Genomic DNA, 53,961 nt, shown 5'->3' with positions numbered 1-53,961 from the left:
GCCGAGGTGGACGGCCTGCTGGCTCATGGTGGCGAGCACGTAACCGCCGAGGACGCGGTCCCCGGCCGCCTGGGAGAGCCGCAGCGCCTGGACGAAGTACCGCTGGGCCAGCCCGTGGGCGGCGATGTCGAAGGAGGTCCACCCCGCCAGCCTGGTCAGGTCGGCCACCGCCCCGAACAGGGCCCGGCCGATCTGCTCGCCGTACCGGCCGCGCAGCATCGGCTCGGCCTCGCTCTCCAGGTACCGGACGAGCGCCTGCCGGGCGTGCCCGCCGCCGTACGCCTGGTCGAGGGCGCGGAACAGATCGCCGACAGCCCGGATCGCGGCGATGTCGCCCCGGCCGACCCGGAGCGGGGGCCGCTGGTCGCGGGCGGCCTCGGCCTCCGTGGGTACGGGTGTGCGACCCCGGCTCTGGGCCGGCACCCGGCCGACGGCGGGCTGCGAGCCGACGGCAGTCTGACCGACCGCCGTCTGACCGACCGCGAGCTGACCGACCGCGGCCTGGGGGCCGGCGGCGGGCTGTGCGGCGCGGGCGCCGGGCAGCGCGGGCCGCGCCGGGGTGGTCTCGGGCAGGCCGGGCACCGAGCCGTCGCGGGCGACGCGTTCGTCGGTGCGGCCGATCAGCCAGTCCCGGCTGGGCACCACGAGCCCGGCCGGGGTGAAGGCGATCCGGCGCAGCTCGGTCTGCGAGCCGCTGTCCTTGCGCCACATGCTGGCGACGATGTCGACGGCCTCCTGCGGGGTCTCGGCGAACTCCAGCCCGGCGTAGACGGGGGCGCAGGCGTCCAGGCCGATGTCCTGGGCGGTGAGGCGGCGGCCGAGCCGGCGGGTGAAGACCTCGGCGATCAGCGCCGGGGTGGCGCCGCGGGGCTGCTGGCCGCGCAGCCAGCGGGTGACGGACGTCTTGTCGTAGCGCAGGTCGAGGCCGTGTTCGAGGCCCAGTTGGTCGACCCGGCGGGCGAGACCGGCGTGCGAGAAGCCGGCCTCCTCGATGAGGGCGGCCAGGCGCGGGTTCTGCGTCCTGGCGGCGAGGGCCGAGTCGGCGGGCGCCCCGGCGTCGGCCGGATCGGTTGCGTGCGAAGCTTGCCCGGCCTGCTCCACGTGCGGGTGGAGCGGATCGAGCGGTCCGTACGCCGGGCTGTCTGTTGCAGGCCGTTGGGGCATATCAGTCAACACCTCTCGGACGCCTCACCGGTCCCCCCGGTACTCGGAGCCGCGCCCCCTGTCAGGGAATCGGCGTGAATGTAGCGAGCATTTCGCCGCTATGGGTGGATCTGGGCGGGCAATCCTCCGAACGGGTGACGCATTGGCGCCCGTTGTGGGGAAGACGGGGGCTCAGGTGTTTGGCTCGGACGGCCTGCTGAGCTCCGACAGCTCACCTGTCGCCTGCCCCCATAGGTGAGCCCCGGTCTGTGTCGGTCCATCACATAGGAGTGCGGCCCCGGGGTTCCTACCGTTCTCGGCCATGGACACCACATCACCCCGCCCGCTCGACGGCCGGACGGCGCTCGTCACCGGCGCCGCCGCGGGCATCGGCCGGGCCTGCGCCGAGGCGCTGGCCGCCGCCGGGGCCCGGGTCTACGTCGTCGACCTCGCGGAGCGGGCGGCCGAGGAACTCGCCGAGCGGATCGGCGGGGTGGCGTACATCGCGGACCTCGGTGACCCGTCGGCCGTGGACGCCCTGCCGGACGACGCCGACATCGTCGTCAACAACGCGGGCCTCCAGCACGTCGCGCCGCTGCACGAGTTCCCGCCCGAGCTGTTCACCAAGATCCAGCGGGTCATGGTCGAGGCGCCGTTCCGCATCCTGCGCCGCACCCTCCCCCGGATGTACGGGCGCGGGTGGGGGCGCGTCGTCAACATCTCCTCGGTGCACGGCCTGCGGGCCAGCCCGTTCAAGTCCGCGTACGTCACCGCCAAACACGGCCTGGAGGGGCTGAGCAAGACCGTCGCCCTGGAGGGCGCGGCGCACGGCGTGACCAGCAACTGCGTCAACCCCGGCTACGTCCGCACCGCACTGGTCGAGCGTCAGATCGCCGCCCAGGCGCTGGCCCACGGCATCCCCGAGGACGAGGTGATCGAACAGATCATGCTCGACCGCACCGCCGTCAAGCGCCTGATCGAGCCCGACGAGGTCGCCCAGCTCGCCGTCTGGCTCTGCTCCCCGCACGCCTCCTACATCACCGGCGCCAGCCTGCCCGTCGACGGCGGCTGGACCGCGCGATGACCGCCCCCGCGCAAGCGACGCCACCCCCGCCCACCCCGCCCACCCCTGTGAAAGGTGACCCGATGCCCCGCCTCTGGAGAGTGGTCGGTGCCAGCCTCATCGGCACGACCATCGAGTGGTACGACTACTTCCTCTACGGCACCGCCGCCGCGCTCGTCTTCGGCAAGGTGTTCTTCCCGCACAGCGACCCGCTGACGGGCACCCTGCTCTCCTTCCTCACCTACGCGATCGGCTTCGCCGCCCGCCCGGTCGGCGCCCTGGTCTTCGGCCACTTCGGCGACCGGATCGGCCGGAAGAAGCTGCTGGTGGTGAGCCTGCTGCTGATGGGCGGCGCGACCACGCTGATCGGCTGCCTGCCGACGTACAACCAGGTCGGCGTGACCGCGCCGATCCTGCTGACGGCCCTCCGGCTGGTGCAGGGCTTCGCACTCGGCGGCGAGTGGGGCGGCGCGGTGCTGCTGGTCTCCGAGCACGGGGACGCGAAGCGGCGCGGCTTCTGGGCCTCCTGGCCGCAGGGCGGCGCCCCCGCCGGGAACCTGCTGGCGGCCGGCGTGCTGTCAGTCCTGACCGGCGTCCAGTCGGACGCGACCTTCCTCGCCTGGGGCTGGCGGGTGCCCTTCCTGCTCTCCGCGCTGCTGGTGCTGGTCGGCATGTGGATACGCCTCTCGGTGGACGAGTCGCCGCTCTTCCAGCAGGCGCTGGCGGCCCAGCAGGCGCGCGGCACCGCCGAGCAGCCGCCGCTGGTCGCCGTGCTGCGGCACCACTGGCGGGAGGTGCTCACGGCGATGGGCGCACGGATGGCGGAGAACATCTCGTACTACGTGATGACCACGTTCGTGCTCGCGTACGCCGTCGGGCACGTCCACCTGCCCAAGCAGACCGCGCTGAACGCCGTCCTCGTCGCCTCGGCGATCCAGTTCGCCCTGATACCGCTCTTCGGCGCGCTCTCCGACCGGGTCGGCCGCAAGCCCGTCTACCTGGTCGGCGCGGCCGGGGTCGGCATCTGGGCCTTCGTCTTCTTCGGGCTGGTCGACACCAAGAGCTTCGGCTCGCTGCTGCTCGCCGTGACGATCGGCCTGGTCTTCCACAGCGCGATGTACGCCCCGCAGGCGGCCTTCTTCTCCGAGCTCTTCGCGACCCGGATGCGGTACTCCGGCGCCTCGATCGGCGCCCAGTTCGCCTCGGTCGCAGCCGGCGCCCCCGCGCCGCTGATCGCCACCGCCCTGCTGAAGGACTACGGCAGCTCGACCCCGATCGCGGTCTACGTCGCCATCGCCTCGGCGATCACCCTGCTGGCCGTCCTGACGGCCCGTGAGACCCGAGGCCGCGACCTCGCCGCCGCCGAGGCGTAGGGGCTCGGGGGCGTGGGGGCGTGGGGGCGTAGGGGCGAACGCGCGAGCACGTGCGCCCTTCGATGGTGCGCAGCCGACGGAGCCTCTGGCACCATGGCCCGCACCATGAACGCCTCCCCCATCGGCTCCGCGACAGCGCTCCGCAGCCTGCTGGACCTGCTCGCATCGGGCGCCGCCACCGAGGACTTCGCCGACGTGCTCGCCGAGGCGCGGCGGGCCGGTGCACCCGCCGACGTGCTCGCCGAGATCGACGACGCGACCTGGACGGCGCTGCGGGTGCACCGGACGCTGCGTCAGCACCGCCGCCGGGAGACCGAGCTGACGGCCCTCTTCGACACCGCCGGGGACCTCGCAGCCTCGCGTGACCTGGACACGGTGCTGCAGGCCATCGTCCGCCGGGCCCGAATGCTGCTCGGCACCGACACCGCGTACCTCACGCTGCCCGACCCGGCGGCCGGGGACACCTACATGCGGGTCACCGACGGCTCCGTCTCGCAGCTCTTCCAGAACCTCCGGCTCAGCCTCGGCGACGGCCTCGGCGGGCTCGTCGCGCAGACCGCGCGCCCCTACGCGACCCCGGACTACCGCACCGACGAACGCTTCCGGCACACCGGCCGGATCGACGCGGGCGTCCTGGAGGAGGGCCTGGTCGCGATCATCGGAGTGCCGCTGCTGCTCGGCGGGCGGGTGATCGGCGTGCTGTTCGCCGCCGAGCGCTCGGCCCGCGCCTTCTCCCCCGACGAGGTCGCGCTGCTCTGCACCCTCGCCGCGCACGCCGCGATCGCCCTGGACACCGCCAACTCGCTCGCCGAGACCCGGGCCGCCCTCACCGAGCTGAACGCCGCCAACGCCGTCATCCAAGCCCACGCCGCCGCCGTGCAGCGCGCCGAGCAGGCCCACGACCGGCTCACCGACCTGGTGCTGCGCGGCGCCGCGGTCTCCGACGTGGCGGCCGAGGTCGGCGCCCTGCTCGGCGCCGAGACGGCCGTCCTCGACGCCGAGGGCGGGCTGCTCGCCGGGCGGCCCGCCGCCCGCGCGGGCCTGGCCGAGGCCGTCGCAGCCTCCCGCACCGAGGGCCGGGCGGTCCGGCACGGCGACGGCTGGGTCTGCGTGGTGCTCGCCGGGCAGGAGCCGCTCGGCAGCCTGCTGCTGCACTCCAGACCGGGCCTGGACGACGCCGACCGCCGCCTCTTCGAACGGGCCGGGGTCGTCACCGCGCTGCTCCTGTTGCTGCGCCGCTCCGTCGCCGAGACCGAGAACCGCGTCCGCGGCGAGCTGCTCGCCGACCTGCTGACCGCCCCCGGACGCGACCCGGCGGGCCTCACCGCCCGGGGCCGCCGGCTCGGCGTCGACCTGACCCGCCCGCACCTGGTGCTGGTCGCCCAGGTCGGCGCCGCCGCCGACCGGACCCGCCTCGCCGGTGCCGCCGCCCGCTACCTCTTCGGCTCCCGGGGCATCAGCGCGGAGCACGGCGACGCCGTCGTGCTGCTGCTCCCCGACGACGGCTCGCACACCCCCGCGGCCACCGCCGAGCGGGCCGCCGAACGCCTCGCCCGCCTCACCGGCACCCCCGTCACCGTCGGCGCGGGCCGCCCGGCCGCCGGGCCGGTCGCCCTGGCCGCCGCCCACGCGGAGGGCCTGCGCTGCGTACGGGCGCTGGGGGTGCTCGGCCGCAGCGGCGGCGGCGCCTCGGCCGACTCGCTGGGCTTCCTCGGCGTGCTGCTCGGCGACGGGCACGACGTCGGGGCGTTCGTCACGTCCACGCTCGGCCCGCTGCTGGAGTACGACGCCCGGCGCGGCACCGAGCTGGTGCGGACGCTGCGCGCCTACTTCGAGTGCGGCGGCAGCCTGACGCGCGCCAAGGACGAGCTGCACGTCCACGTGAACACCGTCGTGCAGCGCCTCGACCGCGTCGAGATCCTGCTCGGCCACGACTGGAACCACCCCGAACGCTCGCTCGAACTCCAGCTGGCCCTGCGGCTCCAGCTGCTCGCCGAGTAACCGGGTAGCTGGGGAGCCCCCAGGGTCCGGCGGGCCTGCTCCGCCACAGGCGTACAGTGGCGAGGTTGGTCTCGAACGCCTGGCAAGGAGCAGCGGTGAGCGAGCACGTACGGTTCGTGAGGATGGGCGTCGGCGGGGAGTCGGTGCCCTACGAGGCGGCCTGGGCCGAGCAGCAGCGGCTGCACGCGCTGCGGGTCGCGGACGAGATCCCGGACACCGTGCTGCTGCTGGAGCACCTGCCGGTGTACACGGCGGGCAAGCGGACCAACCCGGAGGACTACCCGCTCGACGGCACCCCGGTGGTGCCGGTGAACCGGGGCGGGGAGATCACCTGGCACGGGCCGGGGCAGCTGGTCGGGTACCCGATCGTGAAGCTGCCGGACCCGATCGACGTGGTCGCGTACGTCCGGCGCCTGGAGGAGGCGCTGATCCGGGCCTGCGGCGAGATCGGGGTGGCGACCTCCCGGGTGGAGGGCCGCAGCGGGGTCTGGGTGCTGGGCCAGGAGCTGCCGGACGCGGTGGTCGACCCCGCGCAGGTGGTCGAGATAGGCAGCCTGACGCTGCGGATGGGCCTGCCGCTGGGGATCGACCCCCGGCTGGCCGGGCCGGAGTACGCGCCGTCGAACGCCGGGCAGCGCGGCGACGACCGGAAGCTGGCCGCGATCGGGGTGCGGGTCGCGCGTGGGGTGACGATGCACGGGTTCGCGCTGAACTGCGACCCGGACATGACGTGGTTCGACCGGATCGTGCCCTGCGGCATCCGGGACGCGGGGGTCGGTTCGCTGACCACCGAGCTCGGCCGGCCGCAGGACCGGCCGCTGGGGGTGGCCGAGGCGCTGCCGGTGGTCGAGCGGCACCTCGCCGAGGTGCTGGCCGAACTGCCGGAGCCCGCGCTCGCCCGCTGACGGGCCCCTTGGGCCCCTTGGGCCGTCCGGTCTTGATCGCCGGGAATCGCCGATACCACCCGGGTGTTGCCCTACGAATGCGGGGTCGACACCCGGCGCAAGCCGCAGAAGCACAGGCGTACCCTGGGGGTACCCCGTACACGCTTTCCATCCAGCAACGCCTAGGAGTCGCACGTGTCCGCTGTCGCACCGGACGGCAGGAAGCTGCTCCGCCTCGAGGTCCGCAACGCCGAGACCCCCATCGAGCGGAAGCCCGAGTGGATCAAGACCCGCGCGAAGATGGGCCCGGAGTACAACGCCCTGCACGCGCTGGTGAAGAAGGAGGGGCTGCACACCGTCTGCCAGGAGGCCGGCTGCCCCAACATCTTCGAGTGCTGGGAGGACCGCGAGGCGACCTTCCTCATCGGCGGTGACCAGTGCACCCGCCGCTGTGACTTCTGCCAGATCGACACCGGCAAGCCCGCCGACTTCGACCGGGACGAGCCGCGCCGGGTCGCCGAGTCCATCGTCAAGATGGACCTCAACTACGCGACCATCACCGGCGTCGCCCGCGACGACCTGCCCGACGGCGGTGCCTGGCTGTACGCCGAGACCGTGCGCCAGGTGCACGCGCTCACCACCGGCCGCGAGACCGGCCGCACGGGCGTCGAGCTGCTGATCCCCGACTTCAACGCGGTGCCCGAGCAGCTGGCCGAGGTCTTCTCCTCCCGCCCCGAGGTGCTCGCACACAACGTCGAGACGGTGCCGCGGATCTTCAAGCGGATCCGCCCGGCCTTCCGCTACGAGCGCTCGCTGGACGTCATCACCCAGGCCCGCGCGGCCGGGCTGGTGACCAAGTCCAACCTGATCCTGGGCATGGGCGAGACCCGCGAGGAGGTCAGCCAGGCGCTGGCCGACCTGGTGGGCGCGGGCTGCGAGCTCATCACCATCACTCAGTACCTGCGGCCCTCGCTGCGCCACCACCCGGTCGAGCGCTGGGTGAAGCCGCACGAGTTCGTGGAGCTCCAGGAGGAGGCCGAGGAGCTCGGCTTCGCCGGTGTGATGTCCGGCCCGCTGGTGCGGTCCTCGTACCGCGCCGGGCGGCTCTACCGGCAGGCGCTGGAACACCGCGAGAAGACGGCGGCGGTCTGAGCCACGGACGGCGGGGGTGACGCACCCCCGCCGTCCGGCGTAACCGGGCCACAAGCGGGGGTGCAGTCCGCGTACAGGGCGTCAGGCTTTCATCAGGCTTTGACGGTGAGGTCACCGGGCGGTAACACCCGGCGGCGACGATGACAGCGTTGACGTTGTCAGCGAGGGGAGTGCTCGGCATGCAGGGTAGGCAGGTGGCCAGGGACGTGGCCCGGCGCGGGGCCGCACTCCGTGAGGTGCGCTCGGTCGGCGACGCCCTGCGGTTGGCCGAGACGGTGCTGCTGGCCGGCGGCCAGCGCCAGGCCCGGCGGAACGCCTGGGCGTCGGTGTGCGAGAACCGCCGGTACGCGGCGGACCGTGAGCACGTGGCCGGCCCGGTGCAGGGCGAGCGGCGCCCGGCGTAACCCCTGCCACGGCAGCTCAGTCCTTTGGACGGGGGCGCCCTTGGTTGTCCCGAGGTGGGGCCACGTACCATGAGGCTTATGGCGAGGCAAACATCCGAGAACCCCGGGCGACTCCAGCAGATCCGCACGGCGTACCAAATGACCAAGAAGGTCGACACCAAGATCGGCCTGATCATCGCAGGCGTCGGCCTGATCGTTTTCGGCGTGTTCCTCGCAATCGGCTTTGCGATCGACCACCCGATCTACCTGGGCATCCTGGGCTTCATCGTGGCCTTCCTGGCCATGGCGATCGTCTTCGGGCGCCGGGCCGAGCGTGCCGCCTTCGGGCAGATGGAGGGCCAGCCGGGGGCCGTGGCCGCCGTGCTGAGCAACATCCGGCGCGGCTGGAACGCGAACCCGACGCCGGTCGCGGTGACCCGCAACCAGGACGCGATCTACCGAGCCGTCGGCCGTCCCGGCATCGCGCTGATCGGCGAGGGCAACCCGAACCGGGTGCGGCCGCTGCTCGCGTCCGAGAAGAAGAAGATGTCCCGCGTGGTCGGTGACATCCCCGTGCACGACATCATGGTCGGCGACGGCGAGGGCGAGATCCCGCTCAAGAAGCTGCAGATCACCCTGATGCGACTGCCGCGCTCGATCACCCCGGCCCAGGTCACCGAGACCAACGACCGGCTGCGCGCGCTCGGCGACCTGCTCTCCAAGGCGCCGATCCCCAAGGGCCCGATGCCCAAGGGCGCCCGGATGCCCAAGGGCGGTCAGGCTCGCTGACGGCTCCCACCCGACAGACACCACGGCCCCGCCGCAGATCTCCTGCGGCGGGGCCGTTCCATGTCTCCGGTGCCGGGGCTGTCTAGATCCGGACCTCGACGGTGCCGACGGCCTTGTCGTGCAGCCCACGGGTGTCCCGGTCCCAGATCAGCGCCGGGACGAGCAGGCAGAGCAGCAGCGTGCGCAGCAGCACCTGCGGGATGGAGGCGCGGCCGCCGCCGAGGCGGACCACCCGCAGGCCGAACAGCCGCTTGCCGACCGTCGTGCCGGTGGTCGCCATCAGCAGCACCGTCACGACGTAGAACAGCGGCGTGGTCCACAGGTTGGCCGAGCCCTCGTCGCCGTGGGCGATCAGCCCGTACGCGACCAGGCTGCAGAGCCAGCCGTCGACGAACAGCGCGCCGAGCCGGCGGCCGGGCCCGGCGATCGAGCCGGCGCCCTCCTCGGGCAGGCCGAGACGCTCACCGCGGTAGCCGAAGTCGGCGCCCATCTGCTCGGCGGCGGCCTTCGGGCCTTCGATCCACGATCCCAACGCTTCTCTGGTGTCCACGAATCCACACTATCCGGGCAGTCCGGGCGATCTTCGGGCCCCTCCCCCCGTGCGGGTGAATCGGCTCTCCGGACTGCACTCAAATGGTCCAGACCACTTGCCAGGGACAGGCCGGGCCGGTGAAGCGTTTTGCCCGAAAGCGTACGGCTTTGCCGCCCGGCACTCGGGCGCGGTTAACATCTAGGAAACGGTGAGGTCACCGACCGGAAACGGTCGGTTCCTAGGGTGAGCCACCAAAACCGCACGCTGAGGAGGATCGGATGTTCAACAACGCCGCCGAGGTGAAGCAGTACATCGCGGACAACGAGATCAAGTTCGTCGATGTCCGTTTCTGCGACCTGCCGGGCGTCATGCAGCACTTCGCCGTGCCTGCAGCGACCTTCGACCCGTCCGAGACCCTGATGTTCGACGGCTCGTCGATCCGCGGCTTCCAGGCGATTCACGAATCCGACATGGCGCTCGTCCCCGACCTCTCGACCGCCCGCCTGGACCCGTTCCGCAAGGAGAAGCACCTCAACATCAACTTCTTCATCCAGGACCCGATCACGGGCGAGGCGTACAGCCGCGACCCGCGGAACGTGGCGAAGAAGGCCGAGGCGTACCTCGCCTCCTCCGGCATCGCGGACACCGCGTTCTTCGGCCCCGAGGCCGAGTTCTACGTCTTCGACGAGGCCCGCTTCGAGACCACCGCCAACGCCTCGTACTACTACATCGACTCCGAGGCCGGCGCCTGGAACAGCGGCCGGGTCGAGGAGGGCGGCAACCGCGGCTACAAGGTCAAGTACAAGGGCGGGTACTTCCCCACTCCCCCGGTCGACCACTTCGCCGACCTGCGCGCCGAGATGTCTCTGGAGCTCGCCGCGTCCGGCCTGGAGGTCGAGCGCCAGCACCACGAGGTCGGCACGGCCGGGCAGGCGGAGATCAACTACAAGTTCAACACCCTGCTGCACGCCGCCGACGACCTGATGCTGTTCAAGTACATCATCAAGAACGTCGCCTGGCGGAACGGCAAGACCGCCACCTTCATGCCCAAGCCGATCTTCGGCGACAACGGCTCCGGCATGCACGTCCACCAGTCGCTCTGGACGGACGGCTCACCGCTCTTCTACGACGAGCAGGGCTACGCCGGGCTCTCCGACATGGCCCGCTATTACATCGGCGGCCTGCTCAAGCACGCCCCGTCGCTGCTCGCCTTCACCAACCCCTCGGTGAACTCCTACCACCGCCTCGTCCCCGGCTTCGAGGCCCCGGTCAACCTGGTCTACTCCCAGCGCAACCGCTCCGCCGCGATCCGCATCCCGATCACCGGCTCCAACGCCAAGGCGAAGCGCATCGAGTTCCGCGCCCCCGACCCGTCCTCCAACCCCTACCTCGCCTTCGCCGCCATGCTGATGGCCGGCCTCGACGGCATCAAGAACAAGATCGAGCCCCTCGAGCCCGTCGACAAGGACCTCTACGAGCTGGCCCCCGACGAGCACGCCTCCGTCCCCCAGGTCCCCGCCTCCCTCCCCGCCGTCCTGGAGGCCCTGGAGGCCGACCACGAGTACCTCCTGGCCGGTGGCGTCTTCACCCCCGACCTGATCGAGACCTGGATCGACTACAAGCGCACCAACGAGATCGCCCCGATCGCCCTGCGGCCCCACCCGCACGAGTTCGAGCTGTACTTCGACCTGTAGGACCCCCTCTGGGCTGCGGAAACGCAGTTCGATCTCTCATCGTTTCCGCAGGTCGGACACCCCTCTGACCTGCGGAAACGCTCTCTTCGAACCCACCCTCGACCGTCTGACGACTCGCGGTGTGAAATGAGAGTGGAACGGAGAGCCGCCCCGCAGAGCGCCCGGACCCACCAGCTCCCTGCGTGGGGCCGACAGATGGCCCTCGCCGGACGGGAAGCCGGCACCACGGATCTCGTTACACACTCCGAGTTCGAACCGTACCCCACATCGGCAGCGCTGCCAGGACAGACCTTCTCCTACAGAGGTCAAAGCTGTGATCAGCGAGCCGCCGACGAAGACCTCGCTGCCCAAAGGCGGGAGTCCAGCTGCACGCAGCGGGTCACGCAGAGCCCTGGCCCGCCAACTACCAGTCGATAGCGGCGAGCCGGTGAGGAGCCGACGAAGCGGGCCGGCGCGTGGACTCCGCCGGCGTGGACCGCCTCGTCGTGGAAGAGGAGTACCTCCCGGTCCAGCCGTGGCAGGTGCGGAGCGGTGAGCCGCTCCGGCAGCGCCTGTCAGGGGACGGCGTCGATCTGCGGTGCCGCCCGCCGGCTGATCCGGTCGGTCGTGGCCCGGCCGAAGCCGCAGTCCCCCTCGTACGCGAGCACCGAGCCCGGCTGCGGCGGAGCGGCCGAGTTCCCGGCGCGGCGCCAGCCCCCTGCTCCCCCGGCACCTGCGGGCCGGAACGTGCGGCGCCACCATGCTCCCGGGAGCTGGTAGACGCGGTCGGGAAGGAACACGGCATCCGCGACGATCATGGCCCCTGAGAAGAGCGGAAGCCCCATGAGGAACGCGATGCCCAGGTGCATGCCGAGCAGCATCGTCAGGACGATGTACTTCAGCCTGCTGAACAGGACGAACGGGAAAGCCACTTGCAGCAGCACGGTCATGTACGTGGCGACGGCGATCAGCAGGGGGTGGCTGTCCACCATGAGTGACAACGCGGGCCACGGCCGGAAGAGGTCGAGGTTCACGACGTAGTGGAGGGCGGTTCCGTTCTCCCACGAGCCGCCCTGCACCTTGTACAGGCCTGCGGAGCCGTAGACGATGCAGACCTGGGCGGCGATGACGAACATGGCGCAGTTGTGCAGCGCCGTGCTCAACAGCCGCTGGGCTGGCAGGAGCTGGTGCCGGAGGTTCGACGGTCCGGGGCTGGACGAGGGGCTGTCGACCTGCTCCGGGGAGGCCCGCAGGCGGGCCCTGCGCGCGTCGAGGGACCAGCGTCGGCCGCACGCCGTGAAGCAGAGGTACAGGACCATGAGGAGGATGAGGTTGTCTCCTCCGTCCGTCATGAAGATGGCCCGCGCGTGGAACGAGGCCACCAGGGCCGCGAACAGGATCGACACCGCCCTGGTCCGCCAGCCGATCATGAACAGTACCGACGTGACGAGAGCCGTCGCGTAGCAGAACTCGAAGTACACCTGGCCGTCGGACAGGGTGAGGACGCTGAACCAGCCGGTCTGGTCGAAGAGCTGCCTCGCCAAGGCGGGCGTCCACGGTGAACCGGGGCCCCAGATCTCGTCCCGGTGCGGGAACTCCCGCAGCAGGAAGGCGAGGTAGAGCAGACCGTACCCGATGCGCAGCACCGCCGCCGCGTGCAGGGAGACCGGCCGATCGGTGACGATACCGCTCAGCCTGCCGGGGCTGCGGAGCATCGGCCTGGTACCGGTGCCACCGCTCTGCGGGGCCGTTCGGCGTGGAGCGCGCGCAGGAGGTGAGGGCTGGTCAGTTCCCATGGGGTGTCACCTTCCACCAGGGCAGGTACCGGGTGTCGACCGCGGTCTGCGTTGTCGGGCGGGGGGCGCCGGGCGTGCTGGGCGCGCCGATCGGCCTGGTGACCACCCGCAGCTGAACGGCATCGAACGTGCCGCTCTGATGGGCGGTGGCTCGCTCCACCGCGATGTTGCTCAGGTACTTCTGCAACATCAGAGCCCGCGCCGAGTGCGGCTTGTCGTCGGTGCCCTGCACTTCGAGGTACGACGTCCAAGCCCGACGCAGCATGTTCTGCGTCGTGTGACTCGGAAAAATATTGTGCCTGCCATCGGAATCGTCCACGGCGGTCAGGTCGAACCAGTCACCGACCTGAGTCCTGCCATCCGGTGAGGTCATTGTGACCCTCGCAGAAACCTGCCTGGAGACCGACTCCGGATCCGGCGCGAAGAGCCGCCAGTTCTGCTCGAACAACGGGTAGATCCACGCGTTGATCTGCTTGCCGTAGTACTGCGACATCTGATTCGGTGGGGCCACGTACAGAAACACCAGGAACACGTGGACGAGGGACGTCGCCAGACACAACGCCACGGCCACGACCAGGGCCGCCGCCAGCGGGCGCGGCGGTTTGGGAGTGGTCATGGTGTCGTCGGCCCGTTGACGGCTCGACGCCATCGCATTCACGGACTCTGTGCCGCCCAGCACCTGACCGGGCCCGGTCCTTCCCATCCTGACTGCTCCCCTCGGCTCTGCTTCCCTGAGCGTCCCTGGGGGCGCGCGACGGAATCTCCGACGATCCGCCGCGCGCCGCCAAGTCCGTGTCCGGCCTTACGACTCGGCTACCAGCTCCCGGACTCGTCGCACCCGCAGTCGCCACCGTGGTCACCGCCGTGGTCACCCCCGTGGTCACCGCCGTGGCCACCGTGCTCCCCACCGCCGTTCCCGCCACCGGTGGTGTAGCCGGTGGTGCCTCCGCCGGTGGTGTAGCCGGTGGTGCCGCCACCGGTCGTGGCCCCACCGGTACCGCCAAGTGCTGCCTGCGATGACCCCACCCAGGAGGCCACCCGTGGTGCCACCCGTGGTCAGGACACCGCCGAGCAGACCGCCCAGAACGCCACCGGTCCCGCCGCCAGTGGTTCCCCCGGTGGTGCCGGCGATGAGGCCGCCCGTGGTGGTACCGGCGACCACGCCACCCGTGCCGGTGCCGCCAGTGGTACCGGCGGTGGTCCCGCCCGTGGTGCCGCCGGTGGTCCCGGCCGCGCAGGTTGCCCGGGTGATCCGGTTGGTGTCGAGCGTCACGGAGCCGGCAGTCTGCGCCAGGGCCCTGCCGTCGAGGCTCGCCCCGGTGTTCATGCCGATCGAGGCCAAGGTCATGATCGTGCCGACGAAGGTGGTGTCGGTGCCGATCGTGGCAGAGCTCCCGACCTGCCAGAAGACGTTGCACGGCGCTGCGCCGTTGGTCAGGAGCACGTGGCTGTCGGATGCCGTGATCAGGGTCGAGCCGATCTGGAACACCCACACGGCGTTGGGGTCACCGTGGGCGTCCAGCGTGAGCGTGCCCGTGAGGTTGATGGACGACGTCGCCTTGTAGACGCCGGGGTCGAGGGTCCGACCACCGAGATCTCCGGGGGAGGTGAGGCCGAGCGGCGTCCCGGGCCGGGCCGCGCGGCGAGAGGCCACCATGCGCGATCAGGTTCAGGCGACCGCCCTGGTCAGGGCCGGCGGCGAGATCGACTCGCCACCGCACCCGCGCGGCACCGTGCCTTGGCCGCCGCTCGAGCCGCATCGGGAGGTGCTGCTCGACCTGTCGGAGGTGACGTTCATCGACTGCGCGGGCCCAGGCGCCCCGTCCAGGGCGCAACCAGGCCGCCCGGTGCGGCGCTCGCCCGGACCTGCGCGGGACCGACCGCTGCGTGGTCCGGCTGCGAGCCAGCCGGGAGAGCCCCGCACACCGACGGCGTTCCCAACATCCACGTGCGAACGGGATGCGGCTCGCGCACGGTTGGGGTGACGGACCTGGCGGTGGTGCTGGAACTCATCGAGCCGCCGGCCGCGCACATCCTGCTGGTGGATGAGGAGCCGGTGGATGCACTGGCGGTGCGATGGGTCCACGCCGCGCCTTCGAACCCGGAGGTTGCGGTCGCTCCGGGGCCGCCGACCTCCTCTGGACTGGACACCGCGTGATGCTTCCCGGCCGCCGGCGGCCGACCCGGCCGGGGCAGCGCTGGCTCCCGCCGCGCTGGGCCGGCCACATCTGCTTGACCTGTGACGCCGCCATTCGTCCAGGTTCGCTCGGAGGGGACCTTGACCTGGACGAGGCGGAGCAGCAGGCGGTCGTGGTCGGTCTTGGCCTTGGCCTTCTTCTGCTCCGGGGTGAGGGGCTTGGCGCCGGGGCGGCGGCGGGTGTGCTTGCGGCCGGACTCGAGGACCAGGGCGACGGGTGGCAGGCCTTCGCGGCCGGTGGCCGGGTAGGTGGCGGTCCACAGGCGCAGGTCGCCGTCTGCGCGATCGCCGCAGCCCTGCCGTCGTGTGTGCTCGGCGATCTGGAGCGCGAGCTCACCCTGCTCGCCGGCGGGCTGGTGCGTGCCACTGAGGCGGGCCGAGCGGCCACCGCAGCCGGCGACGCCCGTGTTCTGCCCGTCCGGCGGCCACCGATGCTCGGCTCCGACCATGGCGATCTGCTCGACCGCCTCGCCTACCGGCGGGCCTTCGACAGTGCGGCCGAGTCCTTCGAGATCGCCCTGCACCACCAGGGTGACCGCGACGAGCAGGCGTGCGCGCAGGCCCTGCACAATGCGCTCGCCGCCGGGTCCGGCGTCGCGGCCGCCGCCCTGCTGCGGGTGGCCGACGACCCCGCGCTCGGCCTGGGCCTCGACCGGTGGGAGCACCTGCACCGCATCGCCACCGAGCTGAGCCTGCGCGTGGTCGAGGACCTGGGCGGCGCGAACGGTGACGGCACCACCACGGCCGACGACCGCCCAGCCGGCCCGGCCGCCGGGTGAGCAGCATCGCCCGGCGCGGGCTCGCCCCAGGTGCCGGGCTCGCCCTGTCCGCCTCCGGTCCGTCCGCCCCGCACCCCGTTGCCGTGGTCGCCCGCCGCTCTCGCCGCCGAGCTGCACCCCGCCCTGGCTGCTTTCGACGCTGCGGCCGCTTCGTGGCGCGAGGCCCCTCGAGGACCTGGACGAAGACGTCCTCGCCGAGGCCGCCGCCGAAGCGCGGGCCTTCGGCGCCGACCCGGCGGCCGCCGTCGACGAGCTGCTGCGCGGCCTGCTAGGGCAGTTGGCCGACTGGCAGCAGTCGATCGGCGAGCTCGGCCGCGCGCTCACCACGGCAGCCGAAGGCCGACCGCTACCCGGCTGGGCCACCGACGCCGGCCGCACCGAGGACATCGGGTGGCGCCAGGCCCGCACCGCGCTGCTCGAGGCCGTCGCACGTCACCACCACGCTCACCTGCTCGCCGCCATCGTCGAACTCGGCGGTGAGCTGGAGCTCCCAGCCACCCACAACCGGCGCTCCAGGGGCGCGGTCATCCCAGAGGGCCGCGCGGTCAGCGCCGGCCGCCGCCGATGCGGCGGTCGTCGGCCAGCGCGGTCAGCGGGCCGAACTCGCAGGCAAGCTGGTTCCACGTCAGAACCTCGCCACAGCGGGCCGGGAACTCCTGCGGGTTGAACTCGGGCATGGTCCAGGTGCCAGTGCCCCGGTCCCGCAGCCACAGGTCCCCGTCGCCGTCGACCACAGTCGGCGGGACCGGTACGGGCTCGGCCTGATCGGTGGGCTCCCAGGTGACCCGGCCCGGGTGGGAAACGCGGCGCAGCTCGGTGGTGGCCAGCCGCGCGGCCAAGTCACGGGTGGACTCTTCTGCGTCCTTGACCGACGCGAGTCGGAATGCGTCGTCAAGTACGGGCAGGGCTGGATTCTTGCTGCGCTTTGAACTCATACGCTGACTACCTCCGGTGGGGGGCGTCACATCCGTTATGGCACCCCGTACAGGAACACGGTATCCGAGGCGGGAGCCGGGCCGGCTACGACCACTGTCCAGGTGGAGGCGCTGGAAGACACCGGGCGGTGGGGCTAGGTGGTGAGCTGGTCCTGGACGTGGCGCAACCCGTGGTGGTAGCGCTCAGATATGGCGGTCGGCTCTGGTAGTGGCCGTCCTCGATCTGCCAGGCAAGGCCCGTCTCACGCAGTTGCTGGGCCCCGGTCTCCCCTTGTGGAGGGGCCCCGGTAGACGTTGTGCTTGGTCACGCGGTGTTGCTGGCCGCGTCTTGGCGCGAACACGCGCTGCGCTGACGCGGACGCAGCGGCACGACGGTCTCGCTCCGCTCGGCGGCGCGCTTTTCCTGCCGGGCCTGCTCGCGCGCACGGGCTGCACGCCACTGAGCCTGGTGGTCAGAGGCCGGGGTGGTGAGCTCCGCCCCGGCCGCCCTGATCCAGGCGTTCTGCTGGCGCTCCTGCGGCGCGCGCACCGGCCACCTGGCCGAGGGCCCCTGGTCGGGTCCGGCGACGCTGACTTGCTGGCGCGGCCACCGGGTCCCGCTCACCGTGACCGTCATCGACACCGCCACCCAGGCGACCATCGCCGCCGTCTCCCTGAGCGAACTGCCATTCGACCTCGCCGTCACCCCCGACGGCACCCGGGCCTACGTCAGCAACGCCAACCGCACCATCGTCGTCGCCGTCGACCTGGCCACTCTCACCGTCACCGCGACCAGCACCACCGGTACCGCCCCGGTGGGCCTTGGGGTCAGCGCCGACAGCAGCCACCTCTACGTCGCCAACGCACAGGACGACAACCTGCTGGTCGTCGACACCGCCAGCAATACCGTGACCGACACCCTCGCCGTCGGCTCCGGGCCCAACGCCCTGACGCTCAGCCCCGACCGCTCCCGCGGCTACACCACCAACGTCTTCTCCAACGACGTCACCGTCGTCCAGCTCACCCCCACGCCGCCCTCCGCGCCAGCCGTGACCGCCATCAGCCCCACCTCCGGACTGACCACCGGCACCACCGTCGTGACGGTGACCGGCACCGCCCTCACCGGCGCGACCGCCGTCACCTTCGGCGGCACCCCCGGCACCGGCCCCAGCCCCGTCACCTCGGCCACGCTGACCGCGACCCTGCCACCCGGCGCCACCGCGACGAACCTCTCCACCGGCTGCACCACCGCCTCCGGGACGGTCACCTGCACCTACGGGACGATCGCCAACGGAGCGAGCGTGAACAAGACCTTCCGCATCCCGCTGCACCTGCTGTCCCTGGGCCACGTCACGGTCACCGGCGCACGGGCAACATCCGCGCCGACTGACCCCAACCCCGCCAACGACAGCGCATCGGCCAGTCGGGCCGCGGTGGGCCGCTTTGATCTCTCCGCCACCGCGCAGCGGTACATACTTGCTCCATGATCGACGTCCCTGGGGAACTGATAGCCGCACTCGACGCCTTCGTGCGAACACTCAGCGAATGCGGCTACCCGGGCTGGGCCCGCAGGATGGAACGTGGACGATCGAAGATCGCAGCGGGGGACGCTCAAGGACTGGACATCGTCCTGAACGCATACGGCGGCACTGGGAGCCTCAACGATCTCCCGTTCACCGACGACCACCCCGTCAAGGTGTTGAGCGCCGAGGTACGTGAGCGGTGCGCGGCCGTCCGCACCCAGCTCCACCGGACCGAGCGGGCCGAGACCTGACACCCTGTGACCGCGCCGGCCAGAGGTCTTCGTTGGGCCTGCCTGGCCGCGGCCGGCTCCCGGGGCAGCGTCGCGGGGGCCGAACAGGCCCTGCGCGGTCCCGTCCCGAACCGCGCATGGCGCGCGCGCAGTTTCGCAAGTCGATCACGACGGTGCCGTCCTCTTCCTCCGGCGGGGGCACCATGAGCGTTCGCGTTTCGTGAGACGCAGGTCCCAACTGGCAGGCGGGAGCGGTTCGTAGGGTGGTGGAGCACCGCCTGGCCCGAGGCCTGGTCGGTATCTGGCGACGCAACCCGGCCAGGGGCCGGGCCGGGTGGGAAGGCTGCTCCTGATATCCGTTCTTCCAACTCCCGAACTCGGGGGTGATCAGTGGCTCCAGCCTGTACGCGCTACTGGAGGAAATGACGGAGGTCGCGATCGTCCTGCCCCATGTGGCTCCCCAGCTCGCGAGTACGCGTCGGAGCTTGGCCCCCAGTTCGACCACCGAGGGCCGCCGCTGACCACCGCCATGGCATGCCTTCAGACTCCGGAGTTCCTGCGGCCTCCACTCCCCCTGCCTCACCGCACGACTTGGCCGATGACGCGGTCCTCGGCCGATCGCATCCCAGGCCTTCACGCAGCGAGGGTTGAAGCCACCTTTCCTCAACGGACCTGACGGTCCACCGGCCTCCGGTCTGCGCGCGCCCGCGGCTCTGGCGGCGTTCTTCGTGGGCGATGGTGACGGCGGGGTGGCGCAGGTCGTGGACCGTGCGCCGTGGCGGGTGGGCGCGTCACGGTCGCGGATGGCTGCGGCCCCTTTCACCGCACTGCGGAGCCTGCTAGTCTCTTTCGAGTTGCAGTTGTGGTCCCATGAACTCTTGTGCGCCTGCTGATGTATCGCAGGCGCATTTTTGTTTCCCGGCTCTTCCCTGGGTGGGCGCTCATCGCGGTGACTCGGAGTCCGCGCCGTGCGGGCTCCGGACTGCCCCTTGAAGGAGATTTCTTTATGGCTAATGGCACTGTGAAGTGGTTCAACGCGGAAAAGGGCTTCGGCTTCATCGAGCAGGAGGGTGGCGGTCCTGACGTGTTCGCCCACTACTCGAACATCAACGCCAACGGCTTCCGTGAGCTGCTCGAGGGCCAGAAGGTCGAGTTCGACGTCACGCAGGGCCAGAAGGGCCCGCAGGCCGAGAACATTCGCCCGCTGTAGTTCTTCTGCCACGGCGCCCGCCTGGCAGCGAGGGGCCCGCATCGCATGCATGTGCGATGCGGGCCCCGGCATGGCGTCATGACGCACCCTGGCCGTTGAGGCCCCTTGCCTCCAGCCTGATGCACAGAGCGCAGCACCCGCCCGCATCACAGCGATCTGGATCGTGCTGCGGTTCGCACACCTCCGCTCACATGGGGTGTCGTGCAACATCGATCACCTGCACCCCACACGACAGGCGTCCTGCTGTCGCGCCCGCTTGATCCTCCTGGCCCGTCAGCTGCACCCTCCCGCCGTCTGTGGCGTGGAGCGTTCCGATGTCGTGCCGCCCGAGAAGGGTTCTTCGCATTCCCGTTCCTGCCCGCTCCTCGCACCGCCCCGTCGCCTCAGGGCCGGTCCTCGCGAGCGTCCCGCACCGATTCCGCGGCGATCGCGCCCGCTCCTTCTCGTCTCCGACGGCCACTCAACCAACTGCTGCACGAGGCCTGTTGGCGCAACACGCGGCTGAGGTTCTCGCCCGCCACGCCTACGCGTTCCGGGTTCGGCTCGCCCGGGTGGTGATCGGCATGTCGACCGGCCACCAGGTCCACAGCCTGAGCCGGGAGAACACCACGCCGCTGGTGTCGGAACCAGGCATGGTACTGCCGGCGCTCTGACGTTCAGGCTCAGTGTTTTCCCTCCTCGCCCCAGAGGCGTCCCTACCGATCGTCCACGGTCGCCAGATGGCGACCCGCCATCGCCTCACATGCCGAGCCCCCGGCTTGGCAGGCCTGGCAACCGCGGCAGCTCAGGCCCGCCTCCCAGTCCGACCGACCCAAGCAGGGAACTTCCTGATGCCGTTGGAGATCACGCACGCGACCGCCCCGACGCCGGGCGGTGTCAGCGAGGCCGCCGTCGTCACGGGGCCGACGTTCGCTCTCGTCCTGGACGGCGCCACCGCCACGGGAGCCGCGACGGGCTGCGTCCACGATGTCGCCTGGTACGTGCAGCAATTGGCGGGCCTCCTGCGCGCGCGGCTGCTCTCACCTGGCTCGCCCGGCCTGCGGGAGGTCCTGCGCACCGCCCTGACCTCGCTGGTCGAGGAGCATGGCCAAAGCTGTGACATGACGAACGCGGACAGCCCGTCCTCGACCGTCGCGGTGGTCCGCGAGCGGGACGGCATCCTGGACGTCCTGGTGCTCGGCCACTCGCCCGTTGCACTGCAGCGGAGCAACGGAGCGGTCGAGGTGATCGTCGACGACCGGGCGGCCTACCTCGACTCGTATGCGGAGGAAGCCGTAAGCGGCTACCGCAACAACGCCGCCGGCGGCTTCTGGGTCGCCGGTGCGAAGCCCGAAGCCGCAGACCACGCGCTGACAGCCAGCATCCCTCTGTCCCAGATCCAGCAGGTCGCCGTGCTGTCCGAGGGTGCTGCCCACCTGCCCGAGCGCTACGGCTGGAGCTGGCCGCGTTTCATGGCCGAGCTGTCCGAATCCGGGCCCGGCCGGATCATCGCCGCGACACGTGAGGCCGAGGCTGGCACGGCGCCCGGCGCCTTTCGGGGCAGGGCGAATAACACCGCTGCCGCCGTTCTCTGCCGCCCGTCCTCACCGGCGCACACAGCAGGAGCAGACCCCGTTCCCAGCTGAAGCACCACCCAACATCATGATCAAGCGCCGCTCCACGGCGCGGCCTGACACCACCACCACCAGTAACCCGGCAGACATCACCGGCAGCCCGTGCCCCGGGAGTATCAGGAATCCTGATAGACCCCATACCGGGCCGGCGGCCGTGTACATCTGCGTGCAGGTGTGGCGGGTTGCCGCAGCGAGCTGCTGCGCCTTGACCACTGTCATGCGTCGGCAGGTAGCGCTGACCGCCTGGGTTCCCTTCGCGGCCGCAGGGTCCGTGTCAGGTTGCGGAGTAGCTGAGGTCTCCGATCGTCCAGCTGCTGATGTCCTCGATGGCGATGCGGTACATGCCGCCGGCGTGGGGCAGCCCGAAGTCCCCCTGCAGGATCTGCGCCCGGTGCAGGTGAAGATGAGTGGGCCTCGCAGGCGCGCCCTCGGTGGGTCGGGTGAAGAGGGCGGCGAAGGGCTTCAAGTGGTCCGAGGCTTCGAGGACTTCCGCCACTCGCTCCAGCCACAGCGCCACCGGTGCGAGCCTGCCGGTGATCACCGCTCCGGGGACCACCACGGTGAGGGACATCTGGTTGCTGTGCTCGGACTCCACCATCGCGGCGATGTCGACGAGCAGCCCATCAGGGTTCGACATGACGGACAGGTTAGAACACAGCCGTCGCGGACGCGACACCCACCCCGCACTCGGCGTCCCTCCCGGACGCCCCGCTCCAAGGCGGAACGGTGCGCGAGGAACGGACCGGCGGCTGGCGTGCACAATGATCCCGGTCAGCGGTAGTACAGCATGAAGAGGGCAAGGATGGACAAGCAGCTCATCGAGGTCGGCGCTCAGGGAAGCACCGGTTCGGACAGCACCACCGTGTACCTGGAGGCTCCTACGGGACCGGGGGCCCCTCCCCTCACGGACGACAGCTCCGCCTGCAACCCCCTGCCGGCCTCACCGCAGTCAGTCCGGGGGGCCGACCCCGCCGACCAGGCGTGGTGGAACGCCGCGAAGAACAACCCCATGGCGGGCGTGGCCAACGCCATCCGCGGTGCGCTCAAGAAGAGCGCCCGCGAGCAGCGGACCACCTCATGGGACGCCCTGCACCAGAGGACCGGGCACAAGCTGCTGCCCACCCTCAGCCACCTGCAGAAGGCCCAGGTCCTGGCGCTGGTGGACCAGTCGACAGCAGCCGACGAGCCGCTCCTGTCCGTGCTCATCACCGACGAAACGGGCGAGTCGCTGCAATTGCACCGCGAGGTGGCACAAAGGCTTGGCCGGGACGTGCCAGCGGATGATCAGGCTCTTCTCGCCCACCTGGAGGGCAAGATCACCGATCTTCATCGTCGGTGGCAGCAGCGCTGAGCACCCGCCAGGAAACGAGACCGTGGGACTGAGAGGGCGGTGTCGTCAGAGCTTGAACAGTGCGGCGTACGGCTGGGTGATCCGCCGCTGCTGTGAGCCGAAGTCGACGAGGACCGCGATGTCACTGTCGGCCTCGACCCCGATCGCCCGGCCGAGGCCGTACCGGTCGTGCGAGACCCGATCTCCCACCTCGAACCGCTTGCGCGGCGCTTCGACCCGGACTTTGAAGGGACTGGTGGGCAGGTGGCGCCGAACTACTGATTTTGTCATCCCCTCCAGTATGCAGTGAAAAGCACAAATTGACCCGCGCGGAAGCCACAATTCCTCCGATCCCGAAACGGCGGGTGACTTTACCTTTTCCGGCTCGGGGCCGACGGTCCACACGTGCGCAGGGCGACTCTGAGGCTGCGCCGGTCGCACCGCACCCCCTCGGCCCCGACATCCAGGGCAGGCCAAATCGCCTCAACTACGTTGCCAGGGAGCATACTTCGCGCCTTTCTCATGGCTGGGTCCCCGCCCGCGGGGCGGGGACCCAGCGCCTCCGGGGCAAAAGGAGAATTCGAAGGCTCGTACATCGCGGTGCAGGCGGACCGGTCGGCAAGCGCCGCGCCCAACCGTCGCCGACACCTGCCCCTGGGGGCGCAGCGGAGTGCGGGGGCGGAAACGGGCTCACCCGGTGCCGGGCGAGGAGCAGGCAGCGTGCTGAGATGTTCGCTCACGCGGGCGGCGAGGTCGGCCGGGTCGAGTTCGGGGTCTGCGGGGAGGTAGCGCACGCCGTGGCCGCCGCCGTGGTCCAGCTCGGGGAGTTCGACGCCGTGCCGGTCACGGATCTGCGCCAACAACTGGACGAGCCGGTCGAGGGCAGCGAGGTAGGCCTGGACCGTGGTGATCTGCGAGCCCAGGTGGCAGTGCAGGCCGGTGGGTTGAAGGCTGGGCTGCTCCAGGACACGGCGGATGGCCTCGGCCGCGTCGCCGCCCTCGATCTGGAAGCCGAACTTCTGCCCGTCGATGCCGGTGCGCACGGCCGCGTGGTGGCCGGCGGCGATGCCGGGCACGACACGCACCAGCACCCGCTGGGGTGTGTCCGCGGTGGCCAGTGCGGCGAGCCGGGGGATCTCGGCGAGGCCCGTCGATGACGATCCGCCCGACCCGCAGGCGCCTGGCCAGGCGGAGCTCCTCGGGGCTCTTGGCGTTTCCGTGCAGCAGGATCCGCTCGGGCGGGAAGCCTGCCGCGGCGGCGCAGGCGCAGCTCGCCGGCCGAGCAGACGTCCAGTCCAAGTCCCTCGTCAGCGACCCAGTCGGCCATCGCGGTGCACAGGAAGGCCTTGGCCGCGTACAGCACCTCGGCGTGCGGCAGGGCGGCGCGGTAGGTACGGGCGCGCGCCCGTACCTCGGCCTCGTCCAGGACGTACAGCGGGGTGCCGAAGCGGTCCCGCCACCTCAGCGAGGCCGACTCCGCTGACCAGCAGCTCGCCGCCAGGCCTGGGCAGGGCCGAGCTGGGCCAAGGGCTGCCGAGCGGTCGCTCGCCCGACGGGTAGGCGGGCTGCGCCGGGAAGGCGGTCTGCGGGCATCCGCGCGGCCCGGTTGGGGGACGGTGGTGACGACGGGCGGCGCGACGAGCTTCGGATCGAGGACAAGAGCGTGGATGCCGAGGGGCTCGATCAGCTCCCGCCGGGCGGATTCGGTGAGCTCTGTCGTTCGAGGAACTTGAGAGCCGTCTGCACGAACTGCTCGTGGAACTGGAAGATGCCGCCGTGGCCGGCGTCGGAGTAGATCACCAGCTCAGCGTTCGGCAGTCGCCGGGCCATGTCGGCCGAGTTCTGCGTCGGAACCATCCGGTCGTCGTCACCGTTGGCGACGAGCACGGGCTGCTGGATGACGGAGAGATCCTGCGGCCGGGCCAGCCCCCAGCGGTGGATGGCCTTGAGCTGGGAGAGGTAGGAGGTGGGGGAGATCGCCTTGTCCCGGTCCTGTGTGCGCTCCTTCAGGCGTGCCAGGAACTGCTTGCCGGCCCGACGACCGTTCGCGGTGCGGGTGAAGAAGAGGAACTGCTTCGGATCCTGAAGGGTGAGCAGTGCTCGGACGGTGTCGAGGTGGGAGACCCGGGTCACGTTCTTGATGCCCTCGCCGCCGGCAGGGCCTGTGCCCGCGAGGATCATCCTGCGGATGAGTTGCGGTTGGGTCTGCGCGATCACCTGGGCGATCATGCCGCCCATCGAGAAACCGAGGATGTCCACCTGTTCGAGCCCGAGCGCCCGGATGAAGGTGACTGCATCCTTGGCCATCTCTTCGATGGTCTTCGGTGTCGGACCGGTGGACGCGCCAACGCCCCTGTTGTCGAACGTGATCACCCGGTGCTTGGCAGCGATGCCATCGACGACCCGGGGGTCCCAGTTGTCAAGCACGGCGGCGAGATGGGTGAGGAATACCACCGGGAGACCAGAGCGGGGACCGAACTCGCGGTAGGCGAAGGTCACGCCGTCGGCGGTGACGGTGCGGGTCGGTGCGTTCTGGTACGACGTCACCACGTTGCCTCGTACTTCGGCTGCGTCATTCACGGTCGTGCCCTTCGGTGTGAGGGTTACCGCCAGCGTGCGCAGCCCCCTGTCTTCCGCGCAGGGTGGCTGCGGAGCGGTAACGGGTCGCCCGACTGCGGTTGCAGTCTTCGGAGTCGACGGTCAGATGCCTCGGGAGCGCGCGGTGCGCTCGTGATCGATTTCCGGGGGAGGGGGCGGCCCTCACTCCATCGTGACGACGACCTTGCCGGCCTTGGCGCGGCCCTTCTCGGCGTACTCGATCGCTTCGTGGATCCGGTCGAAGGGGAAGACGCGGTCGACGACGGGGCGGATCGTTCCGGCGTCGATGAGCCGGGTGAATTCGCGTAGCTGGTCGCCGCTGGCCTTCATGAACAGGAAGGAGTAGGTGACGCCCTGGCGCTTGGCGTGGTACCGCGTCTTCAGGCTCAGCGCGTTCATCGCCAGCCACAGGACCGGGGTCGCACCGAGCTCGCGGGCGAAGTCCGCGTCGGGGGGTCCGGCGATGCTGATGACCTTCCCGCCGGGCCTGAGGACCCGCAGGGACTTCTCCAGGGTCTTGCCGCCGACGGCGTCCAGAACAACGTCGTAGCCGTCCAGGACCTCCTCGAAGTCCTGGGTGCGGTAGTCGACGACGACGTCCGCACCGAGTTCCTTGACCAGGCCGGCCTTGGCCCCGCTCGCGGTGGTGGCCACGTGGGCGCCCAGATGCCTGGCGAGCTGGATGGCGATGGTGCCGACGCCGCCGGAGCCCGCGTGGATCAGGACCTTCTGGCCCGGCTGGACCTGCGCCCTTTCGACCAGCGCCTGCCACGACGTCAACGCGACCAGGGGAAGGGAGGCGGCCTGCGCCATGGTGAGGGTGGTCGGCTTGGGCGCGAGGTCGTCCTGGTGGACGGCGATGAGTTCCGCGAAGGTGCCGATGCGGTCCTTGTCAGGCCGGGCGTAGACCTCGTCGCCCACCGCGAACCTGGTGACGGCCGGTCCCACCTCGACCACCACTCCGGCGAGGTCGTTGCCCAGGACGAGGGGGAGACGGTACGGCAGGATCCGCTTGAAGTCGCCGTCGCGGATCCTGAAGTCCAGCGGGTTGACGCTCGCCGCTTGGACCCGGACCAGGACGTCCTCCGCGTCCACCCGTGGGTCCGGGATCTCGGTGATCCGGCCGCCCTGGTCGCCGTACCGCCCGAAGGTGAAAGCCTTCATCGTCGTCCTCCTCTTACCGTCCGCCTTGGGACGCGGCTCCCGCCGTCTGCGGATGTGGCCGCTGTTTCGTTCCGGGCCTGTGCCGGTACGAGATGTTTTGTGGAGATTGTCATGGTCTTCTGAAGCCTTCGCCGCCGCGCATCAGGCTCGCCGCCGGGGCGGCGCGGGCCTTACGCCGCGTTCGGCGATGCGGCCAGGCTCTGCTTCACGTGCCGTGTGATGTCATCGGCGAGGACCTCGGGCAGTCCCGCCTCGATGCCGGACAGGGCCTTCGCGGCGACACTGGCGGGATCGGCCTTCTGATCGGCCGGAACGCCCGCGGCCATGCCGGTGTCCATGTATCCGACGTGCAGCGCCGAGACGGTGATTCCGCGGGGCGCCAGTTCCTCCCGGGTCGCGCCGGTCAGTGCCCAGGCCGCGGCCTTGGCCGCCGCGTAGGCTCCGAGGTCGGCCGGGTGGAGCCAGGACAGGACGGACAGGACGTTGAGCACGCTGCCGCCGCCGTTGGACTCGATGACGGGGGCGAAGGCCCGCGTCACGGCGAGCGGACCGAAGAAGTTCGTGTCCATCTCCAGGCGCACCGCGTCCAGGGCGCCCGTGATCAGCGGAGTTCCCGTGGAGATGCCGGCGTTGTTCACCAGCAGCGTCGCATCGGACGCGGTCCGGGCAGCGGCCAGGATCGACTCCTCGTCCGTCACGTCGAGCCGCAGCGGGACGACCCCCGGCAGGTCCACGGTCTCGGGGCGCCGGGCTGCCGCGTACACCTTTGCCCCGCGCTCCACGAGCTGGGCGGCCAGATGCCGCCCGAGCCCCCGATTGGCGCCGGTGACCACCGCGACCGCGTTCTTCAGTTCCATGCCCGCTCCCAGCGCCATGGCCGCCGTCGGGCGGCCCGAACAATTAGATTACGACAACAATCTAAACACTGGACTAGGATAGATGCCAGTCGACATCCAATCGGGAGGTGGCCGATGGGCCGGGTATCGCAGGCGCAGGCCGAGGAGAACCGCCGGCGGGTCGTAGAAACCGCGTCCCGTCTGTTCCGGGAGCAAGGGACACACGTCAGCGTCGCCGACCTCATGAAGGCAGCCGGTCTGACCCACGGTGGCTTCTACAAGCAGTTCCCCTCCAAGGAGGCGCTCATCGACGAGGCCACCGCCCACGCCTTCGACGAACTCACCCGGCACCACAGGGACGGCCTGGAGCGGCACGGCGGGCAGCGCCGCGCCGCCCAGCAGGCACTGATCGACACCTACCTCTCCCCCGAGCACCGGGACAGCCCGGCAGACGGGTGTCCCGTCGCCGCACTCGCCACCGACATGGCACGCGACGGCGCAGACCGCGAGGCCCGCCGGATCTACACCGACGGCGTGGGCGACTTCGCCGAGTGGCTCACCACCGAGGAGCAGGACGGCATCACCCGGCTGTGCACCATGCTCGGCGCACTCGTCCTGTCCCGCGCCACCAGTGGCTCCCCGCTCTCCGCGGAGATCCTCACCGCCGCACGCACCGCATTGACGGCAGCCGACTGATCAGGGCCATGCGGCCCGCCGCGGCACATCGGGAGAGGCGGACGGTGCTCCCGCTCGGACGCGCGCGACCGGCCCCCCCGGCCCGACACCCGCACCAGTACGACCTCGCATCCAACCGCCCCGCCGCAGGGCCCGACAGCGCCCGGGACCGCGCCGCAGCAGCGGCGGGCCCGGGGGGCAACCATGCCGGACCTGGTGTCACTGGTCGGAGTAGCTGAGGTCTCCAACCGTCCAGCTGCTGATGTCGGCGGTGGCGATGCGGTACATGCCGCCGGTGTGCGGCAGGCCGCAGCTGCCCTGAAGAATGCGGGCGACGTGCAGGTGCAGATGCGTCGGCCGCACGGCGGGCGTTGTCGCGCCTTCGCCGTCCGCGCCACCATCGCCGGCGGCGGGCGGCGCGAACAGGGCGGCGAACGGCTTCAGGTGCTCGGAGCCTGCGAGGACTTCGGCCACCCGTTCGTTCCACAGGCCCTGTGGTGCGAGCCGGCCGGCGATGACCGCTCCGGGGACGACGACAGCCAGGGGCATCTGGTTGCTGTGCTCGGACTCCACCATTGCGGCGATGTCGACGAGCAGCCCATCAGGGTTCGACATGCCACTGGAGGATAGTGCCCACCGAAAGCCGCCAGCACGGACACCCCTGGGCGGCCCCGGCCTGCCGACCTCCGGCTCGCCGGTCCACAGCAGTTTCATTAGCTGTGATCATGTAGTGGCAAAATATGGACTGGCTGAGATAGATATGGGGCGGCGGCTGGGCCGTCGCCCTCCGGATCGGAGAGGTGCGAGCGTGGTTGTGCACGTGTCAGCCGTGGTGTTCTTCGGCGCGGTCCTCGCGGTACTCATGCGTCAGCGCCAGGTGACTGTGGGCACTGCCTGCGTCGCCGCCGCCTTCGGCTTCCTGCTCGCCTCCAGCTCGGCCGAGCCCGCCGTCCACGACATCCTGGCCGCCGCGCTCACCGCGCTTGCACCCGTCGGCTGAACGACACCGCCTGACTGCTGGCGCCCCACAGGTCGGGGTCGCCGCCTGGCAGGCAGTCTCCCGCCCTGGCCGGGTATCCCAGGGCCCGGACGCCGACGTACGCCGCCCCGGCGGGGGTGAAGGAGAGTGGAGATGAAGCAGCCCGAACCGAGTGCCGACGGCTCGGTGCTGAGCGGAATCGTGGAGGCGGCCCGGGACGGCGACGGCCGAGTCGTGCACCGGCTGCCGGCACGGCTGTCTGAGCAGGCGACCGTCGCCGACCTCTACGCCCTGCGAGACGCCCTCGGCCCGCACACCGGCAGTTCCACCGGCCCCGGCCAGACGATGCCTCAATAAGATCCGACACCCGAACACGGAAACCTGCACTGGCGAGAGTAGACATTGAGCGGCGGCCTATGTAATGTTCCTGGTGTTGGAAGAGCAGGACAGCAGGACGGGCAGACACGAACTGCCCGAGCATTACCGCAGTTCGCAGTACCAGCAGTGATGCAGGAGGCGTGCAGGTCGTCAGTACGCGGGACCCGGTCATGGCAGAAGGGGTTCACGGCGGAAGACGGGTGACCTGCCAGGCGTTACGGGCCCGGCTGTGCGTGGGGCCTGCGGCGGCGGCGGTCGCGCACGCGCGGTACGCAGGACCGGCAGCACCCGGCAGTTCGCAGTACCCGCAGTACCGAAGTTCACACCACGCAGTACCAGCAGGACGGGTGTTGTCAGCAGTTGGCAGTACCGGCAGTACGCACGATGCACACCAGAGGAGAAGGGAAGGGTTCACCCCGTCGGATCGCCCGCCACGGCACGCAATCGAAGCCAGGCGGTCACCGCAGTGGCCATCGCCATGGAACGTCATGGACGAGGTGGTCCTCGGTCACGCATACGCGATCCCCGCGCAATGCCCCTCCCCCGGGCAGCGCGGACACCGCAAGTCGGCTCGACAGCCGGCAGCAGTAGTGCAGTAGATGGAGCAGTGAATCGACATATCCCTGGGCCCCGGCGCAACTTCGCACCGGGGCCCTCGACCCGTTTCCCGAGAAAGAAGGTGCCGGCGAGAGCGTCTCCTGCCCGACCAGCCCACAGCCGTCCCGAAGCCAAGCCCCTCGCCCGCTCCCTCTGGCCAACCACCCCTGTACGAGTAGAGCGGCTGCGCGCCGACCTGTTAGGCAGTGCGACCGATCTGCCCGCCGCGCACGAGCTGGCTCGCGGTGTGAAACGGGCCTTCCGCACGATGAAGTCGACCTTGTACTTGCGCCCCGTCTAGGTGGAACTCCACGCCAGGTGCGACTGCTCAGGCGTCGAGGGGCTTCCGGTAGACCAGGCGGATCTGCTTATCCGGCGTGCTGGCCTTCCAGTCGATGTCCCAGCCGCGCCGGGCTGCCAGAGCGGCCACTCCTGCCGCACCGATTCCCCGGTAGTAGCGGCACTTGATGAAGGTGGTGGGCACCTGCTCCTTGTGCGTGTACCGCTTCTTGCCGCCGGCATTCCCCGCCCGGCGGTCCTGCTCGTGGCGCAAGGTGACGCGGGTCCCCAGATCGAGGGCCTGGTCTGCCCAAGCCTCCCAGTCCTCTTGTGTACCCCGACGCTCCAACCGGTACCTGCCCAAGGTCAGGACGTGCCTCTTGCTACTGCCCTCCGCTACACATTCCCCCACGTACTGAAGATCGCAGACCTCGTAGAACACGATCCACGGCACCAGGTACAGCCATTGCAAGGCGAACTGAAGAGCGAGCCCGACGGCTGAGCGCTTGGGCAGTGGACCGACGTTCGTCCCGGGCGGTGCGGGGGTGTACCAGTCGCTCACCCGAATGCCTCCGTGATCCTGGATTGGTTGGGCAGCGTGACCGCGGCAGCAGCCTGTGCAGTGGTACCGGGCTTGTTGTAGACGACCGTATCGGCCATCTGCGCGAGCATGGTCACATACTCGGGGAAGTCGGCGATCGACGGCGTACTCAGCCGACAGACCAGCAGGGTGTCCGCGCCCGGCACGGGGATGTACACCTCGGCCTGGGCGAGTTCGAGCGAGGTCGGAACGCCGGCCTGCTCGGTGAGGTCCATGATCATGCCGGAGATCGACACCACGGCTGGACCGCAGCTCACGTCCGAGCGGATGACCTCGTGAGCGGGGTCCATGGAGAGGAACTCGACCAGGGCGGCGGCGGCGATCGCAGGGTCGGAGGTGTCGGATTCCTCGGCCAGTATGACCAGGGTGGCGACGCTGACCCGGTCGTCCTCGGTGCCGAGCAGCGCGAATCCCGCGTAGACGGCGCCGTCCTCGGCGGCCTCCGCGGCGATCTCGCTGTACCAGCCGGCGACAGTGGTGCGCTGGAACTCCGTACCACCCGACCAGACCTCGGCGGCGACCTCCGAGATGTGTGCCGAGCGCTCCTCCTCGGAGAGGGCGACGCCCAGCGAGTGGAAGATGACCGGGACCTCCCAGCGAATGTCCAGCTCGTCGTCGATCCTGGGCGTTGCGGCGGCGCTCGGTTCGACCGTCACGATGTCACTTCCTGGTAGAGCTTGGGTGCGTGCAGGCCGAGACCGCTGCCCTTCATGCCGATCTGTATGCCGCGCGACCACCACGACGAGGCACTCAGGACCTCCTTGCCCGCCTTGTCCAGAGTGGTGATGGCACCAGGCAGGTTCCGGAGCGGAGTCTTGGTGAAGATCGGCGCGATGACCTTGCTGTGCAGGAGGCCGCCTGCCATGTGCGTGCTCTCGATGGCCTTGCCGGCTTCCAGCAGCTTCGCTCCGCCGGCCGCGAGGGAGCCCTCGGCCTTGATGGCCTTGACGCCCATGGTGACGCCCTTGATGCCCTTGGCGGCGCCGCCGACAAAGGGGACCACGCCGACTCCGTCCAGTGCGATCGTCGTCCAACTGACGTCGGCACCACCGAGTTTGGCCAGGCCGTGCGCCCCCAGGGCGACGCCCGACGCACCGGCCGCGGCGACACCGAGGGCGGCGGACAGCGGCGGGCACCACATGGTGGCCAGGGCGGCGATGCCCAGGACGGCCGACGCGGCGCCGGCGATGTCGCCGACCTTCTTCAGGAGGTCGGCGTGCTTGGTCGCCCAGTCCTTGATGCCCTTCCCGATCTTCTTGAAGCCGTCGGCGAGCTTGCTCCAGGCGCTGATGTGCGGTGCGTTGTGGTTCGCCGTGCGCAGGGCCTTGGCGGTCTGGTCCGCGTCGTGCTGGTGGTGCCCGTGGAGCTCCTTGGCCTGCTTGACGATCTGGTGGAGCTCGTCCTCGATCGACGAGAGCTCCTGTGACGCGGTCTCCAACTGCTGGTTGGCCGTCTCCAGTTGTGCCTGTGCCGCCCTGATCCTGTTCTCGGCCTCCGCCAGCTGCTGGTCGTCGGCGAAGCGGTAACCGACCAGCTGGAAGGCGGGGTCGTCCGACGCCTGGTTGTACTGGGCGGTGGCGTCGTGCTTGCGTGTCTCCGCCTCCTGCCGCCGGCGCTTTGCCTCCTCGGCCTCCGCCTCGTAGCGCTTGGCAGTCTCCTGGTAGCTCACCAGCTGTCTGCTCCACGAGGACAACTGGGTGGACGCGGCCTTCAGGGCGTCCACGCTGTCCGCCATGGTCTTGGGCAGCTCGCCGACCTTCTTGGCGAAGCCCTCGGCCGCCTGGCCCTGCCACGCGCTGCCGCTGTGACTGATGGACACGAGCGTGCTGTGCGCGCTCTCCAGCGCGCCGGCGGTCGAAGCCAGCTTCGACACCAGTGCGTCCACGCTCTCGGGCCTGCCGGGGGCCGGGTCGAAGCCGAGAGCCGGGAAGTCGTGGTCACTGCTCATGCTGCGGCCCCCTTGCTGAAGGCGTCGCGGATCGCCTGCTCGGTCTCCGTATAGTCCTTGGCCGTCTCGCGCAGTTTGTCCTCGATCTTCCCCGTACCGTCGGAGATCAGCTTGATCGCGTCGTGCCAGCTGTCGTGGAAGGCGTCACACGCATGGTCAAGCGACTTGCTGCCGGTGCTCTTCGGGCCGATGTCGCGCATCGCGTCGAGTGCCGTGCGGAGGTCGTCCTGGCTCTGTTGCAGCTGTTGAAGCAGCCGGTCGAGCTCATTCACCTCAACGCGGAAGTAGTCCCCCATGGCGCACTGCTCCCCTGACGATTCCGGATGGTCGGACTCAGCCTAGGCCGCGCAGTGTCCCCGCTCCGAGGCGACCCCAGGAAGTCTTCACAGTTCTCTCGAAGCGGTTCCTTGTCTGGGGGTCGACCCGCCACAGCTACGCGCTGGTGTTCCTGTTGGGGTTGCAGCTCACCCGCGCGTGAAACGGATCAGCAGGTCATGCAGGAGATCCCGTTCCTCCGGCGTGAAGCATCCCGTGAGGCGCTGCTCGGTACGGGCAGCCGCGGCCTGCGTCTCGGCCAGGCGCGCCCGGCCCGCGTCCGTGAGGATCACCGCATGCGCGCGGCGGTCCGTCGGGTGCGGCTCGCGCAGGACCAGGCCCTGGCGTTCGAGCGAGTCGATATGGCGCACCATCGCGGACTTGTCGCTGCTCAGGCTGTCCGTCAGCTGTCGCTGCGTCTGCGGGCCCCGCAGTGTCAGCTGCATCAGGATGCCGGCCAGGACGTTCTCCATCCCCAGCGGGCGCAACTCCTCCGCGAAGACCTGCGCAGCACGCAGGTGGGCCTGACGGAGGGCCAGGCCCAGTGGTGGCTTCGGAGAGTGATCGGTCATCGCCAAAACAGTATAGGGAATGCGAGCATCAATCTCATATGAGAATATCTCGCCAGAGACGAAATATTCGCTCCCCGGGGGATCATCATGCCGCGAAGTCCTGTCCTGCCACGCTGGCCGCTGTTCACGCTGCGGGTGACCGGAGCGCTCGTCGGGCTGCTCGCAGCCGGACAGCCCGTTCTGGCCGGGGGCTTCCTCCAGGGGTTCTACCCTCTGCTGAACGCCCACATGTTGGCCGCCATGATTCTCGCCACGGCAGTGCTGCTCTCGGTGATCGCCTCGCTGCTGCTCTGGCGCCTCGGCGGCGGGCCCAGCGCCTTCGCCCTGCAGTACGGCGTGCTGCTGGTGCTCTGCGTCGCCCAGATCACGCTCGGCTTCGACCGGGTGCTACTGCTGCACATCCCGCTCGGCGTCGGCATCTTCATCATGGGGGAGAAGTTCGTCACCGACGTCTTCCGCTTCAAGCCCGGCACTGACGCGGCGTCGACGCCCACCGCTGCCGTGGATGTCGCCGAGGTCCGGGCATGAGTGGCGGTCAGGGCCTGAGCCGACGACGGCTTCTGGGTGTCGGCGCGGCCGGTGTCCTCGGCGCGGGGGCCGTCGCGGGCGGGTTGCCGCTGCTCGGGCGGATGATCCCGGGCGGTCAGCCGGGCCTGCTGCTCAGTAGCAGGGTGCCACTGCCCAAGGCGTACGCCGTCCCGCTGCCGCTGCCCACCGTGCTGCAGCCGGTGCGCACGGACGGCACCACGGACTACTACGAGATCACTGCGCGCCCCGGGCTGGCCCGGCTGGTGCCGGGGCACGACACCGAGGTCTGGGGTTACCAGGGCGTCTTCCCAGGGCCGACCATCGAGTCGCGCTCCGGGCGACGCACCGTGGTGACCCATCGCAACGAGCTGCCGCACCCGACCGTGGTGCACCTGCACGGCGGTCACGTGCCGCACGACAGCGACGGCTACCCGCTGGACCTGATCGCCCCCATGGGCGGCGGCAGTTCGTCGGGCATGGCTGGCATGGCCGGGATGGCCGGGATGGCCGGGATGCCGGGCATGGGTGGCGCGACCTCCAAGCCGGAGCGGGAGTACGTCTACCCGATGCAGCAGCGCGCAGCCACGCTCTGGTACCACGACCACACCATGGGCTACACCGGCGCGCACGTCTACCGCGGCCTGGCCGGCTTCCATCTGGTCCGAGACGACGAGGAGGCCGCGCTCGGCCTGCCGCACGGCCCGCGCGAGCTGCCGCTGATGATCGCGGACCGGGCCTTCGGCGCGGACGGCTCGTTCGCCTATCCGGCGTTGGATCCGGTGGAGGGCAAGCCCGGCGTCCAGAACGCGTACATGAACGGCGTGTTGGGCGACGTGATCCTGGTCAACGGCGCGCCCTGGCCGTTCGCACAGGTCGACCGTGCCCGCTACCGGCTGCGGCTGCTCAACGCGTCCAACGCGCGCCGCTACAAGCTGGAGCTCGACCCGCAGCCGCCCGGTGGCGGCGGCCTGTTGCAGATCGGCTCGGACGGCGGCCTGTTGGAGCGCCCGGTGGCGCACGACTCGCTGGAGCTGGCCCCGGCCGAGCGCTTCGACGTCGTCGTCGACTTCGCCCGCTACCCGGCGGGCAGCAGTGTCCGGCTGGTCAACCGCATCGGTAGCGGTAGCACTGCCGAGGTCATGCGTTTCGACATCGGCAACGCCTCTGTCAGCGACGACTCGCGGGTGCCCGGCAAGCTCGCGGCCGTCGAGACGCTGGACCCGGCCAAGGCCGTGGCCACCCGCACCTTCCTGTTCCAGAAGTCCCAGGACAACTGGACCATCAACGGGCAGGACTACAAGCCCGGCCGTTCGCTCGCGGCGCCGAAGCTCGGCCAGGTCGAGATCTGGCGCTTCGTCACCGACCTGCATCACCCCGTCCATCTCCACTTGGACCCGTTCCAGGTGGTCAACAGGAACGGCGCGGAGCCCGGGGCATTCGACGCGGGTTGGAAGGATACGGTGGACGTCCTCCCGGCCCAGGGCGTCGAGGTGGCGGTCCGGTTCAGCGACTACGCCGGCCGGTTCCTGCTGCACTGTCACAACCTTGAACACGAGGACATGGCGATGATGGCAGAGTTCACCACGGAATGACGGCCGACGCGGGTCGCTGACGGCAGGTGACCGTGAGGTCGTCGTAGGACCGTCCACAGACTGGAGCCACGAGCAGGACGCCTTCTTGATCGCCCTGTCACGGTCCGGTCCGTGGCCGGCCGGCGCCTCGGCCCCTCGCGAAGCGGGCCGAGGAGGCCGTCCTCAAGCTGGTCGAGGAGTCCAGGAACCTCACCCGTGTCGTCAAGGGGGCTCGCCAAGTTCATCGCGGACGCCCTCAAGAACTGCTGTCAAAGGGCGTTCTGATCGCCGCCGTCCAGTAGCTGTCACCGCCGTGTCCGGCAGTTGGAGGAGCGCCAGCGGCCCTTGCCACGCAGAGGCCGTGATGCTTTGATGACCGGGCTGTGCGCCTGCCTGTGCAGGGGCGGGCGAAGGACATCAACGGGGGAACCGATGCCACGACTTCGCATGCTCACACTGTCCGCGCTTGCCACACTCGCCGTCGCCGCCGGCGGCCTGCTGCTCGACGGCCAGTCCGAGCACCTGGCCCCGCAGTCGACCGGGGACGGCACCGTCACCACGGCCGCCGTCACCCCCGGCCTCCAGCTCAACGGCTGCGGCGGCTGCTGGCCCTCCGCCGTGGCTGCGGGCCTCAGTTGGGAACACCTCGACCTCAACACCGGCGGCGACGTGGCCACCGGGACCGCCCGATTCGGCGGCTGGCAGCCCGACTGGAACGACGTCGCCCCGGCGACGTAGTCGGCAGACCCGAGGCACGCCCAGCGGTCAGGCGGGGCCTGCGCGGTGGGACGACGGCGATGCCAGTGTCTCCCCGCAGCGCAGGTTCCACCGACCGGCGTGGCCGGACAGCTCGGTCACCGAGAGCGGTACGACGTCGAGTCGCCAGAAGCTTGTCGGCGGCAGCGAGAGGGCGTGCACCACGGTCGCCCGGATGACCGCCGGCTCCGCCACCGCCACCGTCCGGCCGCCGTGGGCTTCGTCCTCACCGGCCTTCAGCACGACTGAGGTGCGGGTCTCAAGGGAACACTGCGCCATTGTGGGGAACCACGGCGGATCACGCGTGGCACAGTTGCCGCCAGGGGCGCCCGGCCGGACGGTGGCAGGACGGCCGCCCACCCCCGGGTGCGGCCCCGGCACCTGGAGCAGCCCACCGTGAGACCCCCTTCCTTCCCCCTCCCGTCGGCCCGCCGGCTGGCCGCCGCCGCCGCGGCCACCATCGTGTTCGCCCTGGGCGCCGCCCCGGTCGCGCTCGCCGCGCCCGGCGACAACGGCGACGTCAAGGTGCACGACAGCACCACGCCGGTGACCAACCAGAACGACGATCCGAAGGTCTGCCGGTTCTACCTGGACGCCTTCAACTTCGACACCGTCACGTTGGTCAACTGGACGATCTCCCAGCAACCGCCGACCGGCACCGCTCAAGTACTCGCCGGCTCGATCGCGCTGGCCACCGGCTCCGGGGCAACCCAGACGTACAGCCTGCCGGACGGGCACTACAAGCTCGATTGGACCTTCGTCGGCGAGAACGGCAGCGCGAAGCACAAGGTCTTCGACGTGCAGTGCGCCACGGGCTCGCCCTCGCCCTCACCGTCGCCCCCGGGCTCCCCGAGCCAGTCACCCGGTGCCTCGCCCAGCCAGTCGACCGCGCCCGGCGGCGGGCCGCACGGCGGGGTCGGGACTGGTGGCGGCGGCTCCTCCGGCGCGAACACCGGCGAGGTGATCGGTGGCGCGGCGCTGCTGACCGGTGCGGCCGGGCTGGGCCTTCGGGCACTGCGCCGCCGTCCCGGACGCAATGCCGAGTCCTGACCGCCCCTCCCGCGCCCGCCGCGGCGGCCCCGGCCCATGGCGGGCCGGGGCCGTCGCGGTGCTGCTGGTGGCGGGCGGCGGCTGGCTGGTCCACGACGGCAGTGCCGACCGGGGCGGGCCACCACCGCCCTCCTCGACCGCCGTGACCACCATGCCGTCCCCGGCCCCCGTGGCATCACCGGTGGCCGCCGCACCCCCGCTGCCGCCCTCCGTGCCGACCAGCATCCGGATCCCCGCGATCAAGGTCGACGCCCCGGTGAGCGGACTCGGGCTCAACGCCTCGCAGCAGCTGAACACCCCGCCGATGGAGCAGCGCAACCTGGCCGGCTGGTACCGCGACGGCGCCGCCCCCGGCGCCGCCGGCAACGCGATCGTCGTCGGGCACGCCGACAACCACAACGGGCCGGCCGTCTTCTACCGGCTCGGCCTGCTGCGCCCCGGCGACACCGTCGCCGTGACCCGCAAGGACCGCCGCACCGCAGTGTTCACCGTGGACTCCGTCCGGGTGTTCCCGAAGAAGGACTTCCCCGACACCCTGGTGTACGGCGCCACCAACCGGTCCGAGCTGCGGATCATCACCTGCGGCGGCAAGTTCGACCGCCGGACCGGCTACGAGTCCAACACCGTGGTCTTCGCCCACCTGACCTCGGCCCGCTGACCGGCGGCGCCAACGGCGGTGGCGGGATCCGGGCGGAACCGTCCGGCCTCAGGGTGAGACGCCGACCGGTCGCCGAAGGCAGGTGGCCCGGCTCCGCGTGCGGGAGATCCTCCTTCTGGCCGATTTCGAGGACGCCGACGTGCCGCCCACCCGCCACCGCAACGGTGTGCTCCGGGATTCCTGGTGAGTGGTTGAGCCCCCGAAACGCCTGGCCGGTGAGCTGAAGGGTTTCCGGGGCTACCACCAGGTCTGGCAGATCGCGGCCGAGGTGGCCAGGCCGAGGAGGAGAGCCTCTCGGTGGCCTATCCGGAGGGCGGCCGCGTGCACGGCGGTGAGGAGGAGGGCCGCAAGGCGGTGGACCGCGCAGGCTGCACCGCAGACGGCGTCGCCGTAGAGGTAGGCGAAGGGGGCGGGGCGGCCGGTGGTACGGCGGGCGATTCGGGTGACGGCGTACTCGGGGAGGAGAAGGCCGACGGTGAGGAGGTTGACGCCGTGTTCGACACCTGCCGCGACCTGGAGGACGGAGCCAGCGGCGGCGAACCGCAACAGGACGTAGAACAGCACGGAGAGGGCAGCGAAGCCGACAAGCTGCCAGTAGAGGTGCGAGTTGTCGGCCGCGGCCGCAGCTGCCCCGGCGAGAGTCACGGCTTGTCCTCCGGCGCTGAGGAGTCAGGGCGGACGGGGCGGCCCTTCTCCAGTTGGGCGGCCGGGTCCTCACGGTAGAGGGGCCTCCTGCGGGTCCTGCCGACGGCCGCGTCGGCCAGCCGAGCCTTGACGGTCTCCACCGCCAGCCGGGCGGTCTCGGCGATCTGGTGGTCCTCGACCACGCCGGAGTCCAGGAGCCTCTCGACGAACTGGAGTTGATTGGCCGACGCCTCACGCTCGTCGTCCCGCAGGCCTTGGAGAGCGAGCGGGATGTCCTGCGGATTCTTGGAGAGATGCAGCCCCCAGCGCTCGAACTCGCCGCTCTCCAACATCGAGGCGTAGAAGCGCGTCCGCTCGGCGGTGATCTCGTGGTCGTGGCGGGTGTTGAGCCAGTCCAGCTCGTGCTCGCGCTTCGCCCGCTTCAGGGCGTAGTCGACTCCCCGCAGGGCTGCGTCGGCCTCGATCGAGGCATTGAAGCGGGAGCGCTCCTCGGTCAGCTGCTGCAGATGGCGGGCTTTCAGCTGGTCCAACTCGTGTTCGTGGGAAGCCTGTTGCTTGGCGTAATCGACCCCGCGCAGCTTCGAGTGCAACTCGATCGCCTGCTGGTCCAGGCTCAGCCGGACGCTGCAGGTGACCTCGAGCCCCTCGGCCTCGGCCAGGGGGTGCAGGGCGAGCGCGTCGTGAACGGCCGTCTCGGCCTGCGCGCTCTGCTCGATGGCGAACCTTCGGGTCTCCTGGCGCATCCGGGCCAGCAGCCGGGGCTCCAGCAGTACCCGGACGTCCCGGATGCCCTTCTCCACCACATCGCCCGGCTTGACCACCCGCCAGGTGACATCGGTCTCGGCATGGAAGAAGAACGCGTCGCCGACGCTGGGCAGCCGGTGCTCGAAGGTGAGGTGCTGGTAGCCCATCTCGACCTCGTACAGCGTGCGGAAGTTCTTGCCGACCAGCTCACCCCGGGTGGGCTGGTGGCTCGGCAGGTACGGGACGCTCTCGCCCGACGCCGCCATGAAGACCAGTGCGCGATCGGCGGAGACCGGCGGGCGGCTCCGGATGAACTCGAAGCGCTGGAGCGCCCGTTCGGCCCGGACCGGGTCGTGGTCGGCTCTGCGTTCGGGCGAGCCGGCGCCGGGGGCCTTCGCTCGCCTGCGATCGGTGGACGGCACCATCATGTGTTCCTCTCCTCTGCTGTCTGTCACTCGGCAGACGCTCGACCGGCGCTGTGCCGGGCGGCCTGTACTGCCCCGAGCAGGCTCGTGCTGCTCGCGTCGCCCGGGGTCGTCCGGCGGCGGACGAGGTGCTCCAGCCGCTCCGCGTCGTTCTCGCTCACGACCAGCGCGGGGAGCAGCCGGGTGAGTGCCGCATCCAGCTCATCGTGTCCGGCCGAGGCGGTGATCCAACGCCCCAGCCGGTCCAGGCCGTCCCGCCGCGCCTCACGGTCGGCGAGCACCCGGCGCCAGAGCAGGGTGTGCGACTCGACTGCTGCGGTGTCGTGACGGGCCAGCCCGAGCAGCGCGGGGAGGCCGTCGCCGGGTTCGTCGTGCTCCGACCCGGCTGCCTGGAGGAGGACCTTGAGGGCGGTCGGGCGCAGCGGGTGCCCCGGCTCCGACCATGCGCACAGCGCTGCCAGCACCCGGGGTGCCGCCGCCGTGCGGAGCAGGGTCACCAGGGATTGGACGACCGCGCCGCGCAGGGCATCGTCGGACCGGTCGGCAATCAGCGCGAGGTCGCGCAGCGCGGCCTCGGGCAGCCGCACGCCGAGCAGGGCGTGCGTACGGGCGGCCGTCCACCGGCGGCCGGAGCCACCCTCCCGGCTCCACGAGTTGAGCAGCCTGCGGACGACCGTCTGCTGCTCGCCCTCGCCGCAGGTGGTCAACGCCCAGGCTGCGAGCTGTCGTTGGCCGGGCCGGGCGGAGGCTGCCCAGGGGCTGATGAGGGTGTCGTGGGCGAAGGCGAAGTCCGCGGTCGCGACGGTGCCGACGGCGACGGCGGCCCGCAGCCGCACGGCGGCCCGGCGGTCGACGGCGAGGGCCCGGAGCCAGGCCGTCATCGGCGCGCGTACGGCCGGGTGGCTCATCCAGACGTGGGCGAGGACGGTCTGGCCCATCTCCTCGCCCCGGAAGGCGACCAGCCGTTGCGGCAGCCGCCCCCAGGGGCTCTCCACCGTGCCCTCGTACTCGTGGGCACGCGCGAGTTGCAGCCGCTCCCTCGGTGAGGCGGCGAACACCCGCAGGCCGGGACGGTGCGAGGGCCGTTCGACGGCGCGCAGGCGCTGGTAGAGCTGGTCGCCCAGCTCGGTGACCTGCGGGTACGGGGAACCGTTGAGGACGGCCAGGGCGATCAGGAACGCCTTGTCGCGCAGGTGCGGCCCGGCTTCGCCGAACCACTCGTCGACCACGGCCAGGGCGGCGGCGCGGCCGTAGGCGGTGACTTCCGTGGTGTCCATCCGCCCGGCGGCGTGGGCGTGCAGACGCCCGGCCAGCCCGGCGGCCTCGCGCGGGGTCGGCCCGCTGCGCAGGTAGGCCGCCACCTCCGGCAGCGCGACCAGCCGGGTGCAGTGGGCGTCCACGCCGGTGAAGCCATCGTCCTCCAGACGGGCGGCGAGGTGGGCACGCACCACCTGGGTGGGATCGGGCGGCTGCCAGTCGACGGCCGGGACGTCGTAGTACGCCGCCTCCGGGTCGGTGGTGACGATCAGCAGCCCGCCCTGCTCGGCCAGTTGCTTGCGGACGGCATGCAGGTGGGCGGCCCGCAGGGGCGCCTCGCGGCCGGTCACCGGATCGCTGAGGAGATGGCCGCACCCCGGGCTGAGCTGCTCGCCGATCCGGGCCGGATCTCCGTCCGGGTCGAGGGCGATCACCTCGGACCGGGCCGAGAGCTGGGCCAGCAGCCGGACGGCAGCCGTCCGGCGGCCCGTCCCCCAGTGGCCGCGCAGGACGAGCACCTGATCACTCTTCAGACGTCCGTGCGCCTCGTCGTAGCGCCGGGTGGCGGCGAACGTCCGCTCCGTGGCGGCCAGTTCGCCTGATCGCAGTGGCCCGGTGGCCGTCCGGGCCCGGTCGGTGGCCGCGTGGAAATGGAGGACCTGCTTGCCTCCCGCCACCACGTCACCGCCCGCCGAGACCGTGCCCATCAGGTTGGCGCCACCGGCGGTGGCGCCGAGCAACTGCTGCGCGAGAGCGCGGAACTGCTCGAAGGCCTCCCAGGCTTCGGGTGCCTCCGGACCCTCGGCGTCGTCCTCGGCCGAGGGCTCCGGCTCGGCCGTGGTGTCCTCGGGTTCGGCAGTCATCGGCGGCCGTCCTGGGGCTCGTTGACGTACTTGTTGCCTGCGACGGCGTCACCAGCCACTTGGGCGCCGGTGCCGAAGAAGAAGTTGCCGGAGCCGATCTGCATGGGCGGCAGCGCGGAAGTGTGTGACGGCTGGGGCGGAGCGGGCGAGTGGGTCGGCCCGGAGGGCTGACCGGCCGGGCGTTCGGGCCGACCCGGCTCAGTGGCGATTTGGGTCGGATCGTGCAACCAGCCGGTCAGGGCGCCTTCCTTGGCCTCGGTGGCGAAATGGTGGAAGTGCTCGGCCCGGATGCCGGGGTGCCCGTGCCGGACCACGCCGTGGTGCACCGCCTCCGAGACGCAGAGCACGCTCGCCTCGTCCGTCCGGCGCAGCGCTTGGTGCAGCGCGTCCGAGTCGAGCAGCCGGAAGGCCTCGACCAGGTCCGCCCCCAGGGCGCCCTCCTCGTCCAGGGCCACTTCACCGGAGTGCAGCACGGTGCGCAGGCGCACCTGGGCGCTGGGGCTGGCCAGCCGGTTGCTCTGGTGGAGCTCGGCGGGAGTGTGCGTCAGGAGGGCCCGGATGAGCTGCATCTTGGGCACTGCGGGGTTGACGAGGACGAAGACACCATCACCCCGGTCCTCCTTGCGGTACTCGGACGGTTCGACGGAGGCGGCGGCCAGGGTGCTTCGTAGGACGGAGTACATCATGCGCCGGATCACCGCCTGTTCGACGTCGAGGCGGCGCCCCGACCCCTCGATGTCCATCAGCAGGATCGTCCGGTTGACGGGCTCTGCCACTGTTTCCCCTTGTGTTCACGGTCCGATGACGACATGGACAGCCTCCCCCTGCCCGACGGCTCCGAGGAGGACCACCGGCACACCTCAGGTGTGACGGATTGCTCAGTGACTTCCCCTGTGCGGCTTCCCCCTGCTCAGTAGCCGCCCATCCGCCGCAGGATGTCGGGGCGGAGGACGACCACCGCCCGGCCGGGGGTCGCGATGAGCTCGCGGTCGCGGAGTTCGGTGAACAACCGGGTGACGGCCTCGCGGGAGGCGCCGACGGACCCGGCGAGTTCGCTGCGGGTGAGCGGCACCTGGATGGCCACGCCGCCGTCCACCTGTCGGCCGTGGGCCTCGGCCAGCTCCAGCAGCAGGCGGGCGAGGCGCTGCTTCACGGTGCAGGAGGCGTACTCCAGCCGTTTGCGGTCGCCGGAGCGCAGCCGGTCGGTGACCAGGCGCAGCAGGTGCATGGCGGCTTGCGGGCGCTGAGCCAGATAGGAGGCGAACGCCGCCTCCCGGACGGAGAGCGCGCGGACGGCCTCCAGGGCGGTGACGGTGGCGGAGCGGGCGGTGCCGTTCACCGCGGCGCTCTCCCCGACGATGTCGCCGGGGCCGCGCAGGGCGAGCAGCGCTTCGTGCCCGGCACCGGAGTTAGCGGTGACCTTGAGCCAGCCGTCGAGGATCACCAGCACGTGGGCCGAGGTCTCGCCCTCCCGCAGCACGGCCGACCGGGCGGGATAACGCTGCTCGGTGCCGAGCTGGAGCAGCGCTGCCCGGTCGTCCGCATCGAGCCTGGCCAGGTACGGGACCTTGTCGTCCCAGCCGGCGTCCTCCGGCAGCCCGCCGGGTGTCCCTCGTCCTTGCCCTCCCATAGCCTCCCCTGCCCGTTTTTCAGGCACATTTGTACACCATCGAAGTGCTGGGCACGGCTCGCGTACCGGAACCAGCCTGTCCGCCTCTTTGCTCAGAGCCCCGGCAGGGTGTCCTGCTCCCCTGGGACGACGTGGACGGCCTCGGCCGGGCCGCGGCACTCGCGGCCGAGCCGGAGGATGCGCGACTCGGGGTCGTGCAGTGGGCGCCCGCAGCGGCGGCAGCGGACGACGACGGCGGGCGGGGCCGGGGTGGGCAGCGGGATCAGGGCGGGTTCCTCGGGCATCCGGGCAGTGTTTCAGCCGGCCGGGGTGAGGGCCAGGACGGCGAGGTCGTCGGTGAGGGGGGCCGAGTGGCGGCGGACGTCCTGGTCGAGGAAGGCGACGACGGCCTCGGGGTCCGCGCCGGGGAGGGTGGCGAGGCGGTCGGTGAGGGGGTAGAAGGTGCCGGTGGCGTCGCGGGCCTCGCTCACGCCGTCGGTGTGCAGGAGGAGGGTGTGGCCCGGGGGCAGTGGGAGGGTGACGGTCTGTGCGGGGGCCGCGGCGAGTTGGCCGAGGCCGAGCGGGAGGTCCTCCGGGCAGTGGACGAGGCGGACTCCGGACGGGGTGAGCAGGACGGGGTCGAGGTGGCCCCGGTTGACCAGCTCGCACCGGCCGGAGCCGGGCCGGTGCTGGAGCAGGACGGCGGTGACGAAGAGTTCGTCGTCGCCGCGCTCGGCGGCCGCGCGGAGCACCTGCCGGTCGAGCAGCTCCGCCAACTCGCCGAGGTCGGCGGTCTCGTGGGCGACGGCCCGGAAGGCGCCGAGCACGTCGGCGACCGTCCGGACAGCGTCCAGGCCCTTGCCCCGGACGTCGCCGAGCAGGACGCGGGTGCCGTACCGGGTCTCGCAGATCTCGTACAGGTCGCCGCCGATCGCGACGTCGGCGTGCGCCGGGCGGTAGAGCCCGGCCGCCCGCAGGCCGCCGATGTGGGTGGGGACGGGCCGCAGCACCGTGCGCTGGAGGGTCTCGGCGATGCTGCGGACGCGGACGAGGTCGCGGTCCTGCCGGATGCGCTGCCAGGAGAGGGCGGCGCCGAGCGCCCCGGCGAGGGCGGTGGAGACGTACACCCAGACGTGGTGCTGTTCGGTGAGGTGCTCGGCCCGGTCGGCGAGGACGGCTTGCAGGGCGAGGGCGCCGACGGTGGAGAGGCCGACCACGAGCGGGCGCATCGAGAAGGCCACCACCACCGGGAGGACGGTGAGCAGGAAGCCCGCCGCGACATCGCTCGGGAGCGAGAACTCCAGCACCAGGTCGACCACGATCAGCAGCAGCGGCAGCGCGAGCACCCAGCGCGGGGCCCGGCGCACGGGAGCGGGCAGGGGCGGGGTGAGTTGCGACAAGCTGGGGCCTCCTGCCGCCGGATCGTGGACACACCTCGCTCCATGGTGGCCCGATTTCCGGCGGCGGCGCGGCGGGCGAAGGTCCCGGCCCGCCGGGACTATCGGCCCAGGGTCAGCGGCAGGCTCTGGTAGCCGCGCAGCACCCAGCGGTCGCGGCGGACGGGCTCCCCCGCTCTGGCCAGGTGGGGGAAGCGGGCCAGCAGGGCGGGCATCGCGACGGCCGACTCCAGCCGGGCGAGCTGGGCGCCGAGGCAGTAGTGCGGGCCGCCGCCGAAGCTGAGCGGGCGGCTGTCGCGGCGGGTCGGGTCGAAGCGCTCGGGGTGCTCGTACCGCTGCGGGTCACGGTTGGCGGCGCCGATCAGGAGGAACGCGAAGTACCCGTACGGCGCGTCGAGGCCGCCGATCCGCAGGCCGTTGCCGATCGAGACCCGGGACGTCACCTGGACGGGTGAATCGAACCGCAGCACCTCGTCGGTGTACCCGGCGGGGCTGATCTCGCCGGAGCGGAGACCGGCGAGCGCCTCGGGGTGGTCGAGGAGCAGCGAGAGCCCGTTGCCGAGCAGGTTGGTGGTGGTCTCGAAGCCCGCCACCAGCAGCAGGACGAGGTTGGCGAGCAGCTCGTGGCCGGAGAGCCGCGCCGGGTCGGCCGCGGCGACCTGGACGAGGGCGCTGACCAGGTCGTCCTTCGGCCGGGCCTTGCGCTCGGCGGCGAGGCCGGTGAAGTACCCGGCGAGTTCCTCGGCGGCCGCGTCGGCGGCGTCCAGCTCGGGGTCGCCCGCGATGACCTCCAGGGCCGCGGTGAGGTCGGCGGCGAGGGTGCGGAAGCGGTGCCGGTCGGCCTCGGGCACGCCGAGCAGCTCGCAGATCACGCCGACCGGCAGCCGGTAGGCGAAGGTCTCCATGAAGTCGACGGGCGTGCCGTCGGCGCCCAGCCCGGCCATCTCGTCGAGCAGCCGGTGGGTGGCCGCCACGACGGCGGGCTCCAGGGCGGCGATCCGGCGGGCGGTGAAGACGGAGGCGATCAGCGAGCGCATCCGGCTGTGGTCGGGCTCGTTCCGCTCCAGGATCGAGCGGCTGAGCATGATCTTGGACGAGTGCTCGTTGAAACCCTCCTCCCAGCGGCTGCGCAGTTCGGCGTCGGCGACCTGGAAGGCGCCGTCCCGGAGAACCTCGTTGACCTCCTGGTAGCCCGTCACCATGATCATGCCCTCGCCGCAGGCCGTCACCGCGCCCAGCTCCCGGGCCTGGGCGTAGAGCGGGTAGGGCTCGGCCCGCCCTTCGCTCGTCATCAGCTGCTCCATGATCGCGATACTGTCCATGGCACACTCCCCTCCCGACGCACGTCTGCAGAACGCTACTACCCGGTAATGCCGGGCGGTATGACGATCGGCCCGGTCGGGTCGGGCTCAACCGCGGCGACAGCGCCCCGGCGAATTGGAGATGCTGCGGTGATGAGCAGCGACAGCGGGACGAAGCGGCGGCGACGGCGATGGGCGGCCGGGCTGACCGTGCTGGTGCTGCTGGCCGGCATCGCGACCGTCGTCCTGGTCGAGCGCGGTCGGCAGAAGGTGACCGTGCCGGCCGCCCTGGTACCGCTGATCGACGCGGCGGCCCGGACCTGCTCGGCCGTCACCCCCTCGTTGATCGCCGGGCAGCTCTACGCCGAGTCCCACTTCAACGCCCGCGCCGTCTCCGCCGCCGGTGCCCAGGGCATCGCCCAGTTCACCCCCGAGACCTGGGCCGAGTGGGGCGTCGACGGCAACCGGGACGGCACGAAGGACGTCTTCGACCCCGCCGACGCCGTCCCCGCCCAGGCGAAGTACGACTGCTGGCTGGCCCAGCAGACCGCCTCGGTGCCAGGCAACGCGACCGACAACATGCTCGCCGCCTACAACGCGGGCCCCGGCGCCGTCACCAAGTACAAGGGCGTGCCGCCGTACCCGGAGACGCAGGGGTACGTCACCAAGGTCGACAAGTACGCCGCGCTGTTCCGCTACCTCGACCCGACTCCTACGGCGCGGACAACGGCCTAGATGATCTATTTCAACGGGTCGGCCGGGTGCCGCTGATGCTCGCGTGGCGGTCTGGGCCACGTTCCGGTGGGCACGGCCCGGAGAGGGGCGATGTACCGCCGGTCAGCGAGGCCGCAGCCCGTCGAAGACGACACCGAAGATCCGCTGCTGGGCCGCCGGGTCGGCTCCGAGGTACTCCATCGTCGCACTGGTGCCGGCCAGCAGGGCGATCAGTTCCTGAAGCCCCAGATCCGGGCGGACCGCCCCGGCCCGCTGCGCCCTGTCCAGCAGCCCGGCCAGCTGCGCCCGAATCACCTCGCTGGACTCCCGCAGGGGCGCGTGAGCGTCCACGCCGGCTGCTGTGAGTGCCTGGGCGAACTCGTTCTTGCCTGCGGACTGCTCGATCACCAGGCGGAAGCAGGCGAAGAAGGCGTCGGCGGGCTCGGGCCCAGCGGCCAGCCGCGCGGCCTGGGTGGCGATCGCCTCCAGCCGGCGCACCATGACGGCTTCCAGCAGTGCTTCCTTGGTCGGGAAGTGTCGGAAGAGCGTGCCGACGCCGACGCCGGCGGCGCGGGCGATCTCTTCGGTGGGCACGCCGACGCCGCGGGTGGCGAACACCTCCGTGGCGACGTCCAGCAGCTTGACCCGGTTACGGGCCGCGTCGGCCCGTAGGGGGCGCCCCTCGGTGCCGCTCATCCTCCCCACCCTTCCCCGTTGACCGCAGAGCGGCAGTAGACAACCGGAGTAGCCAGTCCGTATCGTTGAAGCGGATTCGCTAGTCCGATTCTAGCGGCAGATCCCGCTGGGGGTTGATCATGTCCGAAACGCTGTCACCGCGCGAGGTCTTCCAGAAGCTGCTCGATGGCATCGGGGGTGGGCGGTTCTCGGAGCTGGCCGGGCTCTATGCCGAGGACGCCGTGGTGGAGACCGTCTTCGAGCCGGTTGGACCGCGCCGGTTCGAGGGGCGGTCCATGCTCGCAGAACGGTTCGCGGAAGTCGCCGCGCACAGTCCCGTGGAGCTGACCCCGGAGAACGTAGTGATCCGGGAGACCGACGACCCGGAGGTGATCGTCGCCGAGTGGGACTACCGGGTGCATCATCGGGTGACCGGGCGGACCTTCGAGTCCGCCAACATCCAGGTGCTGCGGGTCCGCGACGGCGTGATCGTCCACAGCCGGGACTTCCATGACCACTTGGCTCTCATCACCGCCGGCGGCGCCCTGCCACAGTTGGTGGCAGCACTCGACGGCAAGTAACGCGAATGCAGTGCTGCGGCTCACCGGCCCCCTCCAGGGGTCTCGGCCGCTGCGTGTTCGCCGACAGCGGCCTGGGCGGGAGCCGCCGTGAGGATGGCCACTCCTGCCCTGCTGCCGAGCCGATGATCAGCCGCGCGGGGTCAGTGATCGTAGGCCGTGAGTGAGCGCATGACGGACTGGCCGGTGTGGTGGTTGTGCCAGATGGCGGCGGTCATCGCGAGAATCCGCTGGAGTACGCGGCCGATCACACCGCCGGGGGTGCGGCCGCGGTGGCGCTCCAGGTCGAGCTGTCCCTTGAAGGTCTCGCTGGTCGACCCGATGACCTGCCGCAACGGTTTGAACAGCTGTGATCCGGCCCGCTCGGCCTCGCCCTTGCGAGCCGGACGCGGCAGTTGGACGCCCAGCTCTGTCAGTTGCGTCTCGAACTCGCGCCCGAAGTAGTTCTTGTCGCCGATCAGCGTCTGCCCGGGACGTCCGTCGAGGAGTGCCGGCTCGGTGGCGAGGATGTCGAGCAGGGTCACGCGCTCATCGACCTTCGCCCCGGTCAGCGCGAAAGCGATCGGCAGCCCGCCGAGAGTGCACACCAGTGCAGCCGAAGCCCCCAGGGCTAGCGCGAGTGGCTCGCGCAGTAGTCGTACTGGGTCCTGCCCGCCAGGTCGGACCGCTAGACGGTCTCCCGGGAGCGGCCGCACTCGACCGGCATGGAGTCCACGACCCATACGTCGTCGGTCCGCTGTGCGGTGTCCGTGGCCAGCGCGCGGCTGGTGCGCCGGATGAGTCCGGCCAAAAGGTGAAGCCGAGCATCGCCTGCACCATCGCCAGCGTCACCAGCTCGGCATCACTGAGCTGCGGAGCTACGCCTACTGCCGGACGCCACGGAGCAAGCTGCGGCGAACCCTTCAACAGGTCGTCAGTCTTCACATGGAGTGCGGTCACGAGGGAGTCCACGTCTGGCGTCACATCCTGACTTCGGGCTCCCTCGTCCCGTGCGCGCAGCCACCCCTTGGAATCAATCGTTTAGGACTCCAGGGTCGCCCGGATGGCCGGGGTCAGCGTGGCCACCACCTGATCGGCGGTCAGGCCAGCGACGGCCGGGAGCCGCAGCAGGTAGCGCGTCAGGGCCAGCCCGAGCAGCTGGGCCGCCACCAGGCCACCGACCCGGCGCGCGGCGCCTGGGCCGAGCGCGGCAGCGAGGACGGGGGCGACCTGCTCGCCGAAGATCACGTTCATCCGCTCGGCCGCGCGCTCGTTGGTGACTGCCGAGCGCAGCAGGACCAGTAGGGCGTCGTCGGACGGGTCGCCCTCCCAGCGCGCCAGGAAGTGCCGGACGATCACCTCCGCGAGCTCCTGCGGCCGGACGTCCACCAGGTCGGGCAGCCGGAGGTCGATGGCCAGTGCGGCGTCGAAGAGCTGCTCCTTGTTCCCGAAGTACCGCATCACCATCGACGGGTCGATCCCGGCATCGCCCGCCACCGCGCGGATGGTGGTGCGCTCGTACCCCTGAGCGGCGAACCGGTCCCGGGCGGCCCGGAGGATCGCTGCCCTGGTGACCTCGGCGGATCGCCGCCCGCCCTGCTCACTGTTCGTCATGCCAACAACTGTAGGCCAACAGATGTTGACATGCCAGCCGTGCCACCCCAGTATTGTCAACAAGCGTTGGCCAACACCCGTTGGCATCACTGAAGGGGGCACCCGGAATGACCGGCACCGCACTTCCCGAGACCACCCGCGTCGCAATCGTCGGCGCCGGCCCGGCCGGCCTCGCGCTGGCTGTCACCCTGGCGCAGTCCGGCATCGACTTCGTCCTCGTCGACCGCCTCGCCGAGGGTGCCAACACCTCCCGGGCCGCCGTGGTGCACGCCCGCACCCTGGAGGTCCTGGAGGAGCTCGGCGCCGCCGACCAGCTGGTCGCCCGGGGCCTGCAGCTGAGCCGGTTCACCGTGCGCGACGGCGCCCGCCGCCTGCTGACCGTCCCCTTCACCGGCCTCCCCACCCGGTACCCGTACGCCCTGCTCGCCCCGCAGTACGACACCGAGGACGTCCTGCTGACGCGGCTGCGCGAGCTCGGCGGCGATGTCCACCGCCCGTACGAGGTCACCGCCGTCGAGCAGGACGCGGACGGCGTCACCCTCACCATGAGCACCGGCGAGCACCTCCGGGCGGCCTACGCCGTCGGCGCCGACGGCATGCACAGCCTCGTCCGCGAGGCCGCCGGCATCGGCTTCACCGGCGGTGCGTACGGTCAGTCCTTCGTCCTGGCCGACGTCACCATGGAGTGGGCCCCGGGCCCCGAGGAGGTCGCGCTGACCTTCAGCGCCGCCGGGGTCTTCGTCGTCGCCCCGCTGCCGGGCAACCGCTACCGCGTCGTCGCCACCGTCGAGGAGGCCCCCGCCGAGCCCGACCGCGCCTTCGTCCAGCGGCTCCTCGACGAGCGGGCCCCCGGCCAGGCCCGGGTGGACGAGCTGGTCTGGTCCTCCCGCTTCCGCGTCCACCACCGGGTCGCGGACAGCTACCGGGCCGGGCGCCTCCTCCTGGCGGGCGACGCCGCCCACGTCCACAGCCCGGCCGGCGGCCAGGGCATGAACACCGGCATCCAGGACGCGTACGCGCTGGGCCGCGCCTTCGCCACCGGCGACCTGGACCAGTACGAGGCACGCCGCCGCCCGGTCGCCCAGCAGGTCGTCGCCTTCACCGACCGGCTGACCCGGATCTCCACCGCCACCGGGCCGCTGCGCGCCCTCCGCAACACCATCCTGCCGCTGCTCGGCCGCCTCCCCGCCTTCCGCCGCAGCGTGGCCACCAACCTGGCCGAACTCAACTACCGGTGAGCAGGCCCTAGGGTGAGCGGCATGGAGATCTGGATCAACCCGCGCTGCGGGAAGTGCCGTAGTGCCCTCACCGAGCTGGAGGCCGTCGGCGCCGACTACACCGTCCGCCGCTACCTGGAGGACCCGCCGAACGCGGCGGAGATCGAGCAGGTGCTCGGGCGGCTCGGGCTGGAGCCGTGGGACATCACCCGGCTGGACGAGGCGGTGGCCAAGGAGCAGGGCATGAAGCAGTGGTCGCGCACCGAGGCCGACCGGGCCCGCTGGATCGCGGCGCTGGCGGAGCACCCGATCCTCATCCAGCGGCCGATCATCACGGCCGACGACGGGCACGCCGTGGTGGCCCGGACGCCGGAGGTGCTGAAGTCCGTACTGCCGGGCTAGGCAGCTCGCCGGGAGGTGGTCAGGAGCGGGTCACCGACTTGACCTCCTCCCCCGGACGCCAGGAGCGGATCAGCAGGTGATCGCCCTCGACGGTGGTCAGGACGACCTCCGTCGGCTCCAGCCGGAAGGCGTGGAACGGGCCGGGCGGCGGCGGCTCCGGGAGGTCCGCCGCGTACCCGGAGAGGTCGACCTCTTCGACGATCTCCAGGGCGCGGCCGGAGACCTTGGCGTCGCCGCCCGCCATCGACTCGTCGCCGGGGTTGCTGTGCAGGGCGAAGAGCGGATTGCGCCGCAGATCCATCGCCTTGACCGCGCCGTACATCGAACCGATGGTGAGATCGGCCCCGACGAACTGCACCTCGGTGCCGCTCACCCTCGGTGCCCCGCTCCGGCGCAGCGTGGCCAGCACGTGGTGCCGGTGCGCCTCGAACCTGGCCCGAACGGCGGGCGCCAGATCGGGGGCCTCGTGCTCGAAATCCTGCCAAGTGGTCATGCCGTCAAGTCTTGCAGCGGCCACCGACAATTCCCCCGGCGAAACTCGCGCGCGGTACGTCAGACTGGCGCGATGACCACCTACATCGCATTCCTGCGGGCCGTCAACGTCGGCGGACGGACGGTGAAGATGGAGCGGTTGCGGGCGCTCTTCGCCGAGCTGGGGCTGAGCCGCGTCCGCTCGTACATCCAGAGCGGCAACGTCTTCTTCGACTCCGAGGAGACCGACCGGGCGGCGCTCACGGCCCGGATCGAGGAGCACCTGGAGGCGGCCCTCGGCTACGCCGTACCGGCCATGCTCCGGACGGTGGCGGAGGTCGAGGAGCTGGTCGCGGCGGAGCCGTTCGCCGGGATCGAGGTGACGCCGGAGCTGCGGCTGTGCGTCGTGTACCTCTCCGAGCCGCTACCCGCCGACTACACCTTCCCGGTGGTCGACCCGAAGGGTGACTGGGAGATCGTCGGGGCCACGCCGGGCGCGGCGTACGTGGTGATGCACCTGCGCGGCGGGCGGCTCGGCGGCAACCCCGCCACGGCCTTCCCGAAGTCGTACCGGGGCAGCGGCACCTCGCGGTTCTTCCACACCACGGTGAAGATCCTGGCCGCCGCCCAGAAGGACTGACGAAGAAGAAGATCAGAGCGTGGTGCCCCAGAGCTGGTCGGTGCAGCGGGCGTAGGTGTCACGCCAGTGCGGCCACTGACGGGCCGTCGCGTCGTCGCAGTCGGCGATCAGCCGGTCGACCTGGCGCTCGTCGACGCCCTCCAGCAGCCAGACCAGGGCGTCGGAGGGGGCAGGGCCCTCGGCGGCAGCCAGCAGGTCGAGCAGCTCCGGCAGGGTGCCGATCCGCGAACCGGCGGGGAAGACCCCGGCCATCCGGGGCAGCAGCTGGCGCTCCTCGATCCGCAGGTGGGTCTCCAGCCTGGCGGCCAGCTCCTCCACCGCGTACGCCACCGGCCAGCTGCTGGCGGGGTCACGGGTGGCTATCCGGACCAGGGTGGTGACCCGGGTGAAGGAGTGGTCGAGGTTGTGGTGGTCGGACTCCAGCCAGTTGAGCAGCAGCCGCAGCTCCGGGGCGAAGCGGCGCAGCAGCGGCCAGAGCCGGGTGTCCTGCTGCTCGTGGTGGCAGGTGAGCATGGCGGTGACGAAGTCCCAGTGCCGTTGCAGCGCCTGGGCTCCGGCGGTGTCCTCGGGCTGGAGCAGGCGCAGTGCGTTGGGCAGCCGGGCCAGGTCACGGCGCAGCGCGGCGTGGACGAGGCTCAGGCCGGCGAAGGGGATCGGCGCGACCGCAGGCTGGACGTCGCGCTCCCGGCCCTGCTGGGCGGGGATCGACACGGACTCGACGGGCAGCAGATAGCTGGGCATCGCACTCTCTTCACGGACTGGCGGAGACTGAGCCGGGCCGGACACCGGACCGCAGCGCCCCGACTCGGATCTCCAGGGTGATGACAGCTCATCAGAGTCGAATCAATGTCTGATTGACGTGCAGGTCAGCGGCCTGCGAGCGGTTTTCGGCCATGGCTCGCGCGACGGCCGCCGCTGGGCTGTCGGTGTCCCGTTCTATCGTGCGGTCATGACAGAGACGCTGAACTACCGAGTGACGATCGCCGCCGCACCCGAGCGGGTCTGGGCCGCGCTGACGACCTCCGAGGGCACCCGGGCGACGCTCTTCGGCTCCGAGATCGAGTCGTCCTTCGAGCCGGGCGCCCTGGTGGAGTTCGTCGGGTACGACGAGGCCGGGCAGCGGATCGTGCAGGTGTACGGCGAGATCACCTCGTACGAGCCGCCGCTCAGCTTCGGCTACCGCCAGCACCCCGGCCCGGTGCACAACGAGCGGCACGCCGAGACCTCCTGCCGGATGACGCACACCCTGCACCCCGCCGAGGGCGGCACGGCCACCGAGTTGGAGCTCGTCCTCGACCAGTGGTCCGAGGGCAACCCCGCGTACGGGCACGCCCTGAGCA

The 53,961-nt window shown here is 71.0% G+C and carries 60 protein-coding genes and 2 pseudogenes (2 of these 62 running past the window's edge); 29 read left to right on the top strand and 33 right to left on the bottom strand.

Features of this window, described 5'->3' with window-relative positions; translation table 11 throughout:
* Positions 1–1,164, bottom strand: partial view of a regulator gene (locus ACR68M_RS25620; RefSeq protein ID WP_441246467.1) — the 5' portion only. It extends 558 nt beyond the left edge of the window; only the first 1,164 of its 1,722 coding nucleotides appear in the window; its start codon is at positions 1,162–1,164; its stop codon lies off the left edge, out of view.
* Positions 1,165–1,465: 301 nt separating this feature from the next.
* On the opposite strand from ACR68M_RS25620, the gene ACR68M_RS25615 reads away from it, so the two are divergent.
* The 7 genes from ACR68M_RS25615 (at position 1,466) to ACR68M_RS25585 (ending at position 8,788) form a co-directional block, all read left to right on the top strand.
* Positions 1,466–2,227, top strand: a complete 762-nt coding sequence (locus ACR68M_RS25615) for a 3-hydroxybutyrate dehydrogenase (protein ID WP_441246466.1) — start codon at positions 1,466–1,468, stop codon at positions 2,225–2,227.
* A complete protein-coding gene (locus ACR68M_RS25610) occupies positions 2,224–3,579 on the top strand; it encodes an MFS transporter (RefSeq protein WP_441246465.1) in 1,356 nt (451 codons plus the stop codon). Before ACR68M_RS25615 ends, ACR68M_RS25610 begins: the two co-directional genes overlap by 4 nt.
* Positions 3,580–3,672: 93 nt before the next feature.
* A complete protein-coding gene (locus tag ACR68M_RS25605) occupies positions 3,673–5,580 on the top strand; it encodes a helix-turn-helix domain-containing protein (protein ID WP_441246464.1) in 1,908 nt (635 codons plus the stop codon).
* 122 nt (positions 5,581–5,702) lie between these two features.
* The gene (gene lipB, locus ACR68M_RS25600) at positions 5,703–6,485 is read left to right on the top strand and encodes a lipoyl(octanoyl) transferase LipB (RefSeq protein WP_441251711.1); all 783 of its coding nucleotides are present in this window, start codon (positions 5,703–5,705) and stop codon (positions 6,483–6,485) included.
* A gap of 174 nt (positions 6,486–6,659) precedes the next feature.
* On the top strand, positions 6,660–7,616 hold the full coding sequence (gene lipA / locus ACR68M_RS25595; protein WP_441246463.1) for a lipoyl synthase: 957 nt from the start codon (positions 6,660–6,662) through the stop codon (positions 7,614–7,616).
* Between the two features lie 179 nt (positions 7,617–7,795).
* Positions 7,796–8,020, top strand: a complete 225-nt coding sequence (locus ACR68M_RS25590) for a hypothetical protein (RefSeq protein WP_441246462.1) — start codon at positions 7,796–7,798, stop codon at positions 8,018–8,020.
* Between the two features lie 78 nt (positions 8,021–8,098).
* The gene (locus ACR68M_RS25585) at positions 8,099–8,788 is read left to right on the top strand and encodes a DUF4191 domain-containing protein (RefSeq protein ID WP_441246461.1); all 690 of its coding nucleotides are present in this window, start codon (positions 8,099–8,101) and stop codon (positions 8,786–8,788) included.
* Between the two features lie 82 nt (positions 8,789–8,870).
* Here ACR68M_RS25585 and ACR68M_RS25580 read toward each other — a convergent pair whose 3' ends face one another.
* Complete coding sequence (locus ACR68M_RS25580; RefSeq protein WP_441246460.1) at positions 8,871–9,338, bottom strand: RDD family protein; 468 nt, start codon at positions 9,336–9,338, stop codon at positions 8,871–8,873.
* Positions 9,339–9,598: 260 nt separating this feature from the next.
* Between ACR68M_RS25580 and glnA the strand changes: the two genes are divergently transcribed.
* Positions 9,599–11,014 (top strand): type I glutamate--ammonia ligase, encoded by a 1,416-nt coding sequence (gene glnA / locus ACR68M_RS25575; protein ID WP_441246459.1) that lies wholly within the window; start codon positions 9,599–9,601, stop codon positions 11,012–11,014.
* A 554-nt stretch (positions 11,015–11,568) separates the two neighbouring features.
* Here glnA and ACR68M_RS25570 read toward each other — a convergent pair.
* The 3 genes from ACR68M_RS25570 to ACR68M_RS25560 all read right to left on the bottom strand — a co-directional run bounded on the left by ACR68M_RS25570 (position 11,569) and on the right by ACR68M_RS25560 (position 14,446).
* Positions 11,569–12,708 carry an HTTM domain-containing protein gene (locus ACR68M_RS25570; protein WP_441246458.1) on the bottom strand — a complete coding sequence of 380 codons (1,140 nt, stop codon included), beginning with the start codon at positions 12,706–12,708 and terminating at the stop codon, positions 11,569–11,571.
* Between the two features lie 70 nt (positions 12,709–12,778).
* Complete coding sequence (locus tag ACR68M_RS25565; RefSeq protein ID WP_441246457.1) at positions 12,779–13,492, bottom strand: DUF5819 family protein; 714 nt, start codon at positions 13,490–13,492, stop codon at positions 12,779–12,781.
* Between the two features lie 177 nt (positions 13,493–13,669).
* Positions 13,670–14,446 (bottom strand): ice-binding family protein, encoded by a 777-nt coding sequence (locus tag ACR68M_RS25560; protein WP_441246456.1) that lies wholly within the window; start codon positions 14,444–14,446, stop codon positions 13,670–13,672.
* A 339-nt stretch (positions 14,447–14,785) separates the two neighbouring features.
* Here ACR68M_RS25560 and ACR68M_RS25555 point away from each other — a divergent pair, with 339 nt between their 5' ends.
* Together ACR68M_RS25555 and ACR68M_RS25550 are read left to right on the top strand one after the other, a co-directional pair.
* Positions 14,786–14,947 carry a hypothetical protein gene (locus ACR68M_RS25555; protein ID WP_441246455.1) on the top strand — a complete coding sequence of 54 codons (162 nt, stop codon included), beginning with the start codon at positions 14,786–14,788 and terminating at the stop codon, positions 14,945–14,947.
* 221 nt (positions 14,948–15,168) lie between these two features.
* A complete protein-coding gene (locus ACR68M_RS25550) occupies positions 15,169–15,765 on the top strand; it encodes a hypothetical protein (RefSeq protein ID WP_441246454.1) in 597 nt (198 codons plus the stop codon).
* Positions 15,766–16,111: 346 nt separating this feature from the next.
* Here the strand turns inward: ACR68M_RS25550 and ACR68M_RS25545 are convergent, their stop codons facing one another.
* Together ACR68M_RS25545 and ACR68M_RS25540 are read right to left on the bottom strand one after the other, a co-directional pair.
* Positions 16,112–16,267 (bottom strand): hypothetical protein, encoded by a 156-nt coding sequence (locus ACR68M_RS25545; protein ID WP_441246453.1) that lies wholly within the window; start codon positions 16,265–16,267, stop codon positions 16,112–16,114.
* 43 nt (positions 16,268–16,310) lie between these two features.
* Positions 16,311–16,700 carry a hypothetical protein gene (locus tag ACR68M_RS25540; RefSeq protein WP_361137876.1) on the bottom strand — a complete coding sequence of 130 codons (390 nt, stop codon included), beginning with the start codon at positions 16,698–16,700 and terminating at the stop codon, positions 16,311–16,313.
* A 467-nt stretch (positions 16,701–17,167) separates the two neighbouring features.
* Here ACR68M_RS25540 and ACR68M_RS25535 point away from each other — a divergent pair, with 467 nt between their 5' ends.
* From ACR68M_RS25535 to ACR68M_RS25520, 4 genes are all read left to right on the top strand, one after another.
* The gene (locus ACR68M_RS25535) at positions 17,168–18,166 is read left to right on the top strand and encodes an IPT/TIG domain-containing protein (RefSeq protein ID WP_441246452.1); all 999 of its coding nucleotides are present in this window, start codon (positions 17,168–17,170) and stop codon (positions 18,164–18,166) included.
* Positions 18,163–18,453, top strand: coding sequence for a DUF6966 domain-containing protein (locus ACR68M_RS25530; protein ID WP_266298689.1), 291 nt, complete (start codon positions 18,163–18,165; stop codon positions 18,451–18,453). The genes ACR68M_RS25535 and ACR68M_RS25530 overlap by 4 nt, the downstream gene beginning before the upstream one ends.
* A gap of 985 nt (positions 18,454–19,438) precedes the next feature.
* On the top strand, positions 19,439–19,642 hold the full coding sequence (locus tag ACR68M_RS25525; protein ID WP_030918248.1) for a cold-shock protein: 204 nt from the start codon (positions 19,439–19,441) through the stop codon (positions 19,640–19,642).
* An 830-nt stretch (positions 19,643–20,472) separates the two neighbouring features.
* A complete protein-coding gene (locus tag ACR68M_RS25520) occupies positions 20,473–21,267 on the top strand; it encodes a hypothetical protein (RefSeq protein WP_441246451.1) in 795 nt (264 codons plus the stop codon).
* A gap of 262 nt (positions 21,268–21,529) precedes the next feature.
* Here ACR68M_RS25520 and ACR68M_RS25515 read toward each other — a convergent pair whose 3' ends face one another.
* On the bottom strand, positions 21,530–21,892 hold the full coding sequence (locus ACR68M_RS25515) for a hypothetical protein (RefSeq protein ID WP_441246450.1): 363 nt from the start codon (positions 21,890–21,892) through the stop codon (positions 21,530–21,532).
* Positions 21,893–22,057: 165 nt separating this feature from the next.
* Between ACR68M_RS25515 and ACR68M_RS25510 the strand changes: the two genes are divergently transcribed.
* Entirely contained in the window at positions 22,058–22,606 is a 549-nt protein-coding gene (locus ACR68M_RS25510; RefSeq protein ID WP_441246449.1) for a hypothetical protein, read from the top strand.
* Between the two features lie 45 nt (positions 22,607–22,651).
* Here the strand turns inward: ACR68M_RS25510 and ACR68M_RS25505 are convergent, their stop codons facing one another.
* The 5 genes and pseudogenes from ACR68M_RS25505 to ACR68M_RS25485 all read right to left on the bottom strand — a co-directional run bounded on the left by ACR68M_RS25505 (position 22,652) and on the right by ACR68M_RS25485 (position 27,204).
* Positions 22,652–22,876 (bottom strand): hypothetical protein, encoded by a 225-nt coding sequence (locus ACR68M_RS25505; RefSeq protein WP_266298671.1) that lies wholly within the window; start codon positions 22,874–22,876, stop codon positions 22,652–22,654.
* Positions 22,877–23,256: 380 nt separating this feature from the next.
* A pseudogene (locus ACR68M_RS25500) lies at positions 23,257–24,117 on the bottom strand (diaminopimelate decarboxylase family protein); the annotation flags it as partial.
* Between the two features lie 151 nt (positions 24,118–24,268).
* A complete protein-coding gene (locus ACR68M_RS25495) occupies positions 24,269–25,084 on the bottom strand; it encodes an alpha/beta fold hydrolase (protein WP_441246448.1) in 816 nt (271 codons plus the stop codon).
* Between the two features lie 261 nt (positions 25,085–25,345).
* The gene (locus ACR68M_RS25490) at positions 25,346–26,347 is read right to left on the bottom strand and encodes an NADP-dependent oxidoreductase (RefSeq protein ID WP_441246447.1); all 1,002 of its coding nucleotides are present in this window, start codon (positions 26,345–26,347) and stop codon (positions 25,346–25,348) included.
* Positions 26,348–26,517: 170 nt separating this feature from the next.
* Entirely contained in the window at positions 26,518–27,204 is a 687-nt protein-coding gene (locus ACR68M_RS25485; RefSeq protein ID WP_441251710.1) for an SDR family oxidoreductase, read from the bottom strand.
* 114 nt (positions 27,205–27,318) lie between these two features.
* Here ACR68M_RS25485 and ACR68M_RS25480 point away from each other — a divergent pair, with 114 nt between their 5' ends.
* Positions 27,319–27,879, top strand: a complete 561-nt coding sequence (locus tag ACR68M_RS25480) for a TetR/AcrR family transcriptional regulator (RefSeq protein ID WP_441246446.1) — start codon at positions 27,319–27,321, stop codon at positions 27,877–27,879.
* 198 nt (positions 27,880–28,077) lie between these two features.
* Here ACR68M_RS25480 and ACR68M_RS25475 read toward each other — a convergent pair whose 3' ends face one another.
* Positions 28,078–28,473 carry a hypothetical protein gene (locus ACR68M_RS25475; protein ID WP_441246445.1) on the bottom strand — a complete coding sequence of 132 codons (396 nt, stop codon included), beginning with the start codon at positions 28,471–28,473 and terminating at the stop codon, positions 28,078–28,080.
* A gap of 193 nt (positions 28,474–28,666) precedes the next feature.
* Here ACR68M_RS25475 and ACR68M_RS25470 point away from each other — a divergent pair, with 193 nt between their 5' ends.
* Together ACR68M_RS25470 and ACR68M_RS25465 are read left to right on the top strand one after the other, a co-directional pair.
* Positions 28,667–28,858 (top strand): hypothetical protein, encoded by a 192-nt coding sequence (locus ACR68M_RS25470; RefSeq protein WP_441246444.1) that lies wholly within the window; start codon positions 28,667–28,669, stop codon positions 28,856–28,858.
* A gap of 132 nt (positions 28,859–28,990) precedes the next feature.
* A complete protein-coding gene (locus ACR68M_RS25465; protein ID WP_441246443.1) occupies positions 28,991–29,194 on the top strand; it encodes a hypothetical protein in 204 nt (67 codons plus the stop codon).
* Positions 29,195–30,140: 946 nt separating this feature from the next.
* Here ACR68M_RS25465 and ACR68M_RS25460 read toward each other — a convergent pair.
* The 5 genes from ACR68M_RS25460 to ACR68M_RS25440 all read right to left on the bottom strand — a co-directional run bounded on the left by ACR68M_RS25460 (position 30,141) and on the right by ACR68M_RS25440 (position 33,527).
* Positions 30,141–30,653, bottom strand: a complete 513-nt coding sequence (locus ACR68M_RS25460) for a hypothetical protein (RefSeq protein WP_441246442.1) — start codon at positions 30,651–30,653, stop codon at positions 30,141–30,143.
* Positions 30,650–31,348, bottom strand: a complete 699-nt coding sequence (locus ACR68M_RS25455) for a hypothetical protein (protein ID WP_441246441.1) — start codon at positions 31,346–31,348, stop codon at positions 30,650–30,652. Before ACR68M_RS25455 ends, ACR68M_RS25460 begins: the two co-directional genes overlap by 4 nt.
* Positions 31,345–32,640 (bottom strand): putative T7SS-secreted protein, encoded by a 1,296-nt coding sequence (locus ACR68M_RS25450; protein WP_441246440.1) that lies wholly within the window; start codon positions 32,638–32,640, stop codon positions 31,345–31,347. The genes ACR68M_RS25455 and ACR68M_RS25450 overlap by 4 nt, the downstream gene beginning before the upstream one ends.
* Positions 32,637–32,936, bottom strand: a complete 300-nt coding sequence (locus ACR68M_RS25445; protein WP_441246439.1) for a type VII secretion target — start codon at positions 32,934–32,936, stop codon at positions 32,637–32,639. The genes ACR68M_RS25450 and ACR68M_RS25445 overlap by 4 nt, the downstream gene beginning before the upstream one ends.
* A 168-nt stretch (positions 32,937–33,104) precedes the next feature.
* Positions 33,105–33,527 (bottom strand): MarR family winged helix-turn-helix transcriptional regulator, encoded by a 423-nt coding sequence (locus ACR68M_RS25440; RefSeq protein ID WP_441246438.1) that lies wholly within the window; start codon positions 33,525–33,527, stop codon positions 33,105–33,107.
* A gap of 87 nt (positions 33,528–33,614) precedes the next feature.
* Between ACR68M_RS25440 and ACR68M_RS25435 the strand changes: the two genes are divergently transcribed.
* From ACR68M_RS25435 to ACR68M_RS25425, 3 genes are all read left to right on the top strand, one after another.
* Complete coding sequence (locus ACR68M_RS25435) at positions 33,615–34,055, top strand: hypothetical protein (RefSeq protein ID WP_441246437.1); 441 nt, start codon at positions 33,615–33,617, stop codon at positions 34,053–34,055.
* A complete protein-coding gene (locus ACR68M_RS25430; protein ID WP_441246436.1) occupies positions 34,052–35,647 on the top strand; it encodes a multicopper oxidase family protein in 1,596 nt (531 codons plus the stop codon). Before ACR68M_RS25435 ends, ACR68M_RS25430 begins: the two co-directional genes overlap by 4 nt.
* Before the next feature lie 426 nt (positions 35,648–36,073).
* Positions 36,074–36,364, top strand: a complete 291-nt coding sequence (locus tag ACR68M_RS25425) for a hypothetical protein (RefSeq protein ID WP_441246435.1) — start codon at positions 36,074–36,076, stop codon at positions 36,362–36,364.
* Positions 36,365–36,391: 27 nt separating this feature from the next.
* Here ACR68M_RS25425 and ACR68M_RS25420 read toward each other — a convergent pair whose 3' ends face one another.
* Entirely contained in the window at positions 36,392–36,625 is a 234-nt protein-coding gene (locus tag ACR68M_RS25420) for a histidine phosphatase family protein (protein ID WP_441246434.1), read from the bottom strand.
* Between the two features lie 153 nt (positions 36,626–36,778).
* On the opposite strand from ACR68M_RS25420, the gene ACR68M_RS25415 reads away from it, so the two are divergent.
* Both ACR68M_RS25415 and ACR68M_RS25410 read left to right on the top strand, forming a co-directional pair.
* A complete protein-coding gene (locus tag ACR68M_RS25415; RefSeq protein ID WP_441246433.1) occupies positions 36,779–37,432 on the top strand; it encodes a hypothetical protein in 654 nt (217 codons plus the stop codon).
* Positions 37,419–38,090 (top strand): class F sortase, encoded by a 672-nt coding sequence (locus ACR68M_RS25410; RefSeq protein ID WP_441246432.1) that lies wholly within the window; start codon positions 37,419–37,421, stop codon positions 38,088–38,090. The genes ACR68M_RS25415 and ACR68M_RS25410 overlap by 14 nt, the downstream gene beginning before the upstream one ends.
* 237 nt (positions 38,091–38,327) lie before the next feature.
* Here the strand turns inward: ACR68M_RS25410 and ACR68M_RS25405 are convergent, their stop codons facing one another.
* From ACR68M_RS25405 to ACR68M_RS25370, 8 genes are all read right to left on the bottom strand, one after another.
* A complete protein-coding gene (locus ACR68M_RS25405) occupies positions 38,328–38,735 on the bottom strand; it encodes a hypothetical protein (RefSeq protein WP_441246431.1) in 408 nt (135 codons plus the stop codon).
* Entirely contained in the window at positions 38,732–39,907 is a 1,176-nt protein-coding gene (locus tag ACR68M_RS25400; protein ID WP_441246430.1) for a hypothetical protein, read from the bottom strand. The genes ACR68M_RS25405 and ACR68M_RS25400 overlap by 4 nt, the downstream gene beginning before the upstream one ends.
* A 23-nt stretch (positions 39,908–39,930) precedes the next feature.
* Complete coding sequence (locus ACR68M_RS25395) at positions 39,931–42,024, bottom strand: hypothetical protein (protein WP_441246429.1); 2,094 nt, start codon at positions 42,022–42,024, stop codon at positions 39,931–39,933.
* Positions 42,021–42,800, bottom strand: coding sequence for a hypothetical protein (locus ACR68M_RS25390; RefSeq protein ID WP_441246428.1), 780 nt, complete (start codon positions 42,798–42,800; stop codon positions 42,021–42,023). The genes ACR68M_RS25395 and ACR68M_RS25390 overlap by 4 nt, the downstream gene beginning before the upstream one ends.
* A gap of 134 nt (positions 42,801–42,934) precedes the next feature.
* A complete protein-coding gene (locus tag ACR68M_RS25385) occupies positions 42,935–43,654 on the bottom strand; it encodes a Crp/Fnr family transcriptional regulator (RefSeq protein WP_441246427.1) in 720 nt (239 codons plus the stop codon).
* Positions 43,655–43,746: 92 nt separating this feature from the next.
* Positions 43,747–43,938, bottom strand: coding sequence for a DUF6011 domain-containing protein (locus ACR68M_RS25380; RefSeq protein ID WP_441246426.1), 192 nt, complete (start codon positions 43,936–43,938; stop codon positions 43,747–43,749).
* 12 nt (positions 43,939–43,950) lie between these two features.
* On the bottom strand, positions 43,951–45,033 hold the full coding sequence (locus ACR68M_RS25375) for a PP2C family protein-serine/threonine phosphatase (RefSeq protein WP_441246425.1): 1,083 nt from the start codon (positions 45,031–45,033) through the stop codon (positions 43,951–43,953).
* Positions 45,034–45,131: 98 nt separating this feature from the next.
* Positions 45,132–46,352: a cytochrome P450 gene (locus ACR68M_RS25370; RefSeq protein WP_441246424.1), complete on the bottom strand. Its 1,221-nt coding sequence runs from the start codon at positions 46,350–46,352 to the stop codon at positions 45,132–45,134.
* Positions 46,353–46,484: 132 nt separating this feature from the next.
* Between ACR68M_RS25370 and ACR68M_RS25365 the strand changes: the two genes are divergently transcribed.
* Positions 46,485–47,066, top strand: coding sequence for a lytic transglycosylase domain-containing protein (locus tag ACR68M_RS25365; RefSeq protein ID WP_441246423.1), 582 nt, complete (start codon positions 46,485–46,487; stop codon positions 47,064–47,066).
* 102 nt (positions 47,067–47,168) lie between these two features.
* On the opposite strand, the gene ACR68M_RS25360 is transcribed toward ACR68M_RS25365, so the two are convergent.
* On the bottom strand, positions 47,169–47,741 hold the full coding sequence (locus ACR68M_RS25360) for a TetR/AcrR family transcriptional regulator (RefSeq protein WP_441246422.1): 573 nt from the start codon (positions 47,739–47,741) through the stop codon (positions 47,169–47,171).
* A gap of 119 nt (positions 47,742–47,860) precedes the next feature.
* Between ACR68M_RS25360 and ACR68M_RS25355 the strand changes: the two genes are divergently transcribed.
* Positions 47,861–48,301: a nuclear transport factor 2 family protein gene (locus ACR68M_RS25355; protein ID WP_441246421.1), complete on the top strand. Its 441-nt coding sequence runs from the start codon at positions 47,861–47,863 to the stop codon at positions 48,299–48,301.
* Between the two features lie 140 nt (positions 48,302–48,441).
* On the opposite strand, the pseudogene ACR68M_RS25350 reads toward ACR68M_RS25355, so the two are convergent.
* Both ACR68M_RS25350 and ACR68M_RS25345 read right to left on the bottom strand, forming a co-directional pair.
* A pseudogene (locus ACR68M_RS25350) lies at positions 48,442–49,261 on the bottom strand (transposase).
* A 57-nt stretch (positions 49,262–49,318) separates the two neighbouring features.
* A complete protein-coding gene (locus ACR68M_RS25345; RefSeq protein WP_441246420.1) occupies positions 49,319–49,891 on the bottom strand; it encodes a TetR/AcrR family transcriptional regulator in 573 nt (190 codons plus the stop codon).
* Between the two features lie 107 nt (positions 49,892–49,998).
* Between ACR68M_RS25345 and ACR68M_RS25340 the strand changes: the two genes are divergently transcribed.
* Both ACR68M_RS25340 and ACR68M_RS25335 read left to right on the top strand, forming a co-directional pair.
* On the top strand, positions 49,999–51,129 hold the full coding sequence (locus ACR68M_RS25340; protein ID WP_441246419.1) for an FAD-dependent oxidoreductase: 1,131 nt from the start codon (positions 49,999–50,001) through the stop codon (positions 51,127–51,129).
* A gap of 21 nt (positions 51,130–51,150) precedes the next feature.
* Positions 51,151–51,510, top strand: a complete 360-nt coding sequence (locus tag ACR68M_RS25335) for an arsenate reductase family protein (protein ID WP_441246418.1) — start codon at positions 51,151–51,153, stop codon at positions 51,508–51,510.
* A 19-nt stretch (positions 51,511–51,529) separates the two neighbouring features.
* On the opposite strand, the gene ACR68M_RS25330 is transcribed toward ACR68M_RS25335, so the two are convergent.
* Positions 51,530–52,003, bottom strand: a complete 474-nt coding sequence (locus tag ACR68M_RS25330) for a pyridoxamine 5'-phosphate oxidase family protein (RefSeq protein ID WP_441246417.1) — start codon at positions 52,001–52,003, stop codon at positions 51,530–51,532.
* A gap of 72 nt (positions 52,004–52,075) precedes the next feature.
* Here ACR68M_RS25330 and ACR68M_RS25325 point away from each other — a divergent pair, with 72 nt between their 5' ends.
* Positions 52,076–52,621, top strand: a complete 546-nt coding sequence (locus tag ACR68M_RS25325) for a DUF1697 domain-containing protein (protein WP_441246416.1) — start codon at positions 52,076–52,078, stop codon at positions 52,619–52,621.
* 12 nt (positions 52,622–52,633) lie between these two features.
* Here the strand turns inward: ACR68M_RS25325 and ACR68M_RS25320 are convergent, their stop codons facing one another.
* Positions 52,634–53,362 carry a hemerythrin domain-containing protein gene (locus tag ACR68M_RS25320; protein ID WP_441246415.1) on the bottom strand — a complete coding sequence of 243 codons (729 nt, stop codon included), beginning with the start codon at positions 53,360–53,362 and terminating at the stop codon, positions 52,634–52,636.
* A gap of 208 nt (positions 53,363–53,570) precedes the next feature.
* On the opposite strand from ACR68M_RS25320, the gene ACR68M_RS25315 reads away from it, so the two are divergent.
* Positions 53,571–53,961, top strand: the 5' portion of a protein-coding gene (locus ACR68M_RS25315) for an SRPBCC family protein (protein WP_441246414.1). It continues 65 nt past the right edge of the window; 391 of the gene's 456 nt are visible here — the first part of the coding sequence; its start codon is at positions 53,571–53,573; the stop codon falls past the right edge of the window.

The organism is Kitasatospora sp. McL0602, from assembly GCF_052076145.1.
In the GTDB taxonomy this organism is placed as follows: domain Bacteria; phylum Actinomycetota; class Actinomycetes; order Streptomycetales; family Streptomycetaceae; genus Kitasatospora.
Note: the sequence above shows the minus strand (reverse complement) of the source record. Positions and strands in the feature narration are given on the sequence as shown.

Coding starts and splice junctions, on each gene's coding strand:
- ACR68M_RS25615 (WP_441246466.1), top strand. CDS start 1,466: ATGGACACCACATCACCCCGCCCGCTCGACGGCCGGACGGCGCTCGTC.
- ACR68M_RS25610 (WP_441246465.1), top strand. CDS start 2,224: ATGACCGCCCCCGCGCAAGCGACGCCACCCCCGCCCACCCCGCCCACC.
- ACR68M_RS25605 (WP_441246464.1), top strand. CDS start 3,673: ATGGCCCGCACCATGAACGCCTCCCCCATCGGCTCCGCGACAGCGCTC.
- lipB (WP_441251711.1), top strand. CDS start 5,703: ATGGGCGTCGGCGGGGAGTCGGTGCCCTACGAGGCGGCCTGGGCCGAG.
- ACR68M_RS25590 (WP_441246462.1), top strand. CDS start 7,796: ATGCAGGGTAGGCAGGTGGCCAGGGACGTGGCCCGGCGCGGGGCCGCA.
- ACR68M_RS25585 (WP_441246461.1), top strand. CDS start 8,099: ATGGCGAGGCAAACATCCGAGAACCCCGGGCGACTCCAGCAGATCCGC.
- glnA (WP_441246459.1), top strand. CDS start 9,599: ATGTTCAACAACGCCGCCGAGGTGAAGCAGTACATCGCGGACAACGAG.
- ACR68M_RS25570 (WP_441246458.1), bottom strand. CDS start 12,708: ATGCTCCGCAGCCCCGGCAGGCTGAGCGGTATCGTCACCGATCGGCCG.
- ACR68M_RS25565 (WP_441246457.1), bottom strand. CDS start 13,492: ATGGGAAGGACCGGGCCCGGTCAGGTGCTGGGCGGCACAGAGTCCGTG.
- ACR68M_RS25560 (WP_441246456.1), bottom strand. CDS start 14,446: ATGGTGGCCTCTCGCCGCGCGGCCCGGCCCGGGACGCCGCTCGGCCTC.
- ACR68M_RS25540 (WP_361137876.1), bottom strand. CDS start 16,700: ATGAGTTCAAAGCGCAGCAAGAATCCAGCCCTGCCCGTACTTGACGAC.
- ACR68M_RS25530 (WP_266298689.1), top strand. CDS start 18,163: ATGATCGACGTCCCTGGGGAACTGATAGCCGCACTCGACGCCTTCGTG.
- ACR68M_RS25525 (WP_030918248.1), top strand. CDS start 19,439: ATGGCTAATGGCACTGTGAAGTGGTTCAACGCGGAAAAGGGCTTCGGC.
- ACR68M_RS25520 (WP_441246451.1), top strand. CDS start 20,473: ATGCCGTTGGAGATCACGCACGCGACCGCCCCGACGCCGGGCGGTGTC.
- ACR68M_RS25515 (WP_441246450.1), bottom strand. CDS start 21,892: ATGTCGAACCCTGATGGGCTGCTCGTCGACATCGCCGCGATGGTGGAG.
- ACR68M_RS25510 (WP_441246449.1), top strand. CDS start 22,058: ATGGACAAGCAGCTCATCGAGGTCGGCGCTCAGGGAAGCACCGGTTCG.
- ACR68M_RS25505 (WP_266298671.1), bottom strand. CDS start 22,876: ATGACAAAATCAGTAGTTCGGCGCCACCTGCCCACCAGTCCCTTCAAA.
- ACR68M_RS25490 (WP_441246447.1), bottom strand. CDS start 26,347: ATGAAGGCTTTCACCTTCGGGCGGTACGGCGACCAGGGCGGCCGGATC.
- ACR68M_RS25485 (WP_441251710.1), bottom strand. CDS start 27,204: ATGGAACTGAAGAACGCGGTCGCGGTGGTCACCGGCGCCAATCGGGGG.
- ACR68M_RS25480 (WP_441246446.1), top strand. CDS start 27,319: ATGGGCCGGGTATCGCAGGCGCAGGCCGAGGAGAACCGCCGGCGGGTC.
- ACR68M_RS25475 (WP_441246445.1), bottom strand. CDS start 28,473: ATGTCGAACCCTGATGGGCTGCTCGTCGACATCGCCGCAATGGTGGAG.
- ACR68M_RS25465 (WP_441246443.1), top strand. CDS start 28,991: ATGAAGCAGCCCGAACCGAGTGCCGACGGCTCGGTGCTGAGCGGAATC.
- ACR68M_RS25450 (WP_441246440.1), bottom strand. CDS start 32,640: ATGAGCAGTGACCACGACTTCCCGGCTCTCGGCTTCGACCCGGCCCCC.
- ACR68M_RS25445 (WP_441246439.1), bottom strand. CDS start 32,936: ATGGGGGACTACTTCCGCGTTGAGGTGAATGAGCTCGACCGGCTGCTT.
- ACR68M_RS25440 (WP_441246438.1), bottom strand. CDS start 33,527: ATGACCGATCACTCTCCGAAGCCACCACTGGGCCTGGCCCTCCGTCAG.
- ACR68M_RS25435 (WP_441246437.1), top strand. CDS start 33,615: ATGCCGCGAAGTCCTGTCCTGCCACGCTGGCCGCTGTTCACGCTGCGG.
- ACR68M_RS25430 (WP_441246436.1), top strand. CDS start 34,052: ATGAGTGGCGGTCAGGGCCTGAGCCGACGACGGCTTCTGGGTGTCGGC.
- ACR68M_RS25425 (WP_441246435.1), top strand. CDS start 36,074: ATGCTCACACTGTCCGCGCTTGCCACACTCGCCGTCGCCGCCGGCGGC.
- ACR68M_RS25410 (WP_441246432.1), top strand. CDS start 37,419: ATGCCGAGTCCTGACCGCCCCTCCCGCGCCCGCCGCGGCGGCCCCGGC.
- ACR68M_RS25400 (WP_441246430.1), bottom strand. CDS start 39,907: ATGATGGTGCCGTCCACCGATCGCAGGCGAGCGAAGGCCCCCGGCGCC.
- ACR68M_RS25395 (WP_441246429.1), bottom strand. CDS start 42,024: ATGACTGCCGAACCCGAGGACACCACGGCCGAGCCGGAGCCCTCGGCC.
- ACR68M_RS25385 (WP_441246427.1), bottom strand. CDS start 43,654: ATGGGAGGGCAAGGACGAGGGACACCCGGCGGGCTGCCGGAGGACGCC.
- ACR68M_RS25380 (WP_441246426.1), bottom strand. CDS start 43,938: ATGCCCGAGGAACCCGCCCTGATCCCGCTGCCCACCCCGGCCCCGCCC.
- ACR68M_RS25370 (WP_441246424.1), bottom strand. CDS start 46,352: ATGGACAGTATCGCGATCATGGAGCAGCTGATGACGAGCGAAGGGCGG.
- ACR68M_RS25365 (WP_441246423.1), top strand. CDS start 46,485: ATGAGCAGCGACAGCGGGACGAAGCGGCGGCGACGGCGATGGGCGGCC.
- ACR68M_RS25360 (WP_441246422.1), bottom strand. CDS start 47,741: ATGAGCGGCACCGAGGGGCGCCCCCTACGGGCCGACGCGGCCCGTAAC.
- ACR68M_RS25355 (WP_441246421.1), top strand. CDS start 47,861: ATGTCCGAAACGCTGTCACCGCGCGAGGTCTTCCAGAAGCTGCTCGAT.
- ACR68M_RS25345 (WP_441246420.1), bottom strand. CDS start 49,891: ATGACGAACAGTGAGCAGGGCGGGCGGCGATCCGCCGAGGTCACCAGG.
- ACR68M_RS25340 (WP_441246419.1), top strand. CDS start 49,999: ATGACCGGCACCGCACTTCCCGAGACCACCCGCGTCGCAATCGTCGGC.
- ACR68M_RS25335 (WP_441246418.1), top strand. CDS start 51,151: ATGGAGATCTGGATCAACCCGCGCTGCGGGAAGTGCCGTAGTGCCCTC.
- ACR68M_RS25330 (WP_441246417.1), bottom strand. CDS start 52,003: ATGACCACTTGGCAGGATTTCGAGCACGAGGCCCCCGATCTGGCGCCC.
- ACR68M_RS25325 (WP_441246416.1), top strand. CDS start 52,076: ATGACCACCTACATCGCATTCCTGCGGGCCGTCAACGTCGGCGGACGG.
- ACR68M_RS25320 (WP_441246415.1), bottom strand. CDS start 53,362: ATGCCCAGCTATCTGCTGCCCGTCGAGTCCGTGTCGATCCCCGCCCAG.